The following is a 57,671-nucleotide window of genomic DNA, read 5'->3' as shown; positions in this document are numbered from 1 at the left end:
AAAAGAAAAACTTTTCTGATGTGGTGAAAGGCACGGTTAAAACAATACTTGGCTTTTTAGTATTGGGCGGTGGTGCAACAGTATTAGTTGGCTCATTAAATCCTTTAGGCGGTATGTTTGAACACGCCTTTAATATCCAGGGTATTATTCCTAATAACGAAGCGATTGTTTCCATCGCGCTGGAGAAATTCGGTGCACCGACAGCGTTAATTATGGCGTTTGGTATGGTGGCAAACCTGATCGTGGCCCGTTTCACCCGTCTTAAATATGTGTTTCTGACCGGTCATCACACGTTTTATATGGCCTGTATGATCAGCGTTATTCTGACGGTGGCCGGTTTTGAAGGTGTTTCACTGGTGTTCACCGGTTCCCTGACGCTGGGCCTTATCATGGCGTTCTTCCCGGCGCTGGCGCAACGTTACATGCGTAAAATTACCGGCAGCGACGACGTGGCATTTGGTCATTTCGGCACCATTGGTTACGTCTTATCGGGCTGGATCGGCAGTAAAGTTGGCAAAGGTTCACGTTCTACGGAAGAAATGAATCTGCCGAAAAACCTCAGTTTCCTGCGCGACAGTTCCATCTCAATCTCACTCACCATGATTATTATTTATCTGATTATGGCGGTGTTCGCGGGTCAGGTCTTTGTTGAGGCGACCTACAGTGCAGGCCAGAACTACCTGGTGTACGCCATCATCATGGCAATTACCTTTGCGGCGGGTGTGTTCATCATTTTGCAGGGTGTGCGTCTGATCCTGGCGGAAATCGTTCCGGCATTCGTCGGCTTCTCCGAGAAACTGGTGCCTAATGCCCGTCCGGCGCTGGATTGTCCGCTGGTGTATCCGTACGCGCCGAATGCGGTGCTGATCGGTTTCCTGTTCAGCTTCCTTGGCGGTCTGGTGGGACTGTTCCTGTTAGGGCAAATGCATCTGGTGCTGATCCTGCCGGGCGTGGTGCCACACTTCTTCACTGGTGCGACGGCAGGTGTGTTCGGTAATGCGACCGGCGGGCGTCGCGGGGCAATGATCGGTGCGTTTGCCAACGGCGTGCTGATTACCTTCCTGCCGGTTCTGCTGTTGCCAGTACTGGGCGCGCTGGGCTTTGCGAATGCCACCTTCTCTGATGCGGACTTCGGCGTTATCGGCATCCTGCTGGGTAATCTGGCTCGCTTTATGTCGAAGGAAGGCATCATGGCGCTGATTGTCGGTATCTTCGCGGTACTGGTTGCCTGGAACTATCTCGGCAAAAAACCGGCGGCTGAGAAAGAAATCACTGAAAAGTAATTCCCTGCACCACTACGTTTTTTAACTCCATCCGGGAAACACTGTCCTGCCTGTTAGAAATAACAGGCCAGGATAAGTGCTCATTAAAATAAGGACCAATGAAGATGAAAGATGTCCAGGAGGTTCGTGATCTGGCCCGCCATATCCGTATCGAGACGCTAAAAATGCTGACCGGTTTAGGATTCGGGCACTATGGCGGCAGCATGTCCGTGGTGGAAACGCTGGCCGTGTTGTATGGCGATGTGATGCGCATCGACCCGAAAAAACCAGACTGGCAGGAACGTGATTATTTCGTGCTGTCCAAAGGCCATGCTGGACCGGCGTTGTATGCCACGCTGGCACTGAAAGGTTATTTCCCGGTCAGCGAATTACACACCCTCAACCAGAATGGCACAAAGCTGCCGAGCCATCCGGACCGGCTGCGGACCACCGGCGTGGATGCCACCACCGGCTCGCTGGGACAAGGCGTTTCCATTGCGGCGGGCATGGCACTTTCGCATAAGCTGGCTGGTCGCAGCAACCGCGTCTTCTGCATTCTTGGCGACGGTGAGTTGAACGAGGGCCAGTGCTGGGAAGCCTTCCAGTTTATTGCGCACCACAATCTGCATAACCTGACACTGTTCATCGATTACAACAAACAGCAACTCGATGGCACGCTGGATGAAGTGATTAAGCCATTCGATCTGGCCGGAAAATTCAGTGCGTTCGGGTTTGATGTAGAGACCATTAAAGGCGATGACATTGTAGCTATCAGCGAGGCGGTCACGCCGGTTCGTCACGCCGAGCAGCGTCCTCTGGTGGTGATCCTCGACAGCATCAAAGGGCAGGGCGTGAAGTATCTCGAGCAACTGGCGAACTCACATCACCTGCGTTTAACGCCGGATGTGAAACTGGAAATCGAAAATGCTATCGCTGAGCTGGAGGCCACTCATGTTTGAAGTTTCTCTTGAATTGCAAAAAGACGCAGTGGAAATGCGCAAAGTTTACGCCAGCACTGTGCGTGAAAAAATTGTAGAGAACACGCCGATTATCGCGCTGGAAGCCGATCTGATGAGCTCGATGGCGATGGACGGCGTTCATAAAGATCATCCAGATCACGTGATTAACTGCGGCATCATGGAAGCGAATGTCATCGGTGTTGCCGCCGGGCTTTCGCTGACCGGTCGCGTGCCGTTTGTGCATACCTTTACCGCCTTTGCCAGCCGCCGCTGTTTCGATCAGCTGTTTATGTCTCTGGATTACCAGAAGAATAACGTCAAAATCATTGCGTCAGATGCGGGCGTCAGCGCCTGTCATAACGGCGGCACGCATATGTCGTTCGAAGATATGGGCATTGTGCGCGGGCTGGCGAGTTCGGTGGTGATGGAAGTCACCGACGCCGTGATGTTCCGCAATATTTTGCTGCAACTGATGGATTTAAAAGGTTTCTACTGGGTGCGTACCATTCGCAAACAGGCTACGCAGGTTTACAAGGAAGGCTCGGCGTTTACCATCGGCAAGGCCAATGTGCTGCGCGATGGCACAGACGTGACGCTGATTGCGAACGGGATTATGGTGGCGGAAGCGCTGAGAGCGGCGCAAATGCTGGAACGCGAAGGGGTCAGTGCGGCAGTCATCGACATGTTTACCCTCAAGCCGATTGATAAAGATGTCATCATCAAATACGCCACGAAAACCGGCAAAATTGTGACCTGTGAAAACCACAGTATTCATAACGGACTGGGATCAGCGGTGGCGGAAGTGCTGGTGGAAAACCAGCCGGTGCCGATGTGCCGGGTTGGTGTCAAAGAGCGTTACGGACAAGTGGGCACCCAGGAGTTTTTACAGCAGGAATATGGCCTGACGGCTGAACATATTCTGGAAGCAGCAAAAACACTGCTCTGAATCTTTATCGATCAGCCATGAAGCGCTCCGCAAAAAAGACCAAAAAAAACGCCGGACTCAAAAAGCCCGGCGTCTTGCGTTCAGAGGGTTTGGCTTATTTGGCCGCAACCGCTGCTTCTGCCTGAGCAGACTGAATCGCAGTCAGTGCAACGGTGTAGACGATATCGTCAACCAGTGCGCCACGCGACAGGTCATTAACCGGTTTACGCATACCCTGCAGCATCGGCCCGATAGAGACCAGATCCGCAGAACGTTGTACCGCTTTGTACGTGGTGTTACCGGTATTCAGGTCAGGGAAGATGAACACGGTCGCTTTACCCGCAACCGGCGAGTTTGGCGCTTTAGATTGTGCAACATCAGCCATGATCGCAGCATCATATTGCAGCGGGCCATCGATGATGAGATCCGGACGTTTTTCCTGGGCCAGACGGGTCGCTTCACGCACTTTCTCAACGTCGCTACCTGCGCCGGAGTTACCGGTTGAGTAGGAGATCATGGCAACGCGGGGTTCGATACCGAAGGCTGCAGCGGAGTCCGCAGACTGGATCGCGATTTCAGACAGCTGTTCAGCAGTAGGATCCGGGTTGATCGCACAGTCGCCATAAACCAGAACCTGATCAGGCAGCAGCATGAAGAACACAGAGGAAACCAGTGAGCTGCCCGGCGCGGTTTTGATCAACTGTAATGGCGGGCGGATGGTGTTTGCGGTGGTGTGAACAGCACCGGAAACCAGACCGTCAACGTTACCTTGTTCCAGCATCAGGGTGCCGAGAACCACGTTGTCTTCCAGTTGTTCGCGCGCAACCACTTCGGTCATACCCTTGCTTTTACGCAGTTCAACCAGACGCGCCACGTATTCTTCACGGACAGCCACCGGATCAACGATTTCGATGCCTTTACCCAGCGTCACGCCCTGAGCTGCTGCAACGCGTTTGATCTCGTCAGGGTTACCCAACAGAACACATTCCGCGATACCACGTTCAGCACAAAGCGCTGCCGCTTTCACAGTGCGTGGCTCGTCGCCTTCCGGCAGAACGATACGTTTACCGGCTTTACGGGCCAGTTCGGTCAGCTGATAGCGGAATGCCGGAGGTGACAGACGGCGTGAACGTTCAGAGTGTGCGCTCAGGGAGTTGATCCAGTCAGCATTGATGTGAGAAGCCACGTACTGTTGCAGTTTCTCTACGCGCTGATGGTCATCTGCAGGCACTTCCAGATTGAAGCTTTGCAGGCTCAGGGAAGTCTGCCAGGTATTGGTTTCTACCATGAAGACTGGCAGGCCTGTCTGGAATGCACGTTCGCACAGGCTGTTGATGCGGGCGTCGATTTCGTAGCCACCGGTCAGCAGGATAGCGCCGATTTCCACGCCATTCATGGCTGCCAGACAGGCTGAAACCAGCACGTCAGGACGGTCAGCGGAGGTCACCAGCAGGGAGCCGGGACGGAAATGCTCCAGCATATGCGGAATGCTGCGTGCGCAGAAAGTGACGGATTTCACGCGGCGGGTTTTGACGTCACCTTCGTTGATGATACGTGCGTTCAGGTGCTTAGCCATGTCGATTGCGCGGGTGGCAATCAGCTCGAAGCTCCACGGAATGCAGCCCAGAACCGGCAGCGGGCTGTTAGCGAACAGCTGAGTCGGGTCGATATTTGCCACGCTGGCTTTGGTGGAATCATCAAAGATTTCAGACAGGTCAGGACGTGTACGCCCCTGCTCGTCAACCGGTGCATTCAGTTTGTTAATGATTACGCCGGTGATATTTTTGTTTTTGCTGCCACCGAAGCTGGAACGGGCCAGTTCGATACGTTCTTTGAGCTGCGCAGGAGAATCATTACCCAGCGCCAGAACGAAGACGATTTCTGCGTTCAGGGTTTTGGCAATTTCGTAGTTCAGCGCATTGGCGAACTGGTGTTTGCGGGTAGGCACTAAACCTTCAACCAGCACCACTTCGGCATCTTTGGTGTTTTCGTGATAACGCGCGATGATTTCTTCCATCAGCACGTCTTGCTGGTTTGAGCTCAGCAAGGTTTCAACGTGGCTCATTTTCAGCGGTTCGGCTGCAGTCACGGTGGAGTTAGCGCGAATAATGGTCGTGGTTTGGTCAGGAGCATCTCCGCCAGTACGCGGCTGGGCGATAGGTTTGAAGATACTCAGGCTGACGCCTTTTTGTTCCATGGCACGGATCACACCCAGGCTGACACTGGTCAGACCGACACTGGTGCCTGTAGGGATCAACATAATTGTACGGGACACGGCTAAACCTCTTTAACGGTTGCCAGGCAGGGACATTCGCAGGTTTGTGCAGAGGGGATAATGATCAGCATAAGCGCGATGATTATCCTGCGCGGTGCGTCCAAACGGGCGGCGTTTGCCTATAAGTGAAAAATTGCCCGCATTACGCGGGCAGTCTTGAATCGAATTATGCAGTCAGACGCGCGGCGTCTTGTGCAATCACCAGCTCTTCGTTGGTTGGGATAACCAGAGCGGCGCGAGTGCCTTCTTTGTTGATCGCCCCGGATTTACCGAAACGGGCAGCCAGGTTACGTTCGTGATCCACTTCAAAGCCCAGCAGGCCTAATTTAGCCAGAGACAATTCGCGAACCATTGCGGCGTTTTCGCCGATACCGCCGGTGAATACGACGGCGTCCAGGCGGCCTTCCATCAGTGAAGTGTACGCACCGATGTATTTCGCCAGGCGGTGGCAGAAGACGTCCATGGCACGTCTGGCATCAGCTTTAGTGGTGTAGTTGTCTTCAACATAACGGCAGTCGCTGGTGACTTCAGTCAGGCCCAGCAGACCCGATTCTTTAGTCAGCATTTTGTTGATTTGATCAACGCTCATGCCCAGAGAATCGTGCAGGTGGAAGATAATTGCCGGGTCGATGTCACCGCTGCGGGTACCCATCACCAGACCTTCCAGCGGGGTCAGCCCCATGGAAGTATCCACACATTTACCGTTACGGATGGCACTGACAGAACCGCCGTTACCCAGGTGGCAAGTGATCAGATTCACTTCTTCCACGGGTTTGTTCAGCATTTTTGCGGCTTCCTGAGTCACGTAGAAGTGACTGGTGCCGTGTGCGCCATAACGACGGACATGGTGATCTTTATACAGGCTGTACGGCAGGGCGTAGAGGTATGATTCTTCTGGCATTGTCTGATGGAAAGCGGTGTCGAAAACGGCAACGTTTTTATCAGCCAGTTTAGGGAAAGATTTCAGTGCTTCATCAATACCGATCAGGTGAGCCGGGTTATGCAGCGGCGCAAACGGGATAGACTCTTTGATACCCTCGATGACAGCGTCGTTGATCAGCATTGATTTGGTCAGCTTCTCGCCGCCATGAACGATGCGGTGGCCGATTGCAACCAGTTCTGCGGACAGCTCAGGTTTTTTGCTCAGAATGTTATTAACGATGAATTTCAACGCTTCACTGTGTGCGGCGCCCGCACCTAAAGCGGCTTCTTCTTTGCCACCGTCCATTTTCCATTTAATGCGCGCTTCTGGCAGATGGAAACATTCGGCTAAACCTGAAATGTGTTCTTCGCCATTTGCAGCATCAATGATGGCAAACTTTAGGGAAGAACTACCACAGTTAAGAACCAGTACAAGCTTACTCGACATGGAAGTACCTATTTATTGTTGGTGCTGTTTAAAAAAAACAATACACGTGGTTAATAAATCGTCAGTCTGACATCAAGCGTAGCGCATAATGGCGGCGACAATTATGATTAACATCATGCCAGAGAGCCAAAACAGGCATGACGATGAAAAAGCTGAAGAATTGCCGGGCTTTGGTTTTTTTAAGCGTCCGGATGACAGAAATAAAGCGGTTTACTGCACCGCATATTTCGGTTTACGTATCTTCAGGGTGTTACTAATCAGCAAAAACACTAACAAAAAATACAATAATTAATTACAAATCCTCTCAGACCGAGGCACTATGGTTATTATGGGGGCGAAAGATTGCAATTCACCGCGTTTGCCCCAAGTTTATATTGATCTCGTTGCCTGAGAGGGTTGCGAGGCTGCGATAGAATACCGACAGGTGCCAGCAAAAACAAAATATATTTTATCGTGATAAACTCCAGTTTGTGTTTTACAACTATTTTTTAAATTTTACACGTGAAGTTGAGGTGCAAAGATGACGAGTAAGCCAACAGGCTCGGTAGGCTGGTTCCAGGTATTCCAGCGCGGGCAGCACTATATGAAGACATGGCCGTCAGATAAGCGCCTGGCTCCGATGTTTCCGGAGAACCGGATTTCTACTGCTACACGCTTCGCGGTACGCATCATGCCACCGGTTGCGGTCTTTACCCTGACGTGGCAAATCGCGCTCGGCGGACAACTCGGGCTGGCCGTCGCCACGGCAATTTTTGCCTGTAGCTTGCCGATGCAGGGACTGTGGTGGCTGGGTCGCCGTTCTCTGACGCCACTGCCGCCGGGATTACTCGGCTGGTTCCACGATGTACGCAATAAACTCACTGAATCCGGACTGGCGCTGGCGCCAGTTGAAGGCACGCCGACGTATCAGTCACTGGCTGACGTCCTTAAGCGCGCGTTCAAACAGCTGGACAAAACCTTTTTAGACGATCTGTAAGCCTGATTTCCCCGCTTACTGCGTCTGTCATCATCTATAGTCTTTCATAAGTCGCATTTCACCGGGGGAAAGTCTCCCCTGGTGATTATTTCAGATGAGATCCCGACCCAAATCAAAGAATGGTGTGCTTGCGATTTCGCAGAACTTTGCGCTATGCCATGCTTTGCTCATTATGCAGACATGAGGATTTTCACGATGGAAATGACGAACGCTCAACGCCTGATTTTGTCCAATCAATACAAGATGATGACCATGCTGGATCCCGATAACGCAGAACGCTATCGCCGGTTACAAACAGTGATCGAACGGGGTTTTGGTTTGCAAATGCGCGAGATGGACAGAGATTTCGGCGAATTGCCGGAAGAAACCTGTCGCACAGTCATTAACATTATGGAAATGCATCATGCGATGCAGGTGTCGTGGACCAATTTGAAAGACACGCAAGACTTGGATCGCCGCCGAATTGATTTTCTGGGTTTTGATGCCGCAACGGAATCCCGTTATTTAAGCTATGTCCGCTTTATGGTGAACACCGAAGGACGTTACACTGATTTTGATGCAGGCACTCATGGGTTTAACTCGCAGACCAAAATGTGGGATAAATACCAGCGTATGTTGGCGGTCTGGCAGTCGTGCCCGCGTCAGTATCACCTGAGCGCGGTAGAGATCGCGCAAATTATCAATGCCTGATGTAAACACTTAAAGGAGTCGCCTGTGCTTTGTAAGGGTTTTTTGTTCGACCTTGATGGAACGTTAGTTGATTCATTACCTGCCGTTGAGCGTGCCTGGGTGAGCTGGGCGCTTAGCTGGGGTGTCAGCCCGCAGGATGTACTGGCGTTTATTCACGGTAAGCAGGCGATCACTTCTTTGCGTCATTTTATGGCGGGTGAAAGCGAAGAAACGATTCAAAAAGAGTTTCTCAAGCTGGAACAAATTGAAGCCACGGACACCGAGGGTGTCGCCGCTCTCCCGGGCGCACATTTGTTGTTGAGCGAACTCAATCGCCAGAATATTCCCTGGGCGATTGTGACTTCCGGATCAATGCCTGTTGCCAGTGCGCGCCATAAAGCGGCGCATTTGCCTGAACCCGAAGTGTTTATCACCGCTGAACAGGTCAAACACGGCAAGCCACAACCCGATGCCTACTTGCTGGGGGCAGAACGTTTAGGTCTGGCCCCGGAAGATTGTGTGGTGGTTGAAGATGCTGCAGCCGGCGTGATGGCCGGGCTGGCGGCGGGCTGCAAAGTCATTGCCGTCAATGCGCCAGACGATACACCCGGGATTGAAAATGTCGATTTCGATCTGACTACGCTCGAAATTCTGCTGGTCAGCAGTTCCGACGAAGGTGTGAAAGTCAGCCTGCGTTAAGGACAGAAAAAATACAATTTCCCTGTATAAATTGATATAAACCTCGCTTGTGCGGGGTTTTTTTATGCCATTCTCATACCCAGTCATACATCAAACTGTCTCTGCGTTGGCTGCGTTACCCGACCCATCCATGGGCCTCGCCCCTGAAGGAGTCGCTGCAAGCAGCATACCAGTCTGCTCCCGGCAGATTGGTCCCGAATCCCGGTCACTTACTCATGTAAGCCCCGGAGATTCACGCAGTTGCCGCCTTGATACAATTTGAATTATTTAGGGTACATAGCTATTTATCCTCCTCTCTCAACGCAAATGGAGTGTGTTTTGACCGGTGAATTGCTTTGGGTTGTCACGCTACTGGTTATTGCTATGGTGCTGTTCGCGCGCAATACGCTGCGAATGGATATTGTGGCATTGCTGGTGATTATTTCTTTCGTCCTGAGCGGCACGCTGACCATCAATGAAGCGCTGGCCGGATTCAGTGACCCGAACGTCATTTTGATCGCGGCGCTATTTGTCGTCGGGCACGGGCTGGTCAGAACCGGTGTGGCGTATCAGGTCGGCGACTGGCTGATGAAGGTGGCGGGCAACAGTGAAACGCGGATGCTGGTTTTGCTGATGCTCACGGTTGCCGGTCTCGGTGCTTTTATGAGTTCCACCGGCGTAGTCGCGATCTTCATTCCTGTCGTGATCAGCGTTTCGGCGCGAATGAAAACCTCTCCCGCACGTCTGATGATGCCACTAAGTTTCGCCGGGCTTATTAGTGGCATGATGACGCTGGTCGCCACACCGCCGAACATGGTGGTCAACAGCGAACTGTTGCGTGAAGGATTCGACGGTTTTGGTTTCTTCGGCGTCACCCCTGTCGGGCTCGTGGTGCTGATAATGGGTATCGGATACATGTTGATCGCCCGTCGCTGGCTGTCATCAGAAGATGCGTCACGAGGCCAGCAGCGCTGGAAGCGGCGAACGTTCCGGGATTTGATCCGCGATTATCACCTGACCGGCCGGGCGCGTCGCGTCACTATCCGTCCAGGTTCGCCTCTGGTCGGGCGTACACTTGATGATGTGCATCTGCGTTCCCGCTACGGCGCGAACGTGGTGGGCATTGAACGCTGGCGTAAATTTCGCCGCGTGATGGTCAGCGCAACGGGGAATACCGAACTGTTTGCGCGCGATGTGTTACTGCTTGATATGTCAGATCCTGACATTTCCATCAGGCAATTTTGCACTGACGAAATGCTTGAGCCTATGGTGCTACGCGGCGAGTATTTCTCTGAGCAATCGCGGGATGTCGGGATGGCCGAAGTCTCGCTGATCCCGGATTCGGAGCTCCTGGGTAAAACGTTGCGTGCCGTCGCCTTCCGTTCGACCTATGGGCTGAATGTCGTCGGGATCCGCCGTCAGGGTGAAGCGCTGGACGGAAAACTGGTGGATGAAGAATTACAGCTCGGCGATATGCTACTGGTCATTGGCGACTGGAAGCTGATCCGCCAGCTTCAGCAACAAATGCATGATTTCATTGTGCTTAATCTTCCTGCCGAAGTGGACGAAGTCGCGCCAGCCCTGAGTCAGGCACCGCATGCATTGTTTTGTCTGGCGCTGATGGTTGCGCTGATGCTGACCGATGATGTGCCTAATGCTATCGCCGCCATTATCGCCTGCATGCTGATGGGTAAATTCCGCTGTATCACGATGGAAGGGGCCTACAAAGCCATTCACTGGCCCAGTTTGCTGCTGATAGTCGGGATGATGCCTTTTGCGCTGGCGCTGCAAAAAACCGGCGGTGTGGCGCTGATTGTGAAGGGGTTAATGGAGGTAAGCGGCGGCTATGGGCCATATATGATGCTGCTGAGTTTATTCATTCTCTGTGCAGGTATCGGGCTGTTTATTTCCAATACGGCGACTGCGGTTTTGATGGCACCGATTGCTATCGCAGCAGCACACCAGATGGGGGTATCGCCATACCCGTTCACCATGATTATCGCTATTGCGGCTTCTGCCGCCTTTATGACACCGGTGTCTTCACCGGTAAACACGCTGGTTATGGTACCGGGTAACTATAAATTTGGCGATTTTCTCCGCATCGGTGTGCCGTTCACTCTGCTGGTGATGCTGGTCAGCGTTTTTCTGGTGCCGGTGCTGTTCCCGTTTTGACCTTAAGATCAGAGCGGGGAATCCAGGCTGATTTCATCCAATGACAGACTGAAGCTCGGAATGAACACTTCCATAAAGTAGTCCATTTCCGGGCTTTTTCTGTCTGCCAGCGTTTTCTCCAGACGGGCTTTCGCCAGTGTGAATTCATTATTGCCTGCCGACAATTCCTCCAGACATTTCAGGTAAGCACATAACGCATCAGCCTGTTTGACGGTCAGTTTTTCTTCTTCAGTGTAATAATGCTCGTCAATCAGCGGTCGGAAATCTTCCTGTAATTCCTTTGGCAGCATTTCAATCAGTTTCTGCTGAGCAATTTTCTCAATCTTTTTGTACTCATGCGCGATTTGCGGATTGTAATACTTGATTGGCGTTGGCATATCACCGGTAATCACTTCGCTGGCATCGTGATACATGGCGAGCAGGGCAACGCGTTCTGCGCTCAGATTGCCGTTAAATTTACGGTTCTTGATCACGGCTAAAGCATGGGCGACAAAAGCGACTTGCAGACTGTGTTCCGACACGTTTTCGGTGCGGACATTGCGCATCAGCGGCCAGCGGCTGATCAGTTTGAGGCGGGAAAGATGGGCGAAAAAATGGCTCTGGTTCATAGCACTCTCAATAACTACGGTGAATGAGTGACTATTGTGAGCAGTGCGAAACAGTTATGCAAATGCGGAAACTGGCGGGAGAAAGAAAAGGGCGCCATTATCAGCGCCCTTACTGCATTACTGGCGATAGGTTTCGAGGAAACGTCCCAGTTTGTTAACGGCCATTTCCAACTCATCAACGCGTGGCAGCGTCACGATACGCACATGGTCCGGATACGGCCAGTTGAATGCAGAACCCTGAACCAGCAAGACTTTTTGCTGTAACAGCAAATCGAGCACCATTTTCTGATCGTCATGGATGTTGAAACGTTTGGCGTCAATGCGCGGGAACATATACAGCGCCCCTTTAGGTTTCACGCAGGAAACGCCCGGGATTTCATTGATCAGTTCCCATGCACGATCACGCTGTTCGACCAGACGTCCGCCCGGCTGAATAAACTCGCTGATACTTTGATAGCCGCCCAGCGCGGTCTGAATGGCATGTTGCATCGGCACGTTGGCACAAAGGCGCATCGAGGCCAGCATTTCCAGACCTTCGATATAACCTTTCGCATGTTTCTTCGGTCCGTTCAGAACCATCCAGCCTTGACGGAAACCGGCCACGCGGTAGGTTTTTGACAGACCGTTAAAAGTGACGGTCAGTAAATCCGGCGCCAGTGAAGCGATGGAAATGTGCTGGGCTTCGTCATACAGGATTTTGTCGTAAATTTCGTCGGCAAAAATAATCAGATTATGTTCCCGGGCGATGTCCACAATCTGCATCAGCAATTCTTTGCTGTATACCGCACCGGTCGGGTTGTTCGGGTTGATGATCACAATGCCGCGGGTGCGTGGGGTGATTTTGTCACGAATATCGGCAATGTCCGGGAACCAGTCAGCCCCTTCATCACACAGGTAATGCACCGCATTACCGCCTGATAACGAAACCGCCGCTGTCCACAAGGGGTAATCAGGTGCCGGGACTAACATTTCATCGCCGGTGTTAAGTAATGCCTGCATTGACTGAACAATCAGCTCGGAAACACCGTTGCCGATATAGATATCTTCGACCGTGATGTCGCGCATGTCGCGTGCCTGATAGTGCTGCATGATCGCTTTACGTGCAGAAAACAGACCTTTCGAATCACAATAACCCTGTGCGGTAGGAAGGTTGCGGATAACGTCGACCAGGATTTCATCAGGTGCATCAAAACCGAATGGCGCAGGGTTGCCGATGTTCAGCTTGAGGACTTTATTACCTTCTTCTTCAAGACGTTTTGCTTCTTTGAGCACCGGGCCGCGAATGTCATAACAGACGTTGTCCAGTTTGCGGGATTTTTCAATCGGGGACATGTAAATGAGAGCCTTTTGCAATAAAGCCTGTTCTTCCCTGGTGCGGAGCGACCGTAGAACAGTGCGAAGGGCTCAATTTACTCTCCCGCAGAGGGCATGAGAAGGGCTGCGCACCGTTTTGGTGAAAAACAGCAGTAAAGCGGGCTATGGTGGGTTATTACCTCAAAGTATGAGAAGCTTAATGGTTTATTATGCTGTGTTATTGTTATTTTGTGATTTTATATTTTGCAAATGAGTGCTTTGTGAACAATAAATTCACTGTTTTTGCTGCGTTACATCTATTCCCGGCGATGTCAGTTTGTTGTCTTTAATGGGGTGAACATCATGAAATCTTACCAAAGCTCGACAAATTCTGAAAAAAGTTCAGGAGGCTTTGTTTTACCGCTGAAAAATTTTAACAGGAATTAGTTTTATTTATCTAATGATTAATAGCGAATGCTGGATGAATGATCATGTTATAAGTAAAGTCTTAAACGTATTTTCCAGGATTAGATAAATGCTTTCAAAGGATATATTGCAACAGGTGGGCGTAAACAAAATTTGATGAAACAAGAAAAATCTTAATGTTACTTAAACAAAATACCTTGGGCATAAAATGGTTATTAGGGTGACTCAATGAATTTATTGAATTATATTTTTAATAATTACCTTTATTAGTTAATTTAGCTTATGTTTTTCTGACGATGATATTGCCGAAACTTAGCTTTATGGTTGCGGCAGGCGGTACTGTAAGGGATATGGAATGGTTTGCGGGGAAAGGCTATATTAAATAAGAGGTTCTAATCATTCAGCCTTTGTGAGGAATTATTGTGCACAGGTTTAATGACTGAACGCTCACAATGATGAAAACTTTCATGCACAAATATTTCTCAATTTAGGTTATCAAATGAGTGAGTATCCGACATATCTGGTATTCTGCTTTTTGCGGGTACTTTGACGCACCATCAGGGTAGCTTGTTATTAGATTCTATAAAGTGAAGAAAAACTATGACAATTGCAAATCGTCCAATCCTCAATCTCGATCTTGATCTGTTGAGGACATTTGTAGCTGTTGCTGATCTTAATACGTTCGCTGCGGCTGCTGCTGCGGTGTGTCGTACTCAGTCGGCGGTAAGCCAACAAATGCAACGTCTAGAACAACTCGTTGGAAAAGAACTGTTTGCCAGACATGGACGCAATAAATTATTAACTGAACACGGTATTCAGTTATTGGGATACGCACGCAAAATCCTTCGTTTTAATGATGAAGCCTGTACCTCTTTGATGTACAGCAATGTTCAAGGTGGGATAACAATTGGTGCATCAGATGATACTGCTGACACCATTTTACCTTTCCTGCTCAGCCGCGTGACATCCGTATATCCAAAGTTGTCTATTGATGTCCGCGTCAAGCGCAGTCCTTTCATGTTGTCGATGCTCGAAAGTGAAGAAGTGGATTTGGCCATCACCACGATGACAAACACTGATCACCCGCACATCGTATTGCGCACGTCGCCAACACTCTGGTATTGCTCGGCTGATTTTGCATACCCCTCCGGCGACAGTGTTCCGCTGGTGGTGCTCGATGAGCCAAGCCCTTACCGGATGATGGCGATAGAGCACCTCAGTCAGGCAGGTATTCCGTGGCGTATTGCTTATGTCGCGTCGACATTATCGGCAATTCGTGCGGCAGTGCGCGCGGGGCTGGGTGTGACGGCACGTCCCATCGAAATGATGAGTCCGGAGCTGCGTGTTCTGGGTGAACAGGACGGTTTACCACGTTTGCCGGATACGCAGTATGTGTTGTACAAAAATGCCCGTTGTGAAAATGAACTTGCAATGGCGATCTTCAATGCAGTTGAGCAAGGGAATGACCCCTATTCTCTCAGTGCCTATGGTCCTCGTCCGGTAGTGGATGACGATCATGAGTTACTGGCAGACTCTGAAAGTTAAGGTAATCCCCCGGCTTTACCTTCCGCCTCTGTCTAACGAGGCGGGGGTAAAGGCTTCTACCTATTAAGGGGCGGGAAAGTCATTCTTTTAGTGATTTTGTTTAATATCCTTCCTAAAGCCTCTGTTTTTGTTCGTTAGCCTTTCTTCTTCCCAGTAATGACTGCCATCCTTATCACCAATGACTACAGTAAATGGCGTAAAATGTTGACTTTTTTCAGGTTAAAAAAAAGCATCAAATTTTTCCGTAAATCGCTTGTCGTTTTTTGAAAATCAATAAAACTTGTTAAATGTGTGCCTTTTTTTCTATCAAAATTGACAGAACTCTGACATGGATCAAAAAAATAACCCCATTAAGAGAGTGGAAGCGCTGTCTATTCCTGCGACAATAGTAAAGTTCGAAAGATGTCATAACTCCCGTCACAGGCCCATGCTTTATCACAGAATTTAACTGACACGATTTAGCTTAAGTCCCGGCGCATGATATGTTAATTAAATGATAAGCATGTAAACTAATGTGGAGATACTTTTGTCAAAGTTGACAAAAGGTTATAGAAAAGGGTAAAAAGCCCACAACAAATCACTGGCTTAATCCCTTGTTGAGCCGTGAACTGTGTGGTTTTTAATCCTTCCCTTGAATCGATGTGGTGCGCAAACTGCCGACCTTACAGAGCAGATGCCAAAGTACCACTTTTGATGAGTAAGCAATGAGTATGTCAACAGCCACTGAAGTCATCGCTCAACACTGGGCGTTCGCCGTTTTTCTTGTCGTTGCAGTAGGCCTCTGCTGCCTGATGTTACTGGGCGCCGCGTTCCTTGGCGGGAGAGCCAGAGCACGCTACAAAAACACGCCTTTTGAGTCAGGTATCGCCTCTGTCGGCACTGCCCGGCTACGTCTTTCCGCCAAGTTCTATCTGGTCGCCATGTTCTTCGTCATCTTCGACGTTGAAGCCCTGTATCTCTATGCATGGTCAACGTCTATTCGCGAAAGCGGCTGGACCGGATTCGTGGAAGCTACCATTTTCATTTTGGTACTGCTGGCAGGTTTGTTCTATCTGGTGCGAATTGGCGCACTCGACTGGACACCAACACGTTCGAAAGGACCTGTTAAACCAAGCCCGGCGATTAATACCAACAGTCACCCTCAGTAAGCAGTCAAAGCGAGGCATTAAGATGGACTATACGCTCACCCGCATAGACCCGGACGGTGAAAACGACCGTTACCCCCTGCAGTCTCAGGAGGTCGTCGGCGATCCTCTTCAGGAACAGGTTAAACGCAGCGTCTTCATGGGAAATCTCCAGGAGTCGCTTCACGGAATGGTGAACTGGGGTCGTAAAAACTCCCTTTGGCCCTACAACTTCGGCCTTTCCTGCTGTTATGTCGAAATGGTGACGTCATTCACTGCGGTGCATGACGTTGCGCGTTTTGGTGCAGAAGTTCTGCGTGCTTCACCACGCCAGGCTGACTTTATGGTGGTGGCGGGAACCTGCTTCACCAAAATGGCTCCGGTTATTCAGCGTTTATACGATCAGATGCTGGAACCGAAGTGGGTGATTTCGATGGGCGCCTGTGCGAACTCCGGCGGCATGTACGATATTTATTCTGTGGTGCAGGGCGTGGATAAATTCCTGCCTGTCGACGTGTACATCCCGGGATGTCCGCCGCGTCCGGAAGCCTATATGCAGGCTCTGCTGCTGTTGCAGGAGTCCATTGGTAAAGAACGTCGCCCATTGTCATGGGTTGTTGGCGACCAGGGTGTTTACCGCGCGAATATGCAGTCTGAAAAAGAGCGTAAACGTGCTGAGCGTATTGCCGTGACAAATCTGCGTTCGCCGGACGAGATTTAACACTGCGGTCTGAGAGTCAACCCTGAGGGGCGGTGTGTATGAATATCCCCCTTACGGCATAAATGACCATTTAGTGTGGTGAAAAAAATATGACAGATTTGACGACGCAAGATTCCGCCCTGCCAGCATGGCATACCCGTGATCATCTCGATGATCCGGTTATTGGCGAATTGCGTAACCGTTTTGGGCCAGAGGCCTTTACTGTTCAGGCAACCCGCACCGGAATTCCCGTGGTGTGGTTCAAGCGTGAACAGTTACTGGAAGCGATTACCTTTTTACGAAAACAGCCAAAACCTTATGTCATGCTTTTCGATTTGCATGGCTTTGATGAGCGTTTACGTACACACCGCGACGGTTTACCGGCCGCGGATTTTTCCGTTTTCTACCACCTGATCTCCGTCGAGCGTAACCGCGACATCATGATCAAAGTGGCATTGGCAGAAAACGATCTCCATGTTCCGACGATCACCAAAGTGTTCCCGAATGCTAACTGGTACGAGCGCGAAACATGGGAAATGTTCGGTATTACCTTCGACGGCCACCCGCACCTGACGCGCATTATGATGCCGCAGACCTGGGAAGGGCATCCGCTGCGTAAAGACTATCCGGCGCGCGCCACCGAGTTCGATCCTTACGAGCTGACTAAGCAGAAAGAAGAACTCGAGATGGAATCGCTGACCTTCAAGCCTGAAGACTGGGGCATGAAGCGTGGCACCGAAAATGAGGACTTTATGTTCCTCAACCTCGGTCCTAACCATCCGTCTGCGCACGGTGCATTCCGTATCATTTTGCAGCTTGATGGCGAAGAGATTGTCGACTGCGTGCCTGACGTCGGTTACCACCACCGTGGTGCTGAGAAAATGGGCGAGCGCCAGTCCTGGCACAGCTACATTCCTTACACCGACCGTATCGAATACCTCGGCGGTTGTGTAAACGAAATGCCGTACGTGCTGGCTGTTGAAAAACTCGCCGGTATCGTAACGCCGGATCGCGTTAACACCATTCGCGTCATGCTGTCCGAATTGTTCCGTATCAACAGCCATCTGCTGTACATCTCTACGTTTATTCAGGACGTGGGCGCGATGACTCCGGTGTTCTTCGCCTTTACCGATCGTCAGAAAATCTACGATCTGGTGGAAGCGATTACCGGTTTCCGTATGCACCCGGCCTGGTTCCGTATTGGTGGCGTAGCGCATGATCTGCCGAAAGGCTGGGATCGTCTCCTGCGTGAGTTCCTTGACTGGATGCCAGCCCGTCTGGACTCCTATGTCAAAGCGGCGCTGAAAAACACCATTCTGATTGGCCGTTCCAAAGGCGTGGCTGCTTACAACGCAGACGACGCTCTGGCCTGGGGTACCACCGGTGCTGGCCTGCGTGCCACGGGGATCCCGTTCGATGTGCGTAAATGGCGTCCATACTCTGGCTACGAAAACTTTGACTTTGAAGTGCCGACCGGTGATGGCGTCAGTGACTGTTATTCCCGCGTCATGCTCAAAGTAGAAGAACTGCGTCAGAGCCTGCGTATTCTGGAACAGTGTTACAAAAATATGCCGGAAGGCCCGTTCAAGGCGGATCACCCACTGACCACGCCGCCACCGAAAGAGCGCACACTGCAACACATCGAGACCCTGATCACGCACTTCCTGCAAGTGTCGTGGGGGCCGGTCATGCCTGCGCAAGAATCTTTCCAGATGGTTGAAGCAACCAAAGGGATCAACAGCTACTACCTGACCAGTGACGGCAGCACCATGAGCTACCGTACCCGTGTCCGTACACCAAGCTTCCCGCATTTGCAGCAGATCCCGTCCGTAATCCGTGGCAGCCTGGTATCCGACCTGATCGTGTATCTGGGCAGTATCGACTTTGTAATGTCAGATGTGGACCGCTAACGATGACAGATATCAATAAAGACTCTGAAGTTCAGTACATCAATATCAGCGAGCCTGTTGTACCGCCGGTGTTTGTGCTGAGTGACGCTGAACGTGAAGCGATTGAGCACGAAAAACATCACTATGAAGATGCCCGTGCGGCCTCTATCGAAGCGTTGAAAATCGTGCAGAAAGCGCGTGGTTGGGTGCCGGACGGTGCTATCTACGCGATCTCCGATGTTCTGGGCATTCCTGCCAGCGACGTCGAAGGTGTGGCGACATTCTACAGCCAGATCTTCCGTCAGCCGGTCGGCCGCCATGTGATCCGTTACTGTGACAGCGTGGTGTGCCACATCACCGGTTATCAGGGGATCCAGGCCGCGCTGGAACAACAGTTGCACATCAAGCCGGGTGAGACGACCGAAGACGGGCGCTTCACCCTGCTGCCGACCTGCTGCCTCGGTAACTGTGACAAAGGCCCGTCAATGATGATTGATGAGGACACGCACAGCCATCTGACGCCGGAAGCGATCGGCTCGCTACTGGAGCGCTACGCATGACATATACCCCAAGACACATTGAACGCACACCGGAGATGCATCCGCTGACCTGGCGTATGCGTGACGACAAACAACCTGTCTGGATCGATGAATACCGTAGCAAAAACGGTTACGTCGGTGCGGAAAAAGCCCTTAAAGGCATGGCCCAGGAAGAAATCGTCAATCTGGTAAAAGACGCTGGCCTGAAAGGGCGCGGTGGCGCAGGTTTCTCCACGGGTCTGAAGTGGAGCCTGATGCCGAAAGACGAAAGCATGAATATCCGCTATCTGCTGTGTAACGCCGATGAGATGGAACCAGGTACGTATAAAGACCGATTGCTGATGGAACAAATGCCGCACCTGCTGGTGGAAGGCATGCTGATCTCCGCATTCGCGCTGAAATCTTACCGTGGTTACATTTTCCTGCGTGGCGAATATATCGAAGCTGCGGTGAACCTGCGCCGTGCGATTGCTGAAGCGACTGAAGCAGGTCTGTTGGGTAAAAATATCCTCGGCACCGGGTTTGATTTCGAACTGATTGTTCACACCGGGGCAGGGCGTTACATCTGTGGTGAAGAAACCGCGCTGATCAACTCCCTTGAAGGCCGTCGTGCTAACCCGCGTTCCAAGCCACCGTTCCCGGCATCTGCCGGTGCATGGGGTAAACCGACGTGTGTCAACAACGTCGAAACCCTGTGCAACGTGCCAGCGATTCTTGAGCACGGTGTGGACTGGTACAAAGGTATTTCTGCGGGCAAAAGCGAAGATGCCGGCACCAAACTGATGGGTTTCTCCGGCCGGGTAAAAAATCCGGGCGTCTGGGAACTGCCGTTTGGGACTACCGCACGTGAAATTCTTGAAGAGTATGCCGGTGGCATGCGCGATGGCCTGAAATTCAAAGCCTGGCAGCCGGGCGGGGCGGGGACAGACTTCCTGACCGCCGATCATCTGGATTTGCCGATGGACTTTGCCAGTATTGGTAAAGCCGGCAGCCGTCTGGGGACTGCACTGGCGATGGCCGTTGACAATGAAATTGGCATGGTTCCGCTGGTGCGTAACCTGGAAGAATTCTTCGCCCGTGAGTCTTGTGGCTGGTGTACACCGTGCCGCGATGGTTTGCCGTGGAGTGTGAAGATCCTGCGTGCGCTGGAACGTGGTGAAGGCCAGCCAGGGGATATCGAAACTCTCGAACAGCTTTGCCGCCAGCTTGGCCCGGGCAAAACCTTCTGCGCACATGCGCCGGGTGCTGTGGAGCCATTGCAGAGTGCGATTAAATATTTCCGGGAAGAGTTTGAGGCGGGTATCGCCAAACAGCATTACAACAACGCGCGTGCGATTGCGGGCATTCAGCCAAACAATCTGCTGAAAGAGCGTTGGTAGTGAGGGCAACAGGCAGCGGACGTGAGCCCGCTGTGCGCGAATTCCCGGAACAAGGGACGCGCTGTCGAGTGATATACGCCAACCCGGCAAGAATTTTTGATTAACGCCCGCCGTCAGGCGGGCCACGTGGAAGCATGCTGACTATGGCTACGATTCATGTAGACGGCAAAGAATACGATGTAGACGGAGCGGACAACCTGTTACAGGCTTGCCTCTCTCTCGGCCTCGATATTCCTTATTTTTGCTGGCATCCGGCGCTGGGAAGCGTCGGCGCTTGCCGCCAATGTGCGGTTAAGCAATACCAAAATGCGGAAGACACGCGCGGTCGTCTGGTGATGTCATGTATGACACCAGCGTCTGATGGCACCTTCATTTCCATCGACGACGGAGAAGCGAAAGAATTCCGTGAAAGCGTCGTGGAATGGCTGATGACCAACCACCCGCACGATTGTCCGGTATGTGAGGAAGGCGGTAACTGTCACCTGCAGGATATGACAGTCATGACCGGCCACAGTATGCGCCGTTACCGCTTCACCAAACGTACCCACAACAACCAGGATCTCGGCCCGTTCATCTCACACGAAATGAACCGCTGTATCGCCTGTTATCGCTGTGTCCGTTACTACAAGGATTACGCGGACGGCACCGATCTGGGTGTTTATGGCGCACACGACAACGTCTATTTTGGCCGTCCGGAAGATGGTCCGCTGGAAAGCGAGTTCTCCGGTAACCTGGTCGAAGTGTGTCCGACCGGCGTATTCACCGATAAAACGCACTCTGAACGTTATAACCGTAAATGGGACATGCAGTTTGCGCCAAGCATCTGTCAGCAATGTTCTGTTGGTTGTAACACCAGCCCGGGTGAGCGTTACGGCGAATTGCGTCGTATCGAAAACCGTTATAACGGTACCGTAAACCATTACTTCCTGTGCGACCGCGGTCGTTTCGGTTATGGCTACGTGAACCTGAAAGATCGTCCGAAGAAACCATTGCAGCTGCGTGGTAACGACTGGATCGAACTTAACGCTGAACAGGCGATGCAGGGCGCGGCAGATATTATTCGTCAGGCGAAGAAAACTATCGGTATCGGTTCTCCGCGCGCCAGCCTTGAAAGCAACTTTGCTTTGCGTGAACTGGTCGGCGCCGAAAACTTCTACACCGGTATCAACGCGGCAGAGCAGGGCCGTCTACAACTGATGCTGAACATTCTGCGCAACAGCGGTGTTCACACACCGGCGCTGCGTGAAATCGAAGAGTACGATGCGGTTCTGGTGCTGGGTGAAGACTTAACCCAGACCGGCGCGCGTATCGCACTGTCTGTGCGTCAGGCCGTTAAAGGCAAAGCCCGCGCGATGGCGGCGGCACAGCGTGTTGCCGACTGGCAGATCGCGGCAGTCCAGAATATCGGTCAGCATGCCAAACATCCGTTGTTTATCACCAACGTGGATAACACCAAACTCGACGACATCGCGGCTTACAATTACCGTGCACCGGTCGATGAGCAGGCTCGTTTCGGCTTTGCTATCGCCCATGCGCTGGATAATTCTGCGCCCGCGGTCAGCGATCTGGCTGATGGCCTGAACAAGAAAATCGACGTGATCGTGCAGGCACTGACCGGTGCGCGCAAGCCGCTGATCATTACCGGCACCAGCGCCGGTTCTGATGCCATTATCGAAGCGGCCGCCAATATCGCCAAAGCGCTGAAAGTAGCAGGCAGCGATGTCGGCATTACGTTCGTGGCCTCTGCGGCCAACAGCATCGGTCTTTCGATGATTGGCGGCGGTTCGCTGGATGAAGCGCTTGAGTTGCTAATCCGTGGTGATGCTGACAGCGCCATCGTGATGGAAAATGACCTTTACCGTCAGGCGCCGGAAGCCAAAGTGGATGCCGCATTAGCCAAGGTGCAGAATCTGCTGGTTGTTGACCATCAGCGTACGCGCATTATGGATAGAGCCAGCCTGATCCTGCCTGCAGCAAGTTTTGCCGAAAGCGACGGTACGCTGGTGAATCAGGAAGGTCGCGCACAGCGCTTCTTCCAGGTTTACGACCCGGCTTACTACGACACAACGGTTGCCATGCTGGAAAGCTGGCGCTGGATGCACTCGCTGCATTCCACCATCAACAGCCGTCATGTTGACTGGACTCAGTTGGATCACGTGATCGAAGCCTGTGTTGAAGCACTGCCACAGCTGAAAGGCATGGTAGAAGCTGCGCCAAACGCCAGCTTCCGTATTCGTGGTCAGAAACTGGCCCGTTCTCCGGCACGTTCAAGTGGTCGTACTGCCATGCGCGCGAACATCAGCGTGCATGAACCGCGTCAGCCACAAGATAAAGACACCATGTTTGCCTTCTCAATGGAAGGGAACAACAGCCCGACAGCTAACCGCAATCAGGTGCCATTCGCCTGGGCGCCGGGCTGGAACTCACCGCAAGCCTGGAACAAATTCCAGAGCGAAGTTGGCGGCAGTTTGCGCCACGGTGATCCGGGTGTGCGTCTGATTGAAGCCGGTGAGGGGACACTCGATTACTTCACCACTATTCCGGCTGCCTTTACTGCACAGCGCGATAACTGGCGTGTCGCGCCTTACTATCACCTGTTCGGCAGCGAAGAAATGACACAGCGCTCGAAGGTTATCCAGCAACGTATGCCGCAGGCATATGTGATGGTTAACCCGGCAGATGCCGCGCAGTTAGGGGTGAACGCAGGTTCTCAGGTGGAATTCACCTGTGCCGGTCAGACACTGAAACTGCCGGTTCGTCTGAGCGAAACATTGAGTCAGGGCCAGGTTGGCCTGCCGCTGGGCTTACCGGGTATTCCTCCGGTGCTGGTTGGCGCAACGGTTGAAAATCTGCGGGAGGCAGCACAATGAGCTGGTTTACACCTGTAGTCATCGATTCGTTGATCGCCATTCTGAAAGCGGTGGTGATCCTGCTGGTTGTGGTGACCTGTGGGGCCTTCATGAGCTTCGGCGAGCGCCGTTTGCTGGGCCTGTTCCAGAACCGTTACGGGCCAAACCGTGTCGGCTGGGGCGGTTCCCTGCAACTGGTCGCTGACATGATCAAGATGTTCTTCAAGGAAGACTGGGTACCTAAATTCACCGACAAAGCCATCTTTACGCTGGCGCCGATGATTGCGTTTACGTCCCTGCTGATTTCCTTTGCGATTGTTCCGGTCAGCCCGACCTGGTTCGCCGCCGATCTGAACATCGGTATTTTGTTCTTCCTGATGATGGCCGGTCTGACCGTCTATGCGGTGTTGTTCGCTGGCTGGTCCAGTAACAACAAATACTCGCTGTTGGGGGCGATGCGTGCATCCGCTCAGACGCTGAGCTACGAAGTATTCCTCGGTTTATCGCTGATGGGTGTTGTGGCGCAGGCGGGTTCTTTCAATCTGCAAGACATCGTCAATTCTCAGGCGCATGTGTGGAACATCATTCCGCAGTTCTTTGGCTTCGTGACCTTTGCGATTGCCGGCGTTGCTGTTTGCCACCGTCACCCGTTTGACCAGCCGGAAGCCGAGCAGGAACTGGCCGATGGTTACCACATTGAATATTCCGGTATGAAATTCGGTCTGTTCTTCGTGGGGGAATACATCGGTATCGTGACGGTCTCTGCGCTGATCGTCACCTTGTTCTTCGGTGGCTGGCAGGGGCCGTTCCTGCCGCCGTTTATCTGGTTTGCGTTGAAAACTGCTTTCTTCATGGTGATGTTCATTTTGATCCGTGCTGCTTTGCCGCGTCCCCGCTACGACCAGGTGATGTCATTTGGCTGGAAAGTTTGCCTGCCACTGACATTACTTAATCTGCTGGCGACCGCTGCGGTCATTTTGTACAACGCGCAATAAGGGGTGATGTAACCATGACATTGAAAGACATAGTGGTCGGGTTCGGTACCCAGGTTCGCAGCTTGTGGATGATAGGCATGCACGCCTTCGCCAAGCGCGAAACCCAGATGTACCCTGAAGTTCCGGTCAATCCACCTCCGCGTTACCGTGGCCGTATCGTGCTGACGCGCGATCCGGATGGTGAAGAGCGCTGCGTTGCCTGTAACCTGTGTGCAGTAGCTTGTCCGGTAGGCTGTATTTCTCTGCAAAAAGCAGAAATGAAAGATGGCCGCTGGTATCCGGAATTCTTCCGCATCAACTTCTCACGCTGCATTTTCTGCGGTCTGTGTGAAGAAGCTTGCCCGACAACAGCCATTCAGCTGACGCCGGACTTTGAGCTGGGCGAATTTAAACGCCAGGATCTGGTGTATGAAAAAGAAGATCTGTTGATTTCGGGGCCGGGTAAATATCCGGAATACAATTTCTACCGGATGGCCGGTATGGCGATTGACGGCAAGTCGAAAGGCGAAGCTGAAAACGAAGCCAAACCGATCAACGTCAAAGGTCTGATGCCTTAAGGAGCCGCAAGCATGGAATTTGCATTTTATATTGCAGCCCTGGTGGCCGTGTTGGCGACATTGCGTGTGATCACGCATACCAACCCGGTACACGCACTGCTGTATTTGATCGTCTCTTTACTGGCGATCGCTGCGGTCTTCTTCTCGCTCGGTGCGTATTTCGCCGGTGCCCTGGAGATCATCGTATACGCCGGTGCCATTATGGTGCTGTTCGTGTTCGTGGTGATGATGCTCAACCTTGGCAACGTCCAGGAGCAGGAACGCGCATGGCTCAAACCTGCCACCTGGATCGGGCCTTCGGTTCTGTCTGTCATCCTGCTGGTGGTGATGATCATGTCAATCCTCGGGTTACATGATCACGGCATCAAAGGTGACATGGTTGATGCGAAAGCCGTCGGTATCGCACTGTTCGGACCTTACGTTCTGGCGGTTGAACTGGCATCAATGTTGCTGCTGGCCGGTCTGGTCGTGGCATTCCATATTGGTCGTGAGCACAAACCCGGTGAAGTCTTTGGTGACGCACCGGTGACGACCGAAATGGCAACAAAAAGAAAAACGGAGGAGAGAGCATGATCCCTCTACAACATGGTCTTATTCTGGCCGCGATCCTCTTTGTGTTGGGGCTTACCGGGCTGCTGGTTCGTCGTAACCTGTTGTTTATGCTGATCAGCCTCGAAGTGATGATCAACGCGGCAGCGCTGGCGTTCATCGTGGCGGGAAGCTACTGGGGTCAGGCGGACGGTCAGGTGATGTATATTCTGGCTATCAGCCTGGCTGCGGCGGAGGCCAGTATTGGTCTGGCGTTGTTGCTGCAACTGTATCGCCGTCGCCACACTCTCAATATTGATACTGTCAGTGAGATGCGCGGATGAACTTACTCTATTTAACAATTCTGTTCCCACTGATTGGCTTCCTGTTACTGGCCTTTTCACGCGGTCGCTGGTCTGAAAATACCTCCGCTACCATTGGTGTCGGGTCGATTGGTCTGGCAGCGCTGACCACTATTTATGTGGGTATCAATTTCCTTAGCCAGAAAGCGGCGGGTGTTGAAGTCTTTAACCAGCATTTGTGGAACTGGATGCAGGTCGGGGATTTCAATATTCCCGTCACACTCACGCTCGACGGTTTGTCGATGACCATGTTGTCTGTGGTCACCGGTGTCGGTTTCTTCATCCACATGTTCGCTTCCTGGTACATGCGCGGTGAAGAAGGCTATTCACGCTTCTTCGCGTACACCAACCTGTTTATCGCCAGCATGGTGATTCTGGTACTGGCAGACAATCTGTTGCTGATGTACCTCGGTTGGGAAGGTGTGGGCCTGTGCAGTTACCTGTTGATCGGTTTCTACTACACCCATCCGGCGAACGGTGCGGCTGCGATGAAAGCGTTCATCGTGACCCGTGTGGGTGATGTGTTCCTGGCTTTCGCGCTGTTCATCTTGTACCGCGAGCTGGGTACGCTGAACTTCCGTGAACTGATGATCCTGGCACCGCAGAAACTGGCAGTGGGCGATACGGCGATCACCTGGGCGACCCTGATGTTACTGGGTGGCGCAGTGGGTAAATCCGCACAGCTTCCGCTTCAGACCTGGCTGGCAGACGCCATGGCCGGTCCGACGCCGGTTTCTGCGCTAATCCACGCCGCGACCATGGTGACTGCCGGTGTTTATCTGATTGCCCGCACGCACGGCCTGTTCCTGATGGCGCCGGAAATTCTGCATCTGGTGGGTATTATTGGTGCGGTCACGCTGGTTCTGGCAGGTTTCGCTGCGCTGGTGCAAACCGACATCAAACGTGTTCTCGCGTACTCGACCATGAGCCAGATTGGTTACATGTTCCTGGCGCTGGGCGTTCAGGCGTGGGATGCCGCTATCTTCCACCTGATGACGCATGCGTTCTTCAAAGCACTGTTGTTCCTTTCTTCCGGTTCGGTCATTTTGGCCTGCCACCACGAGCAGAACATCTTCAAAATGGGTGGATTACGTAAATCCATTCCTCTTGTCTATCTCTGCTTCCTGGTCGGTGGCGCGGCGCTGTCCGCCTTGCCAATCATCACTGCGGGCTTCTTCAGTAAAGACGAAATCCTCGCGGGTGCGCTGGCTAACGGCCACCTGAATCTGATGGTTGCCGGTCTGGTCGGTGCGTTTATGACCTCGCTGTACACCTTCCGCATGATCTTCATCGTCTTCCACGGCGAAGAAAAAATTAAAGCCCATGCGGGTAAAGGCATCACTCACCACCTGCCGCTGCTGGTGTTACTGGTTCTGTCCACCTTCATTGGCGCAATGATTGTTCCGCCACTGAAAGGCGTACTGCCGGATACCACCGAGCTGGCGCACGGCAGCGTGCTGACGCTGGAAATCACATCAGGCGTGATTGCAATTGCTGGCATTCTGCTGGCGGCAGCCCTGTATCTGGGTAAACGCTCGCTGGTCAACAGCATTGCGAAAAGCGCACCGGGACGTTTCTTCACGACCTGGTGGTTCCATGCCTGGGGCTTCGACTGGCTGTACGACATGATTTTCGTCAAACCTTATCTGCTGGTTGCGAAACTCCTGCAACGTGATCCGCTGAACTCAATGATGAATCTGCCTGCGCTGTTTGCCCGTCTGGGTAACCGTGGTCTGACTCTCAGCGAAAACGGTCAGGTACGTTGGTACGTCGCGTCAATGGGGCTCGGTGCAGTCGTTGTTCTGACGCTGCTGCTGGTGATTTAAGCCTGCATTACAGGTGTAGTTATCAATGCTGGCCTGTTCCCGTAACGGGCCGGCAAGTGAAATAGCCTTCGGGCATAAAAGAAGGGAACGACACGCCATGCTATTACCTTGGCTAATATTTATCCCCTTTATCGGCGGGCTGCTGTGCTGGCAGACTGAGCGCTTTGGGAGCAAAGTACCGCGCTGGATCGCGTTGATTGCGATGGGGCTGACGCTGGCTCTTTCCGTGCAATTGTGGTTGCAGGGAGGATATTCATTAACGACGCCTGCGGGTATTCCACAGTGGCAATCCGAGTTTTCATTGCCATGGATCCCACGTTTTGGCATCAGCTTCCATCTGGCACTGGACGGTTTGTCCCTGCTGATGGTGGTGCTGACCGGTCTGCTGGGTGTTCTGGCGATCCTCTGTTCCTGGCGTGAAATCCAGAAGTATCAGGGATTCTTCCATCTGAACTTGCTGTGGATCCTCGGCGGTGTCATCGGTGTGTTCCTTGCCATCGACATGTTCCTGTTCTTCTTCTTCTGGGAAATGATGCTGGTGCCGATGTACTTCCTGATTGCCTTGTGGGGTCACAAAGCGTCAGACGGTAAAACGCGTATCAGCGCAGCAACCAAATTCTTCATCTATACACAGTCCAGCGGACTGGTGATGTTGATTGCTATCCTCGGCCTGGTGTTTGTGCACTACAATGCCACCGGCGTATGGACATTCAACTATGCCGACCTGCTGAAAACGCCAATGTCGCACGGTGTTGAATATCTGCTGATGCTTGGCTTCTTCATCGCCTTTGCGGTGAAAATGCCGGTTGTGCCATTGCATGGCTGGTTGCCGGATGCACACAGTCAGGCACCGACCGCAGGTTCCGTTGACTTAGCCGGTATCTTGCTGAAAACCGCGGCCTACGGGATGTTGCGTTTCTGTCTGCCTCTGTTCCCGGAAGCGTCTCACCAGTTCGCACCGATTGCCATGTGGCTGGGTGTCATTGGTATCTTCTACGGTGCGTGGATGGCGTTCTGCCAGACCGATATTAAACGTCTGATTGCGTACACCTCCGTTTCGCACATGGGCTTCGTACTGATTGCCATCTACACCGGCAGCCAGCTGGCGTACCAGGGCGCGGTTATCCAGATGATTGCACACGGTCTTTCCGCAGCCGGTATGTTCATCATCTGTGGTCAGCTATACGAACGTCTGCATACCCGTGATATGCGCCAGATGGGCGGATTGTGGGGCCGGATTAAATACCTGCCAGCGTTGTCGCTGTTCTTCGCCGTCGCTACTTTGGGGATGCCGGGTACAGGTAATTTCGTCGGTGAAATCCAGATCCTGTTCGGCAGCTTCCCGGTTGTGCCGGTGATCACTGTCATCTCGACATTCGGTCTGGTGTTTGCCTCTGTGTATTCTCTGGCGATGATGCAGCGCGCTTACTACGGCAAAGCAAAATCTGACGAACCGCTGCCGGGCATGACCTCACGCGAACTGTCGATTATCCTGTTGCTGGTGGTATTGCTGGTGGCGCTGGGCTTCTACCCGCAGCCAATTCTGGATACATCAAGTGCAGCGATGACTAACATTCAGCACTGGTACGGGTCATCAGTTTCCACTATTTCAACGACAAGGCCGTAACTCGCCATGACATTTACACTTCAAAATCTGATCGCACTATTACCGCTGATGATCGTCGGATTGACGGTGGTGGTGGTGATGCTGTCCATTGCGTGGCGACGCGACCATTTTCTTAATGCCACACTGACAGTCATCGGGCTGAACGTTGCCTTACTTTCCCTTTACTACGTCGGGCAGGTCGGCCCGCAGGACGTCACACCGCTGCTGCGCGTTGACGGCTACTCGATGTTCTACATCGGGCTGGTGCTGCTGGCGAGCCTGGCTACCAGCACGTTTGCTTACCCTTGGCTGGCCGGTTATCCGGACAACCGCGAAGAGTTCTACCTGTTAGTTCTCATTGCGGCGATGGGCGGTATTCTGCTGGCATGCTCTAACCATCTGGCGTCAATGTTCCTCGGAATCGAACTGATTTCCCTGCCATTGTTCGGCCTGATTGGTTACGCCTACCGCCAGAAACGCTCGCTGGAAGCTGCCATCAAATACATGCTGCTGTCGGCTGCCGCATCATCCTTCCTGCTGTTTGGTATGGCGCTGCTGTACGCACAGTCCGGTGATTTGTCCTTTGCGTCACTGGGCAAAAACCTGGGCGACGGCGTGATGCTGCACCAGCCGCTGCTGATGGCCGGTCTGGGCATGATGATTGTGGGGCTGGGCTTCAAGCTGTCGCTGGTTCCGTTCCACCTGTGGACGCCAGATGTGTATCAGGGCGCACCTGCACCGGTCTCGACTTTCCTGGCAACCGCCAGCAAAATCGCGATCTTTGCTGTGGTGATGCGTTTGTTCCTGTATGCGCCGGTAGCTGACAGCGAATCCATCCGCATCGTGCTGGGCATTATTGCCTTCTGTTCGATTCTGGTGGGTAACCTGATGGCCATCAGTCAGAGCAACATCAAACGTCTGCTCGGTTATTCCTCCATCGCGCACCTGGGTTATCTGCTGGTGGCACTGATTGCGGTACAAACGCACCAGTTGTCGATGGAAACCGTGGGCGTATATCTGGCGGGTTATCTGTTCAGTAGCCTCGGCGCCTTCGGTGTGGTCAGCCTGATGTCCAGCCCGTACAAAGGGCCGGATGCTGAATCACTGTTCTCTTATCGTGGTCTGTTCTGGCATAAGCCAATTCTGTCTGCGGTGATGACCGTGATGATGCTGTCACTGGCCGGTATTCCGATGACGCTCGGCTTTATCGGTAAGTTCTACGTGATTGCGACCGGTGTGACCGCGCATCTGTGGTGGCTGACCGGTGCTGTGGTTGTCGGTTCTGCGATTGGTCTTTACTACTACCTGCGCGTAACGGTGAGCCTGTATCTGAGTGCGCCTGAAACGCTGGTACGTGATACGCCAAACAACTGGGCGCTCACGGCGGGTGGGGTAGTCGTACTGATTTCCGCGATTCTGGTGCTGCTGCTGGGTATCTTCCCGCAACCTCTGATTTCGCTGGTACAGATGGCGCAGCCGCTGCTCTGAGAAAACGATAAGTCATGACGAAGCCGCTCACATGAGCGGCTTTTTTAATCGTATTGGTTGTTTTGTGTGATATGAATCACATTTATATGTACGTTCAATAAATTATTACATTGGTTTTGTGATCTCTCCCATTTCATTATTCCTGCCAATGCGTACACTGCGCGCTTGTTCAGATTCGTACAGGTTCACACCATGAATGTTTTAGTGATGATCGCCATTACCACCGGTATCCTCTCCGGCATATGGGGCTGGGTTGCGATTAGCTTTGGCCTGATAAGCTGGGCGGGTTTTCTTGGATGCACGGCATATTTTGCGTGTCCGCAGGGCGGATTACGCGGATTGCTGATCAGCACGCTGACCTGTCTCAGCGGTGTATTCTGGGCTGTCGTGATCATCGCGGGAAGCGCAATGCGTCCGGAATGGAGCATTCTTGGTTATCTGCTGACTGGCGTAGTGGCGTTTCTGATGTGTATTCAGGCGCGTCAGCAGTGGCTGGCCTTTGTACCGGGTACCTTTATTGGTGCCTGCGCGACCTTCGCCGCACAAGGTGACTGGCGTCAGGTGGTGGTATCTTTGCTGGTCGGGCTGGTATTCGGTTATGCAATGAAAAACAGCGGATTATGGCTGGCAAAACAGCGTGAAAAGCAGCAAAGCGACGCCAGGAAAGGGGCGGTTTTCACTGAAACGAAAGGGTCAGAAGGTTCTTAATTCCTCGGTTTTTCTGCAGTTTAGGGCGGATCCTTCAGGCAATTACTCCTGATATACGCTAGGGTTAAAAGCAGTCTATGCTTTTACACGAACACATCATAAGGAGATAACCATGGCTGACCAATTTGAGACACAGCAAATTTCGCTGGACGACGATTTACGCATGCTGACTGAAACGCTGGAAGAAGTACTGAAGTCCTCTGGTGACAAAGCGGATGAGAAGTACATTCAGGTCAAAGCACGCGCAGAAAATGCGCTGAAAGACATCAAATCACGTATTGACCCGGCTGCACGCTCTTACTGCAAGAAAGCCCGCCTGGTAGCGGAAAGAACTGACGACTATGTGCATGAAAACCCATGGCATGGTGTGGGTGTCGGTGCTGCCGTAGGTCTGGTTGTCGGCCTGCTGCTGCGTCGTTAATCTGACTGAACAGGGGCAGCGCGTGCTGCTCCTGTTTTGTTTCTCCCGGTTTGCTTACTCCTTTCTCCCTGCCTATACTCCTTCTTAGCTAATGGCACTCACTTCAGCTTGATCTGTCGCATATTTTCATTTTTCGTATCGCCGCATAATTCATCCGTAATTGATCCAACCCGTTTTTTGATCCAGAAGGGTATTTCTGCCCGTCACTAAACATCCGGTATGGCCTGAGGTAGCGGTGAAACAAATATCAGCAATCATTGAGCAGCTTGATACGACGCTGGCAGGCGAATGGCCTGATGCAGCGGGGATCCGGCAGTTCAGTTATTCCCTGCAAAAACAGCCTGACACCGGCCTGCTGGAATGGTTGTCTGCGCAACCCTGCTACCCGAAATTCTACTGGCAACATCGTGATGGCAATGAAGAAGCCGCTGTTTGTGGTGATGCCTACTCATTTTGCGATACCGCCCGGGCACAGGCGTTCATCCGCGAGCACCAGGATGAACCCGATTTGCATATCTGGGGGTTGAATGCGTTTAACGGGGCTGACGGGGCTGCAATAGCTGCCAACGCACTGTTTCTTCCGCGCATCGAACTTTGCCGTCAGGGAAACAGTTACTGGCTGCGGTGTACCGTTTTCAGCCCACATTCTTTACGCGATGAGGCACGTCGCACCCGCTTATTTTTACGTTCACTGGTCGTCAGTCGCGCCTTACCGTCGATCGCTTCCCGTGTATTGCAACATCATCATTTACCGGACGAGCCTCAGTGGAAACAGTTGATAGACCGCGCGCTGTCGGGTATTGAGCAGCATCAGTTCGACAAAGTGGTGCTGGCGCGAAAAACCACCTTAACGCTCAGCCAGCCGCTGAATGCCTGCGCATTTCTTGCCGCCAGCCGCGACGTTAATCATCACTGTTACCATTTCATGCTGGCTTTTACCCCGCAACAGGCGTTTCTGGGCTCCAGCCCAGAACGTTTATTCTTGCGTGATCACACCGAACTCTATACCGAAGCGCTGGCGGGAACCGTGGCCAATCATCCCGATGACCGGGAAGCACGGGCGCTGGGGGACTGGCTGCTCAGCGATGGCAAAAACCAACGCGAAAATTTACTGGTCGTCGACGATATCTGCCAGCGCTTACAGGGCGGGGCGCATTCGCTGGATGTGACGCCAGCGGAGATTTTACGTCTGCGCAAGGTGCAGCATTTACGCCGCAATATTCACGGTGAGCTGACCGACCCCGATGACGCGGCTTGTCTGCAACGTCTGCAACCGACCGCGGCAGTGGCCGGATTACCCCGTCAGGCCGCGCGTGAATTTATCGCCGAATTTGAGCCTTTTGACCGCGAGTGGTATGCCGGTTCCGCCGGGTATCTCAGTGCTGAACAAAGTGAATTTACCGTCGCGTTACGTTCGGCGACGGTGAAAGGACATCATCTTGAACTCTACGCAGGCGCGGGGATTGTCGCCGGTTCTGACGCTGCACAGGAATGGCAGGAAATCGAAAACAAAGCCGCTGGTTTGCGCACTTTGTTGGAAGAGCATTACACCCCTGCCGTTCAGGCCGGATAACCCCTTGCCGGAGTGAATTGAACATGTCTGTTGCCGTCTTTAACCGCCGCTGGGCGACGCTTATCCTCGAAGCGTTAACCCGACATCAGGTGCAGCATGTGTGCATCGCGCCCGGTTCCCGCTCTACACCGCTAACCCTTGCCGCCGCCGCGCATCCGCACCTTATCTGCCACACCCATTTTGATGAACGCGGCCTTGGCCATCTGGCTCTCGGGCTGGCAAAAGCCAGCGGGCAGCGGGTGGCGATCATCGTCACCTCCGGCACGGCGGTGGCAAATTTATATCCGGCGCTGATCGAAGCCGGGCTGACCGGCGAAAAGCTGGTGTTGCTCACGGCTGATCGTCCGCCGGAACTCATCGATTGCGGTGCGAATCAGGCTATCCGCCAGACCGGCATGTTTGCCAGTCACCCCGTCGGGACGCTGGATTTACCGCGTCCGACGCTTGAAATCAGTGCGCGCTGGCTGGTTTCTGCGCTGGATAATACGCTGGCGCAGCAGACGCACGGCGCCGTGCACATTAACTGTCCGTTCGCCGAACCGTTGTATGGCGAGGACAACGGCGAGCATCAGGACTGGTTGCTGGCGCTGGGCGACTGGTGGCAGGGCCATGAACCGTGGCTGAATTATTCTCAGGTTTTGCCTGCAATCGCGCAGCCGGACTGGTTTTCCTGGCGGCAAAAGCGCGGCGTCATTATCGCTGGCCGTCTTTCTGCCTGCGAAAGTGAACAGGTGGCGCAGTGGGCGGCGCAACTGGGCTGGCCGTTGATCAGTGATGTGCAGGCATCAACCGGCAATCCGCTTCCCTGCGCAGATTTGTGGCTGGCATCGCCGCAGGCGCAGGCGATACTGGCGCACGTCCAGTTGGTTATCCAGTTCGGTGGCGGTCTGACCGGTAAGCGCCTGCTGCAATGGCAGGCGACCTGTCAACCCGATGAATACTGGCTGGTTGACCCGCTGTCAGGCCGTCAGGATCCGGCGCAGCATCGCGGTCGTCGTCTACAAGCCCGCGTCAGTGAATGGTTACAGTCTCACCCGGCACAGCCTCAGCCTGACTGGGCAGAAGCCCTTGAGCATTGCTCGCAGCGGGCGTTACATGCGGTTGAAACCCGTCTCGACGGTGTATTTGGCGAGGCCGCCGCAGCGTGGCAGCTTCCGGCTTTATTACCTGAGCACGGCCAGTTATTTCTTGGCAACAGTCTGATTGTTCGTCTGGTGGATGCCTTTGCCCAACTCCCCGCCGGTTATCCTGTTTTCGCCAATCGCGGGGCAAGCGGTATTGACGGGCTGCTGTCCACCGCCGCAGGTGTGCAGCGCGCGACCTGCAAACCGACGCTGGTGCTGCTGGGTGATATCTCTGCACTTTATGATTTAAACGCGCTGGCGCTGATGCGTCAGTGTTCCGCGCCGACGGTGATTATTGTGGTGAATAACAATGGTGGACAAATTTTCTCGTTGTTGCCAACGCCCGAAGCCGAGCGGCAGCGTTTTTACTGCATGCCGCAGAACGTCAGCTTCAGCCATGCGGCAGCGATGTTTGGTCTGGATTATGCCTGTCCGGCATCGATGTCTGAGCTTCATCATGCCGTCAGACAATGCTGGCAGCATGGTGGCGTGAAACTGATCGAGTTGAAAGTCAGTGAGACAGAAGGGGCAGAATGCCTGCGTTCGCTGGTGAAGGAGATGAGCGCATCATGACGCTGGCCTGTCACACACTCAACCCAGAGGTTAAAGAGCGTCCGTGGCTGGTGTTTCTCCACGGCCTGCTGGGCAGTGCAGATGACTGGCAACCCTTACTTCCTGCGCTTGAAGGCTGGCCTTGTCTGTTTGTGGATTTACCGGGACATGGTCGTTCCGCGTCGCTGACAGCTGCCGGATTTGCGGATGTCAGCCAGCTGTTAACCGATACCCTGCACGAAAATAACGTCACTGCGTACTGGCTGATCGGCTACTCGCTGGGGGGGCGCATCAGTCTGTATCACGCCTGTCAGGGTGATCGCAGCGGATTGCAGGGGCTGCTGGTGGAAGGCGCACATCCGGGGCTGACCTGTCAGGCTGAACGCGCACAACGCCGCCATCATGATCAGCAATGGGCGGCTCGCTTTTTGCAAGTACCGTGGAAACAGGCGCTGGAAAGCTGGTATCGCCAGCCGGTGTTTTCCAGCCTGACCGATGCGCAACGCCAGCAAATGATCGTGCTGCGTGAGAACAACAACCCGCACACTGTCTCTGCCATGCTGGCGGCCACGTCGCTTTCGGTACAGCCTGATTTACGCGCACAATTGCTGCGGCTTTCCCTGCCGGTTGTGTGGTTGTGTGGCAGTCAGGACGCCAAGTTTATTCATCTTGCGCAGCAATCCGGTTTCGGGCTACGCACTGTCGCTAATGCCGGGCATAACGCCCACCGTGATAACCCGGCGGAATTTGCCCGTCAGGCGCTGGCATTTATTACTTCACCTGTCTTAAAGGAAGTTGAACATGATTTATCCTGATGAAAAAGAACTGTACGCGCCGGTCGAATGGCGTGATTGTACCGGCGAGTTTGAAGATATTCGTTACCACAAATCTACCGACGGCATCGCTAAAATCACCATCAACCGTCCGCAGGTTCGCAATGCATTTCGTCCGCTGACCGTCAAAGAAATGATCCGCGCACTCGACGATGCCCGTAACGACGAAGGCATCGGCGTGATCGTGCTGACCGGTGAAGGCGAAAAAGCCTTCTGTGCGGGCGGCGATCAGAAAGTGCGTGGCGATTACGGTGGTTATCAGGATGCCAGCGGTGTGCATCATCTCAACGTGCTGGATTTCCAGCGCCAGATCCGCACCTGTCCGAAACCAGTTGTGGCGATGGTTGCTGGTTATTCCATTGGCGGCGGCCATGTTCTGCATATGATGTGTGACCTGACCATTGCGGCAGATAACGCCATCTTCGGGCAGACCGGCCCGAAAGTTGGTTCTTTCGACGGCGGCTGGGGCGCATCCTATATGGCGCGTATCGTCGGTCAGAAAAAGGCCCGTGAAATCTGGTTCCTGTGCCGTCAGTACGATGCTAAAGCGGCGCTGGATATGGGGCTGGTCAACACCGTAGTTCCTCTGGCCGATCTGGAAAAAGAAACGGTGCGCTGGTGTCGTGAAATGCTGGAAAACAGTCCGATGGCACTGCGTTGCCTGAAAGCCGCACTGAACGCCGATTGCGACGGTCAGGCAGGGCTTCAGGAACTGGCAGGGAACGCCACAATGTTGTTCTACATGACCGATGAAGGTCAGGAAGGTCGCAACGCGTTTAATGAAAAACGCCAGCCTGACTTCAGCAAATTTAAGCGTAATCCATAATGCGTCGCGCCACGGTGTACCGGTACAGCGTGCCGATGGAGGCTGGGGTGGTGCTGCGCAATCAGCGCCTGAAAACCCGCGACGGTTTTTTGGTGTCACTGTGGCAGGACGAAGCAACGGGTTGGGGCGAAGTTGCGCCGCTGCCCGGTTTTAGTGTGGAAGATGTGTCTCAGGCGCAGGATGCCGTTCAGCATGGCCTGAGCCAGTGGGTGCAGGGGGCCTCGCTGGCTGCCGTTGCCTCTGCGTTCAGTGCTTTACCTTCGGTGGCTTTCGGGCTGAGTTGTGCGGACGCCGAATTACGCGGCGAATTGCCCGAAGTGCTGAGCACGCGCTGTGCACCGTTGTGTCATGGCGATCCGAATGAGCTTTATGCGCGTCTGGGGGCGCTGCCGGGCGATTTTCGCGGCAGGAAAGTGGCTAAGGTGAAAGTGGGATTGTACGAATCCGTCGGCGATGGTCTGAATGTCAGTATGTTGCTGGAAGCCTTGCCGGAACTGCATTTGCGCCTTGATGCCAACCGCAGCTGGACGCCGGTCAAAGCCGAAGGGTTTGCCCGTCATGTGGCGCCCGAACTGCGTTCACGCATCGCGTTTATCGAAGAACCGTGCCTGACCCGCGAGCAGTCCCGCGATTTCGCCCGTCTGACCGGTATTGCGATCGCCTGGGATGAAAGCGTGCGCGAAACCGGTTTTACCGTGAAGGCCGAGCCCGGGCTGGCGGCGATCATCATCAAACCCACGCTGACCGGCAGTCTGATGCGTTGCCGTCAGCTGATCGCTCAGGCGCATGCCGCAGGGCTGGAAGCTGTGATCAGTTCCTCCATCGAGTCGAGTCTCGGGCTGACACAACTGGCGCGCATTGCCCAATGGCTGACGCCGGACGCCATTCCGGGGCTGGATACGCTGGATCTCATGCGGACGCAGTTGATCCGTCGCTGGCCGGGCTCTGAATTACCGCTAACGGATGTGTCTGATCTGGAGATTGTGTGGCAGAGCAAATGATCAGCGACTGGCCGTGGCGTGAACGGGCACATCTGTCGCCTTTTGCCGTTGCACTGAAAGCCGGAGATATCACCTGGTGCTGGCGCGATTTACAGCATCGCGTGGATTCGCTGGCGGCCGGATTTATTTCGCAGGGCGTGGGCGAAGGCACCGGCGTGGTGTTGCGCAGTAAAAACACACTGGATGCATTACTCAGTTATCTGGCGTTGCTGCAAACCGGCGCACGCCTGTTGCCTCTCAATCCGCAACTGCCACAGGCATTGTGCGCAGAACTGCTTTCACAGCTTGATATCGCTTTTGTGCTGGATCTGACGGAACCGGCTCTGCCGCTGAATATTCCCGCGTTAACGATGCAAAATGCCTGCTGGCTCAGTTGTGCCGGATGGCAGCCACAGCGTATCGCCACGCTGACCCTGACGTCCGGCTCTAGCGGTCTGCCGAAAGCCGCTGCGCATACCCTGGCCGCGCACCTTGCCAGCGCCGCAGGTGTGCTGGATCTGATCCCGTTCACCCGTCGCGACAGCTGGCTGCTCTCGCTGCCGCTGTTCCATGTGTCCGGGCAGGGCATCCTCTGGCGCTGGCTGACGGCAGGGGCCACGCTGGTGCTGGCGGAAGGGCAACCGCTGGAGGCGGCGCTGGCAGAATGCAGCCATGCGTCGCTGGTGCCGACGCAGCTCTGGCGTCTGTTGCAAAGCGGCGCCGTGCCTGAAAAGTTGCAGGACGTGTTACTTGGCGGGGCGCAAATCCCGCCGGAGCTGACAGAGCAGGCTGAGCGGGCAGGGATCCGTTGCTGGTGCGGATATGGGCTGACGGAAACCGCCTCGACCGTAACAGCAAAACGGGCTGATGGCAGTGCCGGTGTCGGAAAGGCGCTGACCGGCAAAGAAGTCAGGATTGTCGATCAGGAGATCCAAATCCGCACGGACAGTCTGGCGAGCGGTTACTGGAAAAACGGTCAGCTGTCGCCGGTCGCTGATGCTGACGGCTGGTTACATACCCGTGACCGTGGTCTGTGGGCAGACGATGAATTGCTGGTTTCCGGACGTCTGGATAATCTGTTTTTCAGCGGCGGGGAAGGGATCCAGCCGGAAGATATCGAGAAAGTGCTGATCCGCCATCCGCTGATTTCACAGGCATTTGTCGTGCCTGTGAATGATCCGCAATTTGGTCAGCGTCCGGTGGCGGTGCTCGAGGCACAGGCCGGATTGTTGTACGAGGAACTCAATCTCTGGCTGAGTGATAAGATCCCGCGCTTTCAGTTGCCGGTGGCCTATCATCCGCTGCCGGGAAAACTGGCGCAGGGAGGGATTAAAATCTCGCGTGTCAGCGTCCGGCAATGGATAGAGAGGCTTTCGTAAAACAAGCCGTTGAAGCAAACAAAAAGGGCCGCACATCGCGGCCCTGTTCATTTCTGAAAAAAATCAGTCTTTCAGTGCTTTCTCGACACCGGCACCGTAGGCCGGATCCACTTTATAAAACAGCGCCAGCTGGCGTGTCTGTGTTTCCGGCGAAGCATGTTTCAGCTCACCGGCAATGCGTGCAAACATACGCTGATGCTCAGCCTCAGACAGCAGGTTGAATAGCAAACGTGGCTGAGTGAAGTAATCATCATCTTCCCGGTGATTCCAGTGGTCTGCCGCGCCTTCAATGCTCAGTGGCGGTTCGCTGAAATCGGGCTGTTGCTGGAACAAGCCCGCGCTGTTGGGTTCGTAAGTCACGCCGTTGCCGCTGTTACCGTCCACACGCATTGCGCCGTCACGGTGATAATTATGGAACGGGCATTTTGGCGCGTTGACCGGGATCTGATGATGATTTACGCCCAGACGGTAACGGTGCGCATCGCCGTAAGAGAACAGACGCCCCTGCAGCATACGGTCAGGTGAGAAACCGATGCCAGGTACTACATTGGCCGGGCTCATGGCGACTTGTTCTACTTCGGCAAAGTAGTTTTCCGGATTGCGGTTCAGTTCGAATTCACCCACTTCAATCTGCGGATAATCGCTGTGCAGCCAGACTTTGGTCAGGTCAAACGGGTTGTACGGCAGTTTTGCAGCGTCCGCTTCCGGCATGATTTGCACAAACAGTTTCCAGCGCGGGAAATCGCCGCGTTCAATCGCTTCATACAAATCACGCTGCGAACTCTCGCGGTCGGTGCCCACCAGTTTTTCGGCTTCATCGTCCATCAGGTTTTCAATACCCTGCTGGCAGCGGAAGTGGAATTTCACCCAGAAGCGTTCATTTTCAGTATTGATAAAGCTGAAGGTATGGCTGCCGAAACCGTGGATATGACGGTAAGACGTTGGCAGGCCACGGTCGCTGACATCAATGGTCAGCTGATGCAGGGCTTCCGGAAGATGAGAGAAGAAGTCCCATTTGTATGCCGGATTACGCAGGTTAGTACGCGGGTCACGTTTGACGACGTGGTTCAGATCCGGGAATTTCAGCGGGTCACGCAGATAAAACACCGGCGTATTATTGCCGACTAAATCCCAGTTTCCTTCTTCGGTGTAGAACTTCATCGAGAAACCGCGAATATCACGTTCGGCATCCGCTGCACCGCGTTCACCGGCAACCGTCGAGAAACGGATAAACATGTCAGTTTGTTTGCCGATTGCGGAGAAGATCTTCGCGCGGGTGAAAGCGGTAATATCGTGCGTCACGGTGAAAGTACCATAAGCGCCGGAGCCTTTAGCGTGCATACGACGCTCCGGGATCACTTCGCGGTCGAAATGCGCTAATTTCTCAAGAAACCAGACATCCTGCAAAAGCAACGGACCACGGCGGCCAGCGGTAATCACGTTGTTATTATCGACGACTGGCGCGCCAGCGGCGGTGGTTAAACCTTTCTTGGTCATAAAAATTCCTTCCGGTAATTGCGTGTGTATGTAAGTAAAAACGTTGGGGGGGTTCCTTTAACCTTACTTAAGTCAAATTAACTCTACCGATTAGAAATAAACCCTATATTGATCAGAGGCAAATAGGTGGGAGTTATCATTTCGATGGGAAACGTTCATTTCATCAATGAAAACGATGTTTCTTACAATTTTCACAACCCCGGTGAATGCATTCACGTTCCAAAAAGTTGTTACGACTGAGTGAATTGCTTTAGACTTCCCGTGGAAGATTTATTGTCGTTTGACTGTTATTTAGGATAAATAATGAAAAAGTTACTTGTCGCTGGTGCCGCTGCCAGTCTGATGTTTGTCGCGGCATCTGCCAGCGCAATCAGTGTCAATGGTGAAGTCGGTGAGCATTACACGCATCTGGGTGTGGGCTTCGGCACCACATCTCCGGGTCTGGCATTGAGCGGTGATTACACCCATAACGATGACGACGGTGATGTGGCAGGCTTGGGTTTGGGATACAACATTCCGTTGGGTCCGTTCATCGCGACCGTCGGCGGTAAGGGCCTGTACACCAATCCTAAAGACGGTGACGAAGGGTACGCTGCGGCCGTCGGCGGTGGTCTGCAACTGCCAATCGCGAAAATGTTCACCCTGTACGGCGACTATTATTATTCCCCGGATTCCCTGTCCAGCGGCATTGCTAACTATGAAGAAGCGAACGCAGGTATTCGTCTGACGGCCATCCCGTTGGTTACCGTGAGCGTGGGTTACCGCTACATGGCGATGGATGGCAAAGATGGCAACCGCGATAACGTGGTGGCAGACGGTGCTTATTTAGGTGGCGCTGTTAATTTCTGATTTTGTCTGAAGCAAAATCTGAAGGCTCGCATTCGTGCGGGCCTTTTTGTTTTCTGGCGAACGGAGATTGTTTTTCTGTCCCAGCCTTTCTACAGTGGAGTAACAAAAAAGACAGAAGGAGAACGGGATGCTTAGGGTTGAGATGCTGAGTACGGGTGATGAAGTGCTGCACGGCCAGATTGTGGATACCAATTCGGCATGGCTGGCGAATTATCTGTTTGAGCAAGGTTTACCGATGACCAGTCGTGAAACCGTGGGCGACAGTCTGGACGCGCTGGTGGCTGTTCTCAAAGAACGCAGCCATATCGCTGATGTGCTTATCGTGAACGGCGGCCTGGGGCCAACGACCGATGATTTAAGTGCGCTGGCGGCGGCTAAAGCCTGTGATGTGGAACTGGTGGAAGATGCTGGCTGGATTGAAACCATGCAGGCGTTCTTCAATGAACGTGGCCGTCCGATGGCCGAATCCAACCGCAAACAGGCACAAATCCCGGCCAATGCCGAGCTGCTGGATAATCCGGTGGGCACCGCCTGCGGCTTCAGCGTGAAGCTCAACCGCTGTCAGATTTTCTTCACGCCCGGCGTACCGTCCGAATTTAAAGTGATGGTGGAACAACAAATCGTTCCACGTCTGCACAAACAATTTCCGGCGCTGGAAGCGCCGTTATGTTTGCGTCTGACCACGTTCGGACGTGGCGAAAGTGACCTTGCCACCGAGTTGGATCAACTTGAGCTGCCGGAAGGCGTGGTGATGGGTTACCGTTCGTCATCGCCGATTATTGAGCTGAAAGTCACCGGCCCGCGCTCTCAGGAGGCTGCAATGCACAAAGCGTTTGAACGCGTGCGTGAAGTCGCAGGGGAGAGCACGATTTTTGAAGGGCTGGGTAGCCTGCCGGATCGTCTGGCAGAACGCTTGCTGGCGCAGGATTTACGTCTGGCGGTCAGTGAAAGTTTCACCGGCGGCCTGCTGAACTGGCGTCTGCAAAGCGCCGGCGTTCCGCTGGTCAACGGCGAGTTATTGCCGCAAGGCGACGAACCCTCACCTGAAAAATCCCTCGAATGCTTACTGGCGCGTGCGCAGACGTTGGCCGAAACCACCGGCGCACAACTGGCGCTGGCTGTGGGTGCGCTGTCAGGTGCAGAATTAAGTCTGGCACTGCATACCCCAACCGGCACCAGCGGCCTGACAATCCGCTATACCGCCACGCGTCACGGACTGGCATTACGTCAGGAGACCATGGCGATGGTGGCGATGAATATGCTGCGGCGCTATCTGAATGGCTGGGAGCCGGTGGCGGATTACCCGTGGTTGGATCGGGTTGAGAAGGTTTAGCTTTAGCTCCCTCCCCTGCGAAGGGGAGGGCTGGGGTGGGGTATTAAAGCGAAATCAAAGAGTTGAGGTTGGCTTTGATGAGATGTTAGCCCTTAAAACCCCCTCCCGTCCTCCCCCTTCGCAGGGGGAGGAGTAAAGTCTAAAACGCGATCTCAATATCCCCAACCGGCATGCAACAACACGGCAAAATCTCGCCGTCTGAGATAAAGGCCAGGGGTTTCTCGCTGTAGGCGACCTCACCGTTAATCAACCGCATCCGGCACGATCCGCAATAACCTTCGCGACACTGGTATTCCACTTCAACCTGATGATGTTCAAACACCTCCAGCAAATTCCGGTGCTCTGACTTACACGCCAGTTGCTGTCCGTTTGCTGAAAGTGTGATGGTTCTGTCGGCCATTTAAAGCTCGAAATCACTCAGGTCATCGGCGTGAACTTCAGAATCAATCTGACCTACCAGATAGGAGCTGACTTCCACTTCCTGTGGCGCAACCTGCACGTTATCAGACACCAGCCAGGCGTTGATCCACGGGATCGGGTTCGAGCGGGTTTTGAACGGAGCATCCAGCCCGACAGCCTGCATACGGATATTGGTGATGTATTCGACGTACTGACACAGAATGTCTTTGTTCAGGCCGATCATCGAACCGTCTTTGAACAGGTATTCTGCCCAGTCCTTTTCCTGCTGTGCCGCCAGCACGAACAGGTCATGGCACTCCTGCTGACATTCCAGCGCGATTTCTGCCATTTCAGGGTCGTCCTGACCTGAGCGCAGCAGGTTCAGCGCGTGCTGAGTGCCGGTCAGATGCAGCGCTTCATCACGGGCGATCATCTTGATGATTTTCGCGTTGCCTTCCATCAGTTCACGTTCAGCGAAGGCAAATGAACAGGCAAAGCTGACGTAGAAACGTACGGCTTCCAGCGCGTTGACGCTCATCAGACAGATGTAGAGTTTCTTCTTAAGTTCACGCAGGTTAACTACAACGGTTTTGCCGTTGACCTGATGCGTGCCTTCGCCCAGCAGATGGTAGTAGCTGGTCATCTCGATCAGCGTGTCGTAGTAACCGGAGATGTCTTTCGCGCGCTTGAGGATTTCTTCATTGGTCACGATATCGTCAAACACAATCGCCGGATCATTCACGATGTTGCGGATAATATGTGTGTAAGAGCGCGAGTGAATAGTTTCCGAAAACGCCCAGGTTTCGACCCAGGTTTCCAGCTCAGGAATAGAAATCAGCGGTAACAGCGCGACGTTCGGGCTGCGGCCCTGAATGGAATCCAGCAGCGTCTGGTATTTCAGGTTGCTCAGGAAAATGTGTTTCTCGTGATCCGGCAACGCCTGAAAATCGATACGGTCACGGGATACATCAATCTCTTCCGGACGCCAGAAGAAGGACAGTTGCTTTTCGATCAGTTTTTCAAAGATTTCATGCTTCTGCTGGTCGAAACGGGCAACGTTAACCGACTGACCAAAGAACATTGGCTCAAGAAGCTGATCGTTTTTATTCTGGGAAAAAGTACTGTAGGCCATAACTTCCTCGAAATTCTCGGCAAAAACCCCCTGACGGGGGTTTTGAATAATATTCTTAGTTAAAACAAAAGATTAGATTTTGCAGGCGCCGCTTTCACAGTCATCAGCCACATCGGCTTTCATGTCTTCCTGTACATCATCAGCACCGTCACGGGTGTTCTGATAGTACAGCGTTTTCACGCCAAATTTGTAGGCGGTCAGCAAGTCTTTCAACAACTGTTTCATTGGCACTTTGCTGTTCGGGAAGCGCGACGGGTCGTAGTTGGTGTTTGACGAAATCGCCTGGTCGATGAATTTCTGCATTACGCCAACCAGTTGCAGGTAGCCGTCGTTGTTCGGCATATCCCACAGCAGTTCGTACTGATCTTTCAGACGCTCGTACTCCGGCACAACCTGACGCAGAATCCCGTCTTTCGACGCTTTGATACTGATGTGGCCGCGAGGTGGCTCGATACCGTTGGTGGCGTTGGAGATCTGCGAAGAGGTCTCGGACGGCATCAGCGCGGACAGCGTGGAGTTACGCAGGCCGTATGTTTTGATGTTTTCACGCAGCGTATCCCAGTCCAGATGCAGCGGTTCATCGCAGATGGCATCCAGATCTTTCTTATAGGTATCCACCGGCATGATGCCTTGTGAATAGGTGGTTTCGTTGAACCACTGGCACGCGCCTTGTTCTTTCGCCAGTTCGTTGGAGGCTTTCAGCAGGTAATACTGAATGGCTTCGAACGTTTTGTGGGTCAGGTTGTTAGCGCTGCCATCGGAATAACGCACACCGTTTTTCGCCAGATAATACGCGTAGTTAATCACGCCGATACCCAGCGTACGTCGGCCCATCGCACCGCGTTTTGCGGCTTTGATCGGGTAATCCTGATAATCGAGCAGGGCGTCCAGAGCGCGAACTGCCAGAACAGCCAGTTCTTCCAGATCGTCGAGGCTTTCGATCGCACCGAGGTTGAAAGCAGACAGCGTACACAGCGCGATTTCGCCGTTTTCGTCATTAACGTCATCCAGCGGTTTGGTTGGCAGCGCAATTTCCAGACACAGGTTGGACTGGCGAACAGGCGCGATAGCCGGATCAAACGGGCTGTGGGTGTTGCAGTGGTCAACATGCTGAATGTAGATACGGCCTGTAGAGGCGCGTTCCTGCATCATCAGGGAGAACAGTTCAACCGCTTTCACTTTCTGCTTACGGATGCTGGCATCCTGCTCGTACTTCTCGTACAGACGCTCGAACTCGTCCTGATCGGCAAAGAATGCATCGTACAGGCCAGGTACGTCAGACGGGCTGAACAGGGTAATGTCGCCGCCTTTCACCAGACGCTGATACATCAGTTTGTTGATCTGCACGCCGTAGTCCATATGACGGACGCGGTTGCCTTCAACACCACGGTTGTTTTTCAGTACCAGCAGGCTTTCGACTTCCAGATGCCACATCGGGTAGAAGAGTGTCGCTGCGCCGCCACGAACACCGCCCTGAGAACAGGATTTCACCGCAGTCTGGAAATGCTTATAGAACGGGATACAACCGGTGTGGAATGCTTCACCGCCCCGGATCGGGCTGCCCAGCGCACGAATGCGACCGGCGTTGATGCCGATACCGGCGCGTTGTGAAACGTATTTCACGATGGCGCTGGAGGTCGCGTTAATGGAATCCAGACTGTCGCCACATTCGATCAGCACGCATGAGCTGAACTGACGGGTCGGAGTGCGCACGCCGGACATAATTGGCGTAGGCAGGGAAATTTTGAAGGTTGAAATCGCGTCGTAGAAACGTTTGATGTAATCCAGACGGGTTTCGCGCGGGTAGCCGGAGAACAGGCAGGCCGCGACCAGAATGTAGAGGAACTGAGCGCTTTCGTAGATATCGCCGGTCACACGGTTCTGTGCCAGATATTTCCCTTCCAGTTGCTTAACCGCAGCGTAAGAGAAATTCATGTCGCGCCAGTGGTCAATAAAACTGTCCATCTGCTCGAACTCTTCAGCCGTGTAGTCTTCCAGCAGATGTTTGTCGTATTTACCCATTTCAACCATGCGGGTCACCTGGTCGATCAGTTTTGGTGGTTCAAACTGGCCGTAGGCTTTTTTACGCAGGTGGAAGATCGCCAGACGCGCGGCCAGATATTGGTAATCCGGTGCATCTTTAGAGATCAGATCAGCCGCCGCTTTGATGATGGTTTCGTGAATATCAGCGGTTTTGATGCCGTCATAGAACTGGATGTGTGAACGGAGTTCTACTTGAGAAACTGATACGTTTTGAAGACCTTCCGCTGCCCAGTCAATGACACGGTGGATTTTATCAAGGTTGATGCGTTCTGTGCGGCCATCACGTTTAGTAACAAGCAGACTTTGGTTCATTGGGTGCGATACCTTAAAGGTTTATAAAGGGTCTGACCTGACCGCGTAAAACATGCGCGGCAGCACAAGAGGTTCCTAGTGTGCTGGTCAGGATATAAACACAATATATTGTGGGTTTGTTATTTTCTGATGACAAGATAGTGATTGAATGTCCCTTTTGCAAGTGAACAAAACGGGCAGATTTGTGGATAAGTTGGGGAGAAATTTTGACGTCAAGCCTGAGAAGTCCGTCATTGCTGGCGCGACAAACCTGTCAATATCTCAGATACGATTTTCTTATATTTTTATGAAAGGTGATCAACTGCCGGTTTATTAAACGTTAGAAAAAAACGCTATATTGATCTGGATAACTATTCTAAAAAATCATGTTGCGGTGTTCACGCCAACCAACGTCCTAAAAACTAAGGTTTTAACCCCGGCATACCCCGTCTCTTAACGTAAATTCTACTGGATTAGCGGAAAAAATGACTTGCAACCGATGACGATTTGGCGTCGCAGTACAGCCGTTAAGCCGCTTCGGAGCAACCTTGCCAGCAGGTTTTTGTTCACTTTCTGAAAAGTGCGTTTTTGAGAAAAATGAGCCTTATTATAAATACATATGATGAATGAGTGATGTTGTTTATATATTCTAAATTTATCATTAAGTGGTCTCCCGGCACTGTGCATATTACTTTCGCTCCTCTTTCATCAGGTGCGGGATTAGAACTTCAATGGTCTTCAATAAAATCACGGCGTGTTTATTTTTAGTCTTTAATTTATTGCCTTTTTCAGAGGCGGCTTTTGCAGGAACTCTCCCGGCCTGTTCAGGGTTGCAAATTACTGAAAGTTGCAACGCCACGGCCACCACGCTTGAAAATAAAACCCTCAATACCTATACCGTGGCTGATGGCGCTGAGATGCAGTTCTCCGGCCTGAACGGTTCAGGTTCCTCGGGCGGTGCCTTCCACCTGGGAAACAGCACCACACTGGAGATTATTCCTGAGAGCACCACCGGTTACAGCGTATTTACCGGAAACAGCAGTTCGGGAAACGGTGGCGCGATCTTTGCGAAAGAAAACTCGACGGTATATTTAGAAAATACCCTGTTCATTGATAACGTCGCCCATGATTACGGCGGTGCAATATACATGAATGGCACCAATGATGAAGGTGATACTGATCTTGCCATTACTAATGCCGTGTTTTCAGGGAATATTTCCAGTGAGGGGAAAGGCGGCGCTATTTATTCTCTTAATAATAAAGTCCAGCTGACAAATGTTTTATTTGAGGATAATCAGGCAAAGACCAACAAAAGTGCCAGTTCAGGTAATGGTAGCGGTGGTGCGATTGATGCCACGGACAATACGTCTGACTCCCACGGCAGCATGTTTATCACTAACAGCGAATTCACCGGCAATCAGGCCGAAGGACAGGGAGGCGCAATCTACACCAGCAGCGCGTCTACGCCATTCCTGATCAACATCAACATTGATGAAAACTATCAAGAAAATGATGGTGTTGCCTATTACCACGATAACGTCGCTGGCAATTATGGCGATGCTCCCGATGCCGCTGGCGGCGGGTTCATGTATCTCGGCCACAGCGAAGCCGATTTTGATATTGCTGCAGATAAAACGCTGATCATCGGTAATACCGCCAACGACGGCGCTTATGACTCGATCGCCGGTTATGGCGCGATTTTCAAACGCGGTGCTGGTGAACTGGTACTTAATGCTGATAACAGCGGTTTTACCGGCGTATTCGACATTTTAGAGGGCACGGTCACGCTGGGACGTGATGACACGCTGATCAATGTCGGCGACACCAACTGTCAGGCTGCGGCAGATACCTGTCACGGTATTGTGTTAGGTAACGATAATTATGTGAATGACACGGCAATACTGAATGTTGGCAGCACGCAGCAAACCTTTAAAAATGCCTTTATGGGGCATGAGAACAGCACATTGAATATTGATGCTGGCGGTAATGTCATTGTTAACAGCGGCTACATGGCGGGGACAACCACCGGAGCAGGCGACCTGACCGTGGCAGAAAACGGCAGTTTCACCCTGACCGGCGCGCAGTCTATGGGGCTGGATGGCGACATTGTGGTGGAACAAAACGCTGTACTCAGCGTTCAGGGCGATGCTGAAGATTTAGCGATATTGCAGGCCGATCCGCAGTCTGTTGTGCTCGACGGCGGTGTGCTGGATTTGTCGGACATGACCACCTTCAACGGTGAAGCGAATCAGACTAACGACGGCCTGACGATTACAGGGTCCGGCGGTACGGTAATCGGTAATGCTGATCTGGTGACGCTGGGGACGGGCAGCGACTATCACGTTGATGGCGGCGTGTATGCGGTGATTGATGCCGGTGCCGGACGCGTCACGCTGGCGGATAACAATACTTATCTGGGCACGACGCAGATCGCTTCCGGGACATTGCAGGTCACCGGTAACTCTCAGTTGGGCGATGAAGCCTATAATCGTCAGGTCATTTTTACTGATCCGGCACAGGCCAGTACGCTGGAGATTTCTGCGCCGGGCGATACCAGCGGGCAGGTCGATACCACATCAGCACAAACCGGTAAGGCACGAGATATTGAAATGCGGGCCTCAGGGACGATGCAGGTGGACGACGGCGTGACCACGCAATGGGGCGGCTTAACCGCTGACAGTACCGGCGGGCAGGCAGACGTTGACAGCACGTTCACCAAAACCGGTAACGGTACGTTGATTCTGAAAGATTCGGGCAACAGCCATTCCGCTGTCCGGGTCGAACAGGGTACTTTGCAGGGAGGCGCGGAAAACATCATCGCAGACGCCTCTTCATTGTACGTCGGCGAAAATGCCACGTTTGCCACCGGCATGGATCAGCAGGTGCGCAGCATCGATGCGGATTCCACCGGTACACTGTTGATTTCCGACAACACTCAGCTGGTCCTGACAAATCAGGACACTTCCTCGGCGCTGGATGCCAGCCTGTTTACCGGCACGGGGGGCACGCTGGTGAATGCTACGTCCGGTATGGCGCTTAAAGGCACGCTGAACACGAATCTTTCCCTGGATGCATTGACCTATTTAGCCGGTGTGACGGTCAACGGCAGCCTTGATAACAGCGCAGGAACCGCCAGTCTGGAGAATGGCAAGGCCGGGGATACGCTGACGGTCAACGGTGATTACACCGGCGGCGGCACGCTGGTGCTGGAAACTGAAATGAATGGTGATACCTCGGCGACCGACCAGCTGATTCTTAACGGCAATACTTCCGGTGATACCGCGCTGGCGGTTGTGCCGGTCAGCGGCATCGGGCAGGCGACACAAACCGGCATCAAAGTTGTCGATTTTGTTGCCGACCCGCAAAGCTTCCAGAACGCGGCAGATTTCCATCTGGCCGGTGGTCAGCAATATATCAATATGGGCGCCTACGACTATTCTCTGGTGCAGGATAATCAGGACTGGTATCTGCGCTCGCAGGTGGTGACGCCGGAGCCTCAACCGGAACCTCAGCCCGATCCTGACGTCCAGCCGCAACCTGATCCCGATGTTCAACCGCAGCCGCAACCTGTGCCAGCCTCTGGCGGGGAAGATTTTACACCGGTGCTGAACCCTAAAATGGGCGGCTATATGAGCAACCTGCGCATCGCCAATAATGCCTTCAGTATGACGGCGCAGGATCATGCCGGTGCCGGTCATGACAATATTAAGCTGCGGGTGGATTCATCGCGCGACAGCTCAACCTTTGCCAGCCAGATTGACAGTCACAATGACACGTCAGTGGTTCAGATCAGCGGCAATTTCCTGCGCAATAATGCAGGTGACGGGGAAATCCTGGCGGGTGTGGTGGGCGGTTACAGTAACAGCCACGGCGATAGCACCAGTGTACTGACCGGGCGCAAATCAGATAATGACAGCCAGGGATACGCCGTCGGACTGACCGCTTCCTGGTATCAGAACGCACAGGATCATCAGGGCGCGTATCTCGACAGCTGGATGCAATATGCCTGGTTTGATAACAGCGTCAGCGAAGACGGTACAGGTGATGATAATTATCACTCTTCCGGCCTTTCCGCCTCACTGGAAGGTGGTTACCGTTTTACCCTGATGCAGGGAAACCAGTGGAACTGGACCGTGCAACCCCAGGCGCAGGTGATTTATCAGGGCGTGAAGCAGAAAGATTTTACCGCGTCGAATCAGTCGAAAGTGGCACAACAGGGGGATAATAACGTTCAGACGCGCTTAGGCTTGCGCAGTGAATGGGATATTCATCCGTCGCCGACGCTGCATCTCAGACCTTTTGTAGAGGCGAATTACCGCCATAACAGTGCGGAAACTTCCCTGAATGTGGATGGCGTGAATTTCACCGATAACACCGCCAAAGACAGTGCGGAACTGAGTACCGGGATCAGTGGCAATTTGGGCGAAAATACCACGCTCTGGGGCAAGGTTGGACAGCAAGAAGGGTCAGATGATTTTTCGCAAACCGAAGCGTCAGTTGGGGTGAGTATTCGCTGGTAAGTCAGTCAGTTAGCCGTGAAATTAAAAGGGTGCAGCGCAGGCTGTACCCTTTTTTGCAGTCAGAATATTACAGCGCCTGGGTGTGGATCATGTAGTTCACATCAACATTTGGCCCGAGTTTGAAATGGTCGGTCAGCGGGTTGTAGTGCAGTCCCATAATGTGACGCTCAAACAGCGATGTGCGGTCAATCATGCCCAGCAATTCAGACGGCTTGATGAATTTTTTGATGTCGTGCGTGCCTTTCGGCACCATTTTCAGCACATATTCAGCGCCGAAAATGGCCATCAGCCAGGCTTTATTGTTGCGGTTGATGGTGGAAAAGAACACATGGCCGCCAGGTTTCACCAGACGCGCGCAGGCGGCAACGACAGAAGCCGGATCCGGCACGTGTTCCAGCATTTCCATGCAAGTCACCACGTCATATTGCTGCGGATGCGCGTCGGCGTGCGCTTCCACGGTTTCCTGCACGTACTCCACCTTCACGCCGCTTTCCAGCGCATGCAAACGTGCTACCTGCAAGGGTTCGCCGCCCATGTCCAGTCCGGTGACTGTCGCCCCCGCCACTGCCATGCTTTCACTCAAAATGCCGCCACCGCAGCCGACATCGAGAACATTTTTTCCAAACAGGCCATCAGCGCGTTCGAGAATGTAGTTCAGACGCAGCGGATTGATGCGATGCAGCGGTTTGAATTCGCCTTCCAGATCCCACCAGCGCGAGGCGACGGCTTCAAATTTGGCGATTTCTTCATGGTCGATGTTTTGCGGTGTTGCGGAGGGTGTGGTTGTCATGAGCGTGATGAACTCCTTATAACTTGATTAGCGGATTATACATATTCCATCTGCTTTGGCTCAGTTTTGTGGTTTTGGTTAATGTTTATACGAAATGAAGCCCTGCGTGCAAAGGTTTGAAACGCGTTGGATAATAGTCGGCAAAAGGGGGCGGTTGTTTTCCACGTTTGGCTGGTTTGTGGTATAGTTTTACACCTTTGCGCTATATATGCCTACGTGGGCAGCGGCCATGAATAATCAGTAGAGGGATAGCAGCTCCATGAGCGACCTTGCCAGAGAAATCACACCGATTAACATCGAAGAAGAGCTTAAAAACTCTTATTTGGATTATGCGATGTCCGTTATTGTCGGACGTGCGTTACCAGATGTGCGCGATGGTTTGAAACCGGTGCACCGCCGCGTACTTTTCGCAATGAATGTCCTCGGTAACGACTGGAATAAAGCCTATAAAAAATCGGCCCGTGTGGTCGGTGACGTTATCGGTAAATATCACCCACACGGTGATACCGCGGTTTATGACACCATCGTTCGTATGGCTCAGCCTTTCTCACTTCGCTATATGCTGGTGGACGGGCAGGGTAACTTCGGGTCAGTGGATGGCGACTCCGCAGCAGCCATGCGTTATACCGAAATCCGCATGTCAAAAATTGCACACGAATTGCTGGCAGATTTAGAAAAAGAAACTGTCGATTTCGTGCCAAACTATGACGGCACAGAACAAATTCCTTCTGTTATGCCAACGCGCATTCCCAACCTGCTGGTTAACGGCTCGTCGGGTATCGCTGTCGGTATGGCAACCAACATTCCGCCGCATAACCTCACCGAGGTGATCAACGGCTGTCTGGCGTATATTGAAGATGAAAACATCAGCATTGAAGGGCTGATGGAACACATCCCGGGGCCAGACTTCCCGACGGCTGCGATCATCAACGGTCGCCGTGGTATCGAAGAAGCTTACCGTACCGGCCGTGGCAAAATTTATATCCGTGCCCGAGCTGAAGTAGAAGCCGATGCGAAAACCGGTCGCGAAACCATCATTGTTCACGAGATCCCGTATCAGGTGAACAAAGCCCGTCTGATCGAAAAGATCGCCGAGCTGGTGAAAGAAAAACGCGTCGAAGGTATCAGTGCGCTGCGCGATGAGTCTGATAAAGACGGCATGCGTATCGTGATTGAAATTAAACGCGATGCTGTCGGTGAAGTGGTTCTGAACAACCTGTATTCCCTGACGCAACTGCAGACGTCTTTCGGCATCAACATGGTGGCATTGCACCAGGGTCAGCCGAAGATTCTCGGTCTGAAAGAAATTCTGTCAGCGTTCGTCCGCCACCGCCGTGAAGTGGTGACGCGTCGTACCATTTTCGAACTGCGTAAAGCCCGCGACCGTGCTCATATCCTCGAAGCACTGGCTATCGCGCTGGCGAACATCGACCCGATCATTGAACTGATCCGTGCGGCACCGACGCCGGCTGAAGCGAAAGCTGGCCTGGTCGCGCGTTCATGGGATCTGGGCAACGTGTCAGCGATGCTGGCAAGTGCGGGTGACGATGCAGCCCGTCCTGAATGGCTGGAGCCGCAGTTTGGTATTCATGATGGAAAATACTTCCTGACTGAGCAACAGGCACAAGCCATTCTGGATCTGCGTCTGCAGAAACTGACCGGTCTTGAGCACGAAAAACTGCTGGATGAATACAAAGAGCTGCTGGTGCAAATCGCTGAGCTGCTGTTCATCCTGTCCAACCCTGACCGTCTGATGGAAGTCATTCGTGAAGAACTGGAAGCGATCCGTGATCAATACAACGATCCGCGTCGTACCGAAATTACGGCAAATACCTCTGACATCAACATCGAAGACCTGATCAATCAGGAAGACGTTGTGGTGACCTTGTCGCATCAGGGCTACGTGAAATATCAGCCTCTGACTGATTACGAAGCGCAGCGTCGCGGCGGTAAAGGGAAGTCAGCAGCACGCATTAAAGAAGAAGACTTTATCGATCGTCTGCTGGTGGCCAACACCCACGACACTATTCTGATGTTCTCAAGTCGCGGGCGTCTGTACTGGATGAAAGTCTATCAGTTGCCGGAAGCCAGCCGCGGTGCCCGTGGCCGTCCTATTGTCAACCTGTTGCCGCTTGAGCCGAACGAACGTATTACCGCCATTCTGCCAGTACGCGAGTACGAAGAAGGTCGTCATGTGTTCATGGCAACCGCCAGCGGTACCGTGAAGAAAACTGCGCTGACCGATTTCAGCCGTCCACGCAGCGCCGGCATTATCGCCATCAACCTCAACGAGGGTGATGAGCTGATTGGTGTTGACCTGACTGACGGTAAAGACGAAGTCATGCTGTTCTCTGCAGCCGGTAAAGTCGTGCGCTTCTCTGAAGAAGCCGTCCGCTCAATGGGCCGTACGGCGACCGGTGTACGCGGTATCCGTCTGGGCGAAGGCGACAGCGTTGTATCGCTTATCATCCCACGCGGTGACGGTTGTATCCTGACTGTGACGCAGAACGGTTTCGGTAAACGTACTGAATCGACCGAGTACCCAACTAAATCCCGTGCAACGCAGGGCGTTATCTCAATCAAAGTGAGTGAGCGTAACGGACCGGTTATTGGTGCGATTCAGGTTGATGAAGCGGATCAAATCATGATGATCACCGATGCCGGTACGCTGGTGCGTACCCGTGTTTCCGAAGTGAGTACTGTTGGCCGTAACACCCAGGGTGTGACGCTTATCCGTACTGCAGACGATGAGAATGTGGTTGGCTTGCAACGTGTTGCAGAACCGGTTGAAGACGAAGAACTGGATGGCGTAGCCACCGAAGCGGGCGAACTGGAAGCGGCACAAGCAGCCGATCTGCCAGACGACGCGGAAAGTGAAGACGATCAGCCAGCTGATGACGAAGAAGAATAAGTTTTCTTAGTCAGCAGACAAAAGGGCATAACAATAGTTATGCCCTTTTTTATTGGATTCGTCTTAAAACAAATCTTTCACCTACACTGCATTATGCGGCGCTTTTTAGAAAGTCTGGCAATAGTGTATCCTGATCCCCATTCCGCTCGCTGAGCCGTTTTGCTAATGGTTAATCCTTGAAATATCTTGCTTCGTTTCGCACAACGCTAAAAATCTCCCGTTATCTTTTCCGGGTGCTGGCGCTTATGTTGTGGACACTGGGTGTGCTGCTGACCACCTTTTATGTGCTGAATATTTTCCATAACAAAGAATCCGAGATCCGCGATGAGGACAATCTCAATTACGATCTGGCGCAGAGTTACATCAAAAATTCCAATGATGTGATGCACAGCATTAAGTTTATGGCTGAGAATCGCCTGAGCGCTTCAGTGAACGGGCTGGATATCATCAACGGCATAATCAGCACTAAAAACACGGCGCCGTCTTATCTCTCATTGTTCCCTGAGTCCGACTGTTCGCAGATTAATGATAGCTACCGTAATTCGCTGGCTTCGCTGGGTAACATGATCCATTACTGGAAAGACAACTTTTCCGATGCCTACGATCTCAATCGCGTGTTCCTCATCAGTGGCGAGAGTTTGTGTCTGGTTGATTTTGGTATCAGCAGCGAACCGTTCGAGCGCGAAAGCCAGGAACAGTTGAAATCATTGCATGAAAAAATTATGCAATATCGCAACAGTAAGAGCACAGATAAAGAAAACAGCCTGTACTGGGTGTCGCAGTCCGGCAGTAAAGACTCCGGAAATTTGTATGTGCTGACCCCGATTTATGTCGGCAATAAACTCGAAGCGCTGATGGGTATTCAGCAAAATCTGCGCGCCGAAGATTTGTTGAATCCGAATTCACAGCACACCGCCGTGACGTTGCTGGATGAAGACGATCAGCCGCTGCTGGGGATTTCCGAGGACGGGCACTACAGCGCCGCGCCGGGCGATTATCCGCAGGCCAGTTCATTCTTCGGGTATGTAAATGGTTATAAAGATTTGGTCTACAAAAAGCCGCTGACACCGTCCTCGCTGAGTGTGGTGTATTCCATGCCGTTTAATACGGTGATCGAGCGATTTAAAATCCTGATTTTTAATGCGGTTTTACTGAATATATTCTCCGGCCTGTTATTGTTTATTCTGGCCTGGGTTTTTGAGCGCAAAATGTTTTTACCGGCCGAGGAAAACGCATTCCGGCTTGAAGAACATGAACAGTTCAACCATAAAATCGTGGCCTCAGCGCCGGTCGGCATTTCCATTTTGCGTATCAGCGATGGCGTTAACATCCTGAGTAATGAACTGGCGCATAATTATATCAGCATGCTGACGCAGGAAGACCGGCAGCGTATTACGCGGATCATCTGCGATCAGCAGACCAATTTCGTCGATGTCATCACCAAGAACAATAACAACATCCAGCTAAGTTTCGTGCATTCACGCTACCGTAATGAAGACGTGGCGATTTGTGTGCTGATCGACGTCAGTGCGCGCGTGAAAATGGAAGAGTCTTTGCAGGAAATGGCTAATGCGGCCGAGCAGGCCAGCCAGTCGAAATCAATGTTCCTGGCAACCGTCAGCCATGAATTGCGCACGCCGCTTTACGGTATCATCGGCAACCTGGATTTACTGCAAACGCAAGGGTTGCCTCAGGGCGTTGACCGTCTGGTGACGGCAATGAATAACTCGTCGGCACTGCTGTTGAAAATCATCAGCGACATTCTCGACTTCTCCAAAATTGAATCCGAGCAGCTGAAAATCGAGCCGCAGGAATTCTCCTGTCGCGAAGTGATCACTCACATTGCCGGTAACTATTTGCCGCTGGTGGTGAAAAAGCGTCTGGGACTTTACTGCTTTATCGAACACAACGTGCCGTTGTCATTCAATGGCGATCCGGTGCGTCTGCAACAGGTCATCTCCAACATCCTGAACAATGCGATTAAATTTACCGACACCGGCTGCATTGTTCTGAATGTCAGAACCTGCGGAAACTATCTTGAGTTTCAGGTGCGCGATACCGGCGTCGGGATCCCTGAGCGCGAAATCACCCGCCTGTTTGATCCGTTCTTCCAGGTCGGAACCGGCGTGCAGCGCCATTTCCAGGGCACCGGTCTGGGGCTGGCTATCTGTGAAAAGCTGATTAACCTGATGGATGGCGATATTGAGGTGGAATCGGAACCGGGGTTGGGCAGTTCGTTTACGGTGCGTATTCCGCTCTACAACGCCACTTTCCCGTCGGGTGAGCCGCTGGACAACTGGCAGGACAAAACGGTCTGGCTGGATGTGCGCAATGCTTATCTGGAAAGTTACCTGATGCAACTGATGCGTTATCACGGCGCGAATGTTCAGCGCTGCGAGCCGGAACTGCAAAGCCAGCGGGAAGATGTGCTGATTACTGACACGCCGCTGATCCATAAGGGCGAACTGGCCGCACAGATTGAATTCTCAATCGGCCATATCGGGCCGCCAG

At 52.9% G+C, this 57,671-nt stretch carries 44 protein-coding genes (2 of these 44 cut by a window edge); 35 read left to right on the top strand and 9 right to left on the bottom strand.

Annotated features, from left to right (window positions below; genetic code table 11):
* The 3 genes from AC1DUO_RS01605 to AC1DUO_RS01595 form a co-directional block, all read left to right on the top strand.
* On the top strand, positions 1-1,283 hold the 3' portion of the coding sequence (locus AC1DUO_RS01605; protein WP_477986329.1) for a PTS ascorbate transporter subunit IIC. It extends 94 nt beyond the left edge of the window; 1,283 of the gene's 1,377 nt are visible here — the last part of the coding sequence; its start codon lies off the left edge, out of view; its stop codon occupies positions 1,281-1,283.
* Positions 1,284-1,387: 104 nt separating this feature from the next.
* Positions 1,388-2,221, top strand: coding sequence for a transketolase (locus tag AC1DUO_RS01600; protein WP_013574577.1), 834 nt, complete (start codon positions 1,388-1,390; stop codon positions 2,219-2,221).
* The gene (locus tag AC1DUO_RS01595) at positions 2,214-3,167 is read left to right on the top strand and encodes a transketolase family protein (RefSeq protein ID WP_449632232.1); all 954 of its coding nucleotides are present in this window, start codon (positions 2,214-2,216) and stop codon (positions 3,165-3,167) included. Before AC1DUO_RS01600 ends, AC1DUO_RS01595 begins: the two co-directional genes overlap by 8 nt.
* A 94-nt stretch (positions 3,168-3,261) precedes the next feature.
* Here AC1DUO_RS01595 and pta read toward each other — a convergent pair whose 3' ends face one another.
* Together pta and ackA are read right to left on the bottom strand one after the other, a co-directional pair.
* Positions 3,262-5,406 carry a phosphate acetyltransferase gene (gene pta / locus AC1DUO_RS01590; RefSeq protein ID WP_153374992.1) on the bottom strand — a complete coding sequence of 715 codons (2,145 nt, stop codon included), beginning with the start codon at positions 5,404-5,406 and terminating at the stop codon, positions 3,262-3,264.
* Between the two features lie 181 nt (positions 5,407-5,587).
* Complete coding sequence (gene ackA, locus AC1DUO_RS01585; protein WP_013574580.1) at positions 5,588-6,790, bottom strand: acetate kinase; 1,203 nt, start codon at positions 6,788-6,790, stop codon at positions 5,588-5,590.
* Positions 6,791-6,893: 103 nt separating this feature from the next.
* On the opposite strand from ackA, the gene AC1DUO_RS01580 reads away from it, so the two are divergent.
* The 5 genes from AC1DUO_RS01580 to AC1DUO_RS01560 all read left to right on the top strand — a co-directional run bounded on the left by AC1DUO_RS01580 (position 6,894) and on the right by AC1DUO_RS01560 (position 11,285).
* Positions 6,894-7,082 (top strand): hypothetical protein, encoded by a 189-nt coding sequence (locus AC1DUO_RS01580; RefSeq protein WP_112151348.1) that lies wholly within the window; start codon positions 6,894-6,896, stop codon positions 7,080-7,082.
* A 228-nt stretch (positions 7,083-7,310) separates the two neighbouring features.
* On the top strand, positions 7,311-7,766 hold the full coding sequence (gene yfbV, locus AC1DUO_RS01575; RefSeq protein ID WP_013574582.1) for a terminus macrodomain insulation protein YfbV: 456 nt from the start codon (positions 7,311-7,313) through the stop codon (positions 7,764-7,766).
* A gap of 195 nt (positions 7,767-7,961) precedes the next feature.
* The gene (locus AC1DUO_RS01570; protein WP_449632233.1) at positions 7,962-8,456 is read left to right on the top strand and encodes a YfbU family protein; all 495 of its coding nucleotides are present in this window, start codon (positions 7,962-7,964) and stop codon (positions 8,454-8,456) included.
* A gap of 24 nt (positions 8,457-8,480) precedes the next feature.
* On the top strand, positions 8,481-9,134 hold the full coding sequence (locus tag AC1DUO_RS01565) for a sugar phosphatase (RefSeq protein WP_013574584.1): 654 nt from the start codon (positions 8,481-8,483) through the stop codon (positions 9,132-9,134).
* A gap of 318 nt (positions 9,135-9,452) precedes the next feature.
* Complete coding sequence (locus tag AC1DUO_RS01560) at positions 9,453-11,285, top strand: SLC13 family permease (protein ID WP_013574585.1); 1,833 nt, start codon at positions 9,453-9,455, stop codon at positions 11,283-11,285.
* An 8-nt stretch (positions 11,286-11,293) separates the two neighbouring features.
* On the opposite strand, the gene yfbR is transcribed toward AC1DUO_RS01560, so the two are convergent.
* On the bottom strand, positions 11,294-11,893 hold the full coding sequence (gene yfbR / locus AC1DUO_RS01555; protein WP_013574586.1) for a 5'-deoxynucleotidase: 600 nt from the start codon (positions 11,891-11,893) through the stop codon (positions 11,294-11,296).
* 117 nt (positions 11,894-12,010) lie between these two features.
* Positions 12,011-13,225, bottom strand: coding sequence for a pyridoxal phosphate-dependent aminotransferase (locus tag AC1DUO_RS01550; RefSeq protein WP_013574587.1), 1,215 nt, complete (start codon positions 13,223-13,225; stop codon positions 12,011-12,013).
* 987 nt (positions 13,226-14,212) lie between these two features.
* On the opposite strand from AC1DUO_RS01550, the gene lrhA reads away from it, so the two are divergent.
* The 22 genes from lrhA (at position 14,213) to menE (ending at position 39,395) form a co-directional block, all read left to right on the top strand.
* Complete coding sequence (gene lrhA / locus AC1DUO_RS01545; protein WP_013574588.1) at positions 14,213-15,157, top strand: transcriptional regulator LrhA; 945 nt, start codon at positions 14,213-14,215, stop codon at positions 15,155-15,157.
* A gap of 704 nt (positions 15,158-15,861) precedes the next feature.
* Positions 15,862-16,305: an NADH-quinone oxidoreductase subunit A gene (locus tag AC1DUO_RS01540; RefSeq protein ID WP_013574589.1), complete on the top strand. Its 444-nt coding sequence runs from the start codon at positions 15,862-15,864 to the stop codon at positions 16,303-16,305.
* 22 nt (positions 16,306-16,327) lie between these two features.
* Positions 16,328-17,002, top strand: coding sequence for a NuoB/complex I 20 kDa subunit family protein (locus AC1DUO_RS01535; protein WP_013574590.1), 675 nt, complete (start codon positions 16,328-16,330; stop codon positions 17,000-17,002).
* An 89-nt stretch (positions 17,003-17,091) separates the two neighbouring features.
* Complete coding sequence (nuoC, locus tag AC1DUO_RS01530) at positions 17,092-18,891, top strand: NADH-quinone oxidoreductase subunit C/D (RefSeq protein ID WP_013574591.1); 1,800 nt, start codon at positions 17,092-17,094, stop codon at positions 18,889-18,891.
* Positions 18,892-18,893: 2 nt separating this feature from the next.
* Entirely contained in the window at positions 18,894-19,430 is a 537-nt protein-coding gene (gene nuoE, locus AC1DUO_RS01525; RefSeq protein ID WP_013574592.1) for an NADH-quinone oxidoreductase subunit NuoE, read from the top strand.
* Positions 19,427-20,788 (top strand): NADH-quinone oxidoreductase subunit NuoF, encoded by a 1,362-nt coding sequence (nuoF, locus tag AC1DUO_RS01520; RefSeq protein WP_013574593.1) that lies wholly within the window; start codon positions 19,427-19,429, stop codon positions 20,786-20,788. Before nuoE ends, nuoF begins: the two co-directional genes overlap by 4 nt.
* A 143-nt stretch (positions 20,789-20,931) precedes the next feature.
* On the top strand, positions 20,932-23,658 hold the full coding sequence (gene nuoG / locus AC1DUO_RS01515; RefSeq protein ID WP_119262224.1) for an NADH-quinone oxidoreductase subunit NuoG: 2,727 nt from the start codon (positions 20,932-20,934) through the stop codon (positions 23,656-23,658).
* Positions 23,655-24,632, top strand: coding sequence for an NADH-quinone oxidoreductase subunit NuoH (gene nuoH, locus AC1DUO_RS01510; RefSeq protein WP_013574595.1), 978 nt, complete (start codon positions 23,655-23,657; stop codon positions 24,630-24,632). Before nuoG ends, nuoH begins: the two co-directional genes overlap by 4 nt.
* A 14-nt stretch (positions 24,633-24,646) precedes the next feature.
* Positions 24,647-25,189, top strand: coding sequence for an NADH-quinone oxidoreductase subunit NuoI (nuoI, locus tag AC1DUO_RS01505; protein ID WP_013574596.1), 543 nt, complete (start codon positions 24,647-24,649; stop codon positions 25,187-25,189).
* 12 nt (positions 25,190-25,201) lie between these two features.
* The gene (gene nuoJ, locus AC1DUO_RS01500) at positions 25,202-25,762 is read left to right on the top strand and encodes an NADH-quinone oxidoreductase subunit J (protein WP_013574597.1); all 561 of its coding nucleotides are present in this window, start codon (positions 25,202-25,204) and stop codon (positions 25,760-25,762) included.
* Positions 25,759-26,061 carry an NADH-quinone oxidoreductase subunit NuoK gene (gene nuoK, locus AC1DUO_RS01495; protein WP_004936014.1) on the top strand — a complete coding sequence of 101 codons (303 nt, stop codon included), beginning with the start codon at positions 25,759-25,761 and terminating at the stop codon, positions 26,059-26,061. The genes nuoJ and nuoK overlap by 4 nt, the downstream gene beginning before the upstream one ends.
* Positions 26,058-27,905 carry an NADH-quinone oxidoreductase subunit L gene (nuoL, locus tag AC1DUO_RS01490; RefSeq protein ID WP_013574598.1) on the top strand — a complete coding sequence of 616 codons (1,848 nt, stop codon included), beginning with the start codon at positions 26,058-26,060 and terminating at the stop codon, positions 27,903-27,905. The genes nuoK and nuoL overlap by 4 nt, the downstream gene beginning before the upstream one ends.
* A gap of 97 nt (positions 27,906-28,002) precedes the next feature.
* Positions 28,003-29,532 carry an NADH-quinone oxidoreductase subunit M gene (gene nuoM / locus AC1DUO_RS01485; RefSeq protein ID WP_112151208.1) on the top strand — a complete coding sequence of 510 codons (1,530 nt, stop codon included), beginning with the start codon at positions 28,003-28,005 and terminating at the stop codon, positions 29,530-29,532.
* 6 nt (positions 29,533-29,538) lie between these two features.
* The gene (gene nuoN, locus AC1DUO_RS01480) at positions 29,539-30,999 is read left to right on the top strand and encodes an NADH-quinone oxidoreductase subunit NuoN (RefSeq protein WP_013574600.1); all 1,461 of its coding nucleotides are present in this window, start codon (positions 29,539-29,541) and stop codon (positions 30,997-30,999) included.
* A 192-nt stretch (positions 31,000-31,191) separates the two neighbouring features.
* A complete protein-coding gene (locus AC1DUO_RS01475; RefSeq protein ID WP_013574601.1) occupies positions 31,192-31,707 on the top strand; it encodes a DUF1097 domain-containing protein in 516 nt (171 codons plus the stop codon).
* Between the two features lie 112 nt (positions 31,708-31,819).
* Complete coding sequence (gene elaB / locus AC1DUO_RS01470; protein ID WP_477986296.1) at positions 31,820-32,128, top strand: stress response protein ElaB; 309 nt, start codon at positions 31,820-31,822, stop codon at positions 32,126-32,128.
* Positions 32,129-32,363: 235 nt separating this feature from the next.
* Positions 32,364-33,701, top strand: coding sequence for an isochorismate synthase MenF (gene menF, locus AC1DUO_RS01465; RefSeq protein WP_037036193.1), 1,338 nt, complete (start codon positions 32,364-32,366; stop codon positions 33,699-33,701).
* A 23-nt stretch (positions 33,702-33,724) separates the two neighbouring features.
* Positions 33,725-35,398, top strand: a complete 1,674-nt coding sequence (gene menD, locus AC1DUO_RS01460; protein ID WP_131638734.1) for a 2-succinyl-5-enolpyruvyl-6-hydroxy-3-cyclohexene-1-carboxylic-acid synthase — start codon at positions 33,725-33,727, stop codon at positions 35,396-35,398.
* Complete coding sequence (gene menH, locus AC1DUO_RS01455; RefSeq protein WP_477986393.1) at positions 35,395-36,192, top strand: 2-succinyl-6-hydroxy-2,4-cyclohexadiene-1-carboxylate synthase; 798 nt, start codon at positions 35,395-35,397, stop codon at positions 36,190-36,192. Before menD ends, menH begins: the two co-directional genes overlap by 4 nt.
* Positions 36,179-37,036, top strand: a complete 858-nt coding sequence (gene menB, locus AC1DUO_RS01450; RefSeq protein WP_013574606.1) for a 1,4-dihydroxy-2-naphthoyl-CoA synthase — start codon at positions 36,179-36,181, stop codon at positions 37,034-37,036. The genes menH and menB overlap by 14 nt, the downstream gene beginning before the upstream one ends.
* Positions 37,036-38,037, top strand: a complete 1,002-nt coding sequence (gene menC, locus AC1DUO_RS01445; protein ID WP_013574607.1) for an o-succinylbenzoate synthase — start codon at positions 37,036-37,038, stop codon at positions 38,035-38,037. The genes menB and menC overlap by 1 nt, the downstream gene beginning before the upstream one ends.
* Positions 38,022-39,395, top strand: a complete 1,374-nt coding sequence (gene menE, locus AC1DUO_RS01440) for an o-succinylbenzoate--CoA ligase (protein ID WP_449632235.1) — start codon at positions 38,022-38,024, stop codon at positions 39,393-39,395. Before menC ends, menE begins: the two co-directional genes overlap by 16 nt.
* Positions 39,396-39,458: 63 nt before the next feature.
* Here menE and AC1DUO_RS01435 read toward each other — a convergent pair whose 3' ends face one another.
* Entirely contained in the window at positions 39,459-40,892 is a 1,434-nt protein-coding gene (locus AC1DUO_RS01435) for a catalase (protein ID WP_477986292.1), read from the bottom strand.
* Positions 40,893-41,195: 303 nt separating this feature from the next.
* On the opposite strand from AC1DUO_RS01435, the gene AC1DUO_RS01430 reads away from it, so the two are divergent.
* Together AC1DUO_RS01430 and AC1DUO_RS01425 are read left to right on the top strand one after the other, a co-directional pair.
* Positions 41,196-41,741 carry a YfaZ family outer membrane protein gene (locus AC1DUO_RS01430; RefSeq protein ID WP_013574610.1) on the top strand — a complete coding sequence of 182 codons (546 nt, stop codon included), beginning with the start codon at positions 41,196-41,198 and terminating at the stop codon, positions 41,739-41,741.
* Positions 41,742-41,868: 127 nt separating this feature from the next.
* The gene (locus tag AC1DUO_RS01425; protein ID WP_354566606.1) at positions 41,869-43,074 is read left to right on the top strand and encodes a nicotinamide mononucleotide deamidase-related protein YfaY; all 1,206 of its coding nucleotides are present in this window, start codon (positions 41,869-41,871) and stop codon (positions 43,072-43,074) included.
* 139 nt (positions 43,075-43,213) lie between these two features.
* Here the strand turns inward: AC1DUO_RS01425 and yfaE are convergent, their stop codons facing one another.
* The 3 genes from yfaE to nrdA all read right to left on the bottom strand — a co-directional run bounded on the left by yfaE (position 43,214) and on the right by nrdA (position 46,960).
* The gene (yfaE, locus tag AC1DUO_RS01420; RefSeq protein ID WP_013574612.1) at positions 43,214-43,474 is read right to left on the bottom strand and encodes a class I ribonucleotide reductase maintenance protein YfaE; all 261 of its coding nucleotides are present in this window, start codon (positions 43,472-43,474) and stop codon (positions 43,214-43,216) included.
* Positions 43,475-44,605 carry a class Ia ribonucleoside-diphosphate reductase subunit beta gene (nrdB, locus tag AC1DUO_RS01415; protein WP_013574613.1) on the bottom strand — a complete coding sequence of 377 codons (1,131 nt, stop codon included), beginning with the start codon at positions 44,603-44,605 and terminating at the stop codon, positions 43,475-43,477.
* A gap of 72 nt (positions 44,606-44,677) precedes the next feature.
* Complete coding sequence (gene nrdA / locus AC1DUO_RS01410) at positions 44,678-46,960, bottom strand: class 1a ribonucleoside-diphosphate reductase subunit alpha (RefSeq protein ID WP_013574614.1); 2,283 nt, start codon at positions 46,958-46,960, stop codon at positions 44,678-44,680.
* Positions 46,961-47,670: 710 nt separating this feature from the next.
* On the opposite strand from nrdA, the gene yfaL reads away from it, so the two are divergent.
* On the top strand, positions 47,671-51,459 hold the full coding sequence (gene yfaL, locus AC1DUO_RS01405) for an AIDA-I family autotransporter adhesin YfaL/EhaC (protein ID WP_477986288.1): 3,789 nt from the start codon (positions 47,671-47,673) through the stop codon (positions 51,457-51,459).
* Positions 51,460-51,526: 67 nt separating this feature from the next.
* On the opposite strand, the gene ubiG is transcribed toward yfaL, so the two are convergent.
* Positions 51,527-52,249 carry a bifunctional 2-polyprenyl-6-hydroxyphenol methylase/3-demethylubiquinol 3-O-methyltransferase UbiG gene (gene ubiG / locus AC1DUO_RS01400; protein ID WP_013574617.1) on the bottom strand — a complete coding sequence of 241 codons (723 nt, stop codon included), beginning with the start codon at positions 52,247-52,249 and terminating at the stop codon, positions 51,527-51,529.
* A gap of 259 nt (positions 52,250-52,508) precedes the next feature.
* On the opposite strand from ubiG, the gene gyrA reads away from it, so the two are divergent.
* A complete protein-coding gene (gyrA, locus tag AC1DUO_RS01395; RefSeq protein WP_013574618.1) occupies positions 52,509-55,160 on the top strand; it encodes a DNA topoisomerase (ATP-hydrolyzing) subunit A in 2,652 nt (883 codons plus the stop codon).
* A 176-nt stretch (positions 55,161-55,336) separates the two neighbouring features.
* Positions 55,337-57,671 carry the 5' portion of a two-component system sensor histidine kinase RcsC gene (gene rcsC / locus AC1DUO_RS01390; protein WP_013574619.1) on the top strand. Its footprint extends 527 nt past the window's final position, so the window shows 2,335 of its 2,862 coding nt (coding positions 1-2,335); the start codon lies at positions 55,337-55,339; its stop codon lies off the right edge, out of view.

The organism is Rahnella sp. P4_A8, from assembly GCF_056402435.1.
The sequence above is the reverse complement of the archived record's forward strand: the minus strand, read 5'-3'. Positions and strand labels throughout refer to the sequence as shown.

Bases quoted from the DNA above. Each gene is read 5' to 3' on its own strand.
- AC1DUO_RS01430 (WP_013574610.1), top strand. From the start codon at position 41,196: ATGAAAAAGTTACTTGTCGCTGGTGCCGCTGCCAGTCTGATGTTTGTC.
- AC1DUO_RS01535 (WP_013574590.1), top strand. From the start codon at position 16,328: ATGGACTATACGCTCACCCGCATAGACCCGGACGGTGAAAACGACCGT.
- nuoL (WP_013574598.1), top strand. From the start codon at position 26,058: ATGAACTTACTCTATTTAACAATTCTGTTCCCACTGATTGGCTTCCTG.
- nuoN (WP_013574600.1), top strand. From the start codon at position 29,539: ATGACATTTACACTTCAAAATCTGATCGCACTATTACCGCTGATGATC.
- menC (WP_013574607.1), top strand. From the start codon at position 37,036: ATGCGTCGCGCCACGGTGTACCGGTACAGCGTGCCGATGGAGGCTGGG.
- AC1DUO_RS01600 (WP_013574577.1), top strand. From the start codon at position 1,388: ATGAAAGATGTCCAGGAGGTTCGTGATCTGGCCCGCCATATCCGTATC.
- AC1DUO_RS01540 (WP_013574589.1), top strand. From the start codon at position 15,862: ATGAGTATGTCAACAGCCACTGAAGTCATCGCTCAACACTGGGCGTTC.
- AC1DUO_RS01550 (WP_013574587.1), bottom strand. From the start codon at position 13,225: ATGTCCCCGATTGAAAAATCCCGCAAACTGGACAACGTCTGTTATGAC.
- nrdA (WP_013574614.1), bottom strand. From the start codon at position 46,960: ATGAACCAAAGTCTGCTTGTTACTAAACGTGATGGCCGCACAGAACGC.
- nuoF (WP_013574593.1), top strand. From the start codon at position 19,427: ATGACATATACCCCAAGACACATTGAACGCACACCGGAGATGCATCCG.
- AC1DUO_RS01570 (WP_449632233.1), top strand. From the start codon at position 7,962: ATGGAAATGACGAACGCTCAACGCCTGATTTTGTCCAATCAATACAAG.
- nuoH (WP_013574595.1), top strand. From the start codon at position 23,655: ATGAGCTGGTTTACACCTGTAGTCATCGATTCGTTGATCGCCATTCTG.
- ubiG (WP_013574617.1), bottom strand. From the start codon at position 52,249: ATGACAACCACACCCTCCGCAACACCGCAAAACATCGACCATGAAGAA.
- nuoM (WP_112151208.1), top strand. From the start codon at position 28,003: ATGCTATTACCTTGGCTAATATTTATCCCCTTTATCGGCGGGCTGCTG.
- lrhA (WP_013574588.1), top strand. From the start codon at position 14,213: ATGACAATTGCAAATCGTCCAATCCTCAATCTCGATCTTGATCTGTTG.
- AC1DUO_RS01435 (WP_477986292.1), bottom strand. From the start codon at position 40,892: ATGACCAAGAAAGGTTTAACCACCGCCGCTGGCGCGCCAGTCGTCGAT.
- menH (WP_477986393.1), top strand. From the start codon at position 35,395: ATGACGCTGGCCTGTCACACACTCAACCCAGAGGTTAAAGAGCGTCCG.
- AC1DUO_RS01580 (WP_112151348.1), top strand. From the start codon at position 6,894: ATGATTAACATCATGCCAGAGAGCCAAAACAGGCATGACGATGAAAAA.
- yfbV (WP_013574582.1), top strand. From the start codon at position 7,311: ATGACGAGTAAGCCAACAGGCTCGGTAGGCTGGTTCCAGGTATTCCAG.
- AC1DUO_RS01425 (WP_354566606.1), top strand. From the start codon at position 41,869: ATGCTTAGGGTTGAGATGCTGAGTACGGGTGATGAAGTGCTGCACGGC.
- gyrA (WP_013574618.1), top strand. From the start codon at position 52,509: ATGAGCGACCTTGCCAGAGAAATCACACCGATTAACATCGAAGAAGAG.
- pta (WP_153374992.1), bottom strand. From the start codon at position 5,406: ATGTTGATCCCTACAGGCACCAGTGTCGGTCTGACCAGTGTCAGCCTG.
- nuoE (WP_013574592.1), top strand. From the start codon at position 18,894: ATGACAGATATCAATAAAGACTCTGAAGTTCAGTACATCAATATCAGC.
- yfaL (WP_477986288.1), top strand. From the start codon at position 47,671: ATGGTCTTCAATAAAATCACGGCGTGTTTATTTTTAGTCTTTAATTTA.
- AC1DUO_RS01595 (WP_449632232.1), top strand. From the start codon at position 2,214: ATGTTTGAAGTTTCTCTTGAATTGCAAAAAGACGCAGTGGAAATGCGC.
- nuoJ (WP_013574597.1), top strand. From the start codon at position 25,202: ATGGAATTTGCATTTTATATTGCAGCCCTGGTGGCCGTGTTGGCGACA.
- nuoC (WP_013574591.1), top strand. From the start codon at position 17,092: ATGACAGATTTGACGACGCAAGATTCCGCCCTGCCAGCATGGCATACC.
- nuoI (WP_013574596.1), top strand. From the start codon at position 24,647: ATGACATTGAAAGACATAGTGGTCGGGTTCGGTACCCAGGTTCGCAGC.
- AC1DUO_RS01475 (WP_013574601.1), top strand. From the start codon at position 31,192: ATGAATGTTTTAGTGATGATCGCCATTACCACCGGTATCCTCTCCGGC.
- yfbR (WP_013574586.1), bottom strand. From the start codon at position 11,893: ATGAACCAGAGCCATTTTTTCGCCCATCTTTCCCGCCTCAAACTGATC.
- nuoG (WP_119262224.1), top strand. From the start codon at position 20,932: ATGGCTACGATTCATGTAGACGGCAAAGAATACGATGTAGACGGAGCG.
- menB (WP_013574606.1), top strand. From the start codon at position 36,179: ATGATTTATCCTGATGAAAAAGAACTGTACGCGCCGGTCGAATGGCGT.
- ackA (WP_013574580.1), bottom strand. From the start codon at position 6,790: ATGTCGAGTAAGCTTGTACTGGTTCTTAACTGTGGTAGTTCTTCCCTA.
- menD (WP_131638734.1), top strand. From the start codon at position 33,725: ATGTCTGTTGCCGTCTTTAACCGCCGCTGGGCGACGCTTATCCTCGAA.
- elaB (WP_477986296.1), top strand. From the start codon at position 31,820: ATGGCTGACCAATTTGAGACACAGCAAATTTCGCTGGACGACGATTTA.
- yfaE (WP_013574612.1), bottom strand. From the start codon at position 43,474: ATGGCCGACAGAACCATCACACTTTCAGCAAACGGACAGCAACTGGCG.
- nrdB (WP_013574613.1), bottom strand. From the start codon at position 44,605: ATGGCCTACAGTACTTTTTCCCAGAATAAAAACGATCAGCTTCTTGAG.
- nuoK (WP_004936014.1), top strand. From the start codon at position 25,759: ATGATCCCTCTACAACATGGTCTTATTCTGGCCGCGATCCTCTTTGTG.